Origin of the sequence: Micromonospora sp. D93, from assembly GCF_018070365.1 — a bacterium.
Classification (GTDB): domain Bacteria; phylum Actinomycetota; class Actinomycetes; order Mycobacteriales; family Micromonosporaceae; genus Micromonospora; species Micromonospora ureilytica.
On sequence record NZ_JAGPXW010000014.1, the window covers coordinates 114,427 to 172,097 of the forward strand.

Genomic DNA, 57,671 nt, shown 5'->3' on the forward strand with positions numbered 1-57,671 from the left:
GGCCCGCTGGAGGGGATGGCGTCGGCGGTGCGCTCCCCCGAGGACGCCGTCCGGCTGCTGGGCGCCGCGGCCGCCGCCCGGCTCGCCACGAAGTCCCCCGCCGCGCCGGCCGAACGCGACGACACCGACCGGGTGACCGCACGCCTGCGGGCCGAACTCGGGCCGGAGCGCTTCGACGCGTTGCTCGCCGAGGGCGCGCAGCTGAGCCCGAGCGAGGCCCGGGCTCAGCTCTGATCTCTGGTCAGGCCGTCGTCTTCGGCCGGTACGAGGCGACGATCACGCCGCTCTTGTGCACCCGGGTGTCGACCAGGTCGAACGACGCCTTGACGTCGGTCAGTGCCGCGGTGACGCTGGGGCCGCCCTCCAGCACCGGGTGGATCCAGAACCGGACCTCGTCCACCAGGCCCGCCCGGATCAGCTGGGCGGTGACCGAGCCGAAGCCGTACTGGATGATGTTCTTGCCCTCCTGGGCCTTGAGCGCGGTGACCGCCTCGACCAGATCACCCTGGAGCACCTCCGTGTTGTTCCAGGTGGGGTTGGTCAGGGTGGTCGAGGCGACGTACTTCTTGACGTTGTTGAAGTACGCGGCGCCAGTGGTCGGGTCGCTCTCGTCCATGTTCGGCCAGACGGAGGAAAAGCCGTCGTAGGTGGCCCGGCCCATCAGCATCGCGTCGGCCTCGTTGGTCTGCTCGCCGGCGAGGCTCATGGCCTCCTCGTCGAAGTACGGCCCGGTCCACATCGGGTTCTCGATGACGCCGTCGAGGGTGATGTAGGTCGAGTTGATGAGCTTGCGCATCGGGATCTCCTGGGTGTCGGTCGTGCTCTCCGGTGACACCCAGAACTCTGCCGGAGCCCACTTACGGTTCGCTTCAGGTGCCCTTACCCGGGTCCTCGGGCGGGTCGGTCGACGGGATCGGCAGCGCCTGCGGGGTCACCGTGCCGCCACCGGTCGAGTGGGCCGGGGCGGGGCGGTCACCGCCGCGGCTGTGCAGACGCCCAAGCCCGGCCGGCCCGGCCCGCCGGGTCACCTCGACGGTCACCATCCGCACCGGCGGGGGCGGCGCTGTGAAACGCCCGACGCCCCACCGCACCCAGATCGGGATCCGGCCGGCGTCCGCCTCCGCACGCAACTTCTGCACCGTCCGTGCCCGGTCGGTGTGGTCGACCTCCACCACGACGGGCGGACCGTCGGGGCGGGCGCACGCCACGTCGAGAACCGAATGCCGCTGCTCCAACGGCGGCGGCAACGGCAACACGCTGGGCGCACGCCGGTAGACCCGCCAACCCTGGGCCTCGGCCCACCGCACCACCGAATCGATCACCCGCGCGGTGACCTCGTCGGTGTCCAGGTCGACGAAGGTCACCTCGGTCAGCCACCGACCCAGGTCCGCGGCCAACCGCTCGCCCTGCGCCCCGACCTCCACCGGCGCAGGATAGCGCCTCAGCCGACGACGGTCGCGGTGGCGGCGAGGTGCCGGGTCAGCCAGGAGGTGGTGGCAGTACGGGCCGCCTCGGCGTTGTCCCGCGCCAGGAAGTCGTGCCCCTCCCCGTCGAGCACCAGGTGCCCGTGCGGCACGCCCCGGGCGGCGAGGGCCTCGGCGACCTGCGTCGACTCGCCCGCCGGCACGTTTGTGTCGTTGGCGCCGTGGATCAGCAGCACCGGCACGTCCAGCCGGTCGATGTGGGTCAGCGGGGAGAGGTCGCGCAGCAGGTCTCCGTCCCGCTGCGGGTCGCCGTACTTGCTGACGGCGGCGGCGGCGATCCACGGCTCGGTTTCGGCGAAGAAGGTCCGGAAGTCGGAGATGCCGCACTCGGCGACCCCGGCGGCGAACAGACCGGGGAAGTTCACCAGGACCGCGAGGACCAGGTAACCGCCGTAGGAACGGCCCAGACAGCCGAGCTGACCGGGCCGGGCGACACCGGCGTCGACGAGGAAGTCGGCGCAGGCCGCCACGTCGGCGATCGCACCGTAGCGGCCGGCGAGGTTGTCGGCGGCGACGAACGAGCGGCCGAACCCGGACGACCCGCGGACGTTGGGCGCGAAGACCGCGACGCCCTGCGCCACGAGGGCCTGGAACAGCGGGTTGTAGCCGGGACGCTCCTGCGCCTCCGGGCCCCCGTGCAGGCTGATCGCGGTGGGCCAGGGGCCCGGCCCGGCCGGGCGGTACAGCCAGCCCGAGAGCGGCAGCCCGTCGCGGGCGCGCAGGTCGACAAGTTGCGGCGCGACACCGGCATCGTCCGTACGCGGGGCGGTGTCCGACCGCAGCGCGCGCGGCGCCCCGGTCGACGGGTCGACCAGCCACACCTCCCGGGGCCGCACCGGCCCCTGCGCGGTGAGGCAGAGCAGGCCGCCGTCGGCGGCGAAGGCGGCGTCGCCGAGCACCTCGCCCGGGGCGGCGACGGCCCGCTGCACACCGCTGGCGAAGTCGAGCAGGCTCAGCTCGCTGCGCCCGCCGTAGGTGTTCCACAACAGCGCGCCACGCTGCCCGTCCGCGCTCGGCGTGACGTGCTCCAGCTCGGCGTCCGGTCGCCCGGCGAGCCGGGTCGGTGGCTGCTCCGGTCGGGTCAGGTCGACCCGCACCAGCGCGGCGAGCTCGGAGTACGCGTCGGTGCGGGCCAGCACGCTCGTGCCGTCCGGGCCGAACCAACCCTGGTCGGTGCTGCCCCGCCCGGTGTCCGGCACCAGCCGCCGCCGCTCGCCGGTCGCCACGTCGAGCAGCTCCAGCCAGCGGGCGTTGCGCGGGCCACGACGCAGCAGCGCCACTCCGGCGTCCGGGGTCACGTCCAGGAGCGTGAGCAGGTCGCCCTCGGCGAGCACCCGCCGGTGCCCGGTGCCCGCGTCGACCAGGAGGGCGCGCCCGCGCTCGTCGGTCTCGGTGACCGCCAGCACCGCGCCGTCGGGCAACCAACCGGCCAGCGTGGCGCTGCGGCGGCCGAACCCGGCGACCTGGCGGCGTCGCGTACCGTCCGGGCGCACCACCCACAGCTCGGTGCGGGGCGCGCCCCCGGGGGCGACGACGCAGGCCAGCCACTTGCCGTCCGGGGACCAGCTCACCGCGAGGACCGGCTCGTCGCCCACCGGCACCGCGACGGGCGGGCCCACGTCGACGTCGCAGACCCAGACGCCGGGCGTTCCCGCCCGGTCGGAGAGGAACGCCACCCGGCGGCCGTCGGGGGACGGCGCGGGGGCGAAGTCCTCACCCGTGGGCACCGGCGGCGCCACCGGCCGGTGGCTCGCGGGCCGGGCCCGGCGGGTGGTGCGCGGCGCCTCAATCCGTACGCTCATCTAAACCCCGATCCGCTGCAACCAGAGCTCCAGCAGCCCGAGCTGCCAGAGCGCGTTGGAGCCCAGCGTGGTCCGCCGGGCGTTCGGCGCGTCCAGCAACTCCTCCAGGTAGTCCTTGCGGAACAGGCCCCGCTCACGCGCCGGTCGGGCGGTCAGCGCGTCCCGCACGTCGTCGAGCAGTGGGCCGGAGAGGTGCCGGATGGCGGGCACCGGAAAGTAGCCCTTCGGCCGGTCGATCACCTCGTCCGGGACGATGCCCCGGCTCGCCGCCTTCAGCACACCCTTGCCGCCCTGCGCCAACTTCATGGCCGGTGGGCAGGCGGCGGCCAACTCGACCACCTCGTGGTCGAGGAACGGCACGCGGGCCTCCAGCCCCCAGGCCATCGTCATGTTGTCGACCCGCTTGACCGGGTCGTCGACAAGCATCACCAGGCTGTCCAGGCGCAGCGCCGCGTCCAGCGCGGTGTCCGCGCCGAGCGCGCCGAAGTGCGCGGTGACGAACTCCAGGCTGGCGTCGTGGTCGAGCATCCACTCGGGCGCCAGGTGCCCGCCGAGCGCGTCGTGGCGACGATCGAAGAACACCCGGGCGTACGCCTCGACGGCGTCCGCGCGGGCCACGTTCGCCATCGGCGGGTACCAGTCGTAGCCGGCGAGAATCTCGTCGGCGCCCTGCCCGGACTGCACCACAGTGATCCGCTGCGAGACCTCCTCGGAGAGCAGGTGGAACGCGACGCAGTCGTGGCTGACCATCGGCTCGCTCATCGCGGCGATGGCCCGGTGCACGGCGGGCACGAACCGCTCCGCGCCGATTCGGATCTGCTGGTGGTCGGTGTCGAAGTGGCGGGCCATCCGGTCGGAGTAGTGGAACTCGTCGCCGCTCTCCCCCGCCGCCGCCTCGAAGCCGATGCTGAAGGTGGCAAGCCCGGTCTGCCCCTGCTCGGCCAGCAGGGCGACGATCAGGCTGGAGTCGAGACCGCCGGAGAGCAGCACGCCGACCGGCACGTCGGCGACCATCCGCCGTCGTACGGCGGTGCGCAACGCCGCCATGAGCCGTTCCTGCCACTCGTCGGCGGACATGGCGGGGGCGGCGGCCCGGTTGAACTCCGGCCGCCAGTACGTGGTGTCGGTGCTCCGGCCGTCCGCGGTGATCACCCGCACGGTGGCCGGCGGCAGCTTGCGGACCCCGGCGAGGATCGTGCGCGGCGGTGGCACCACCGAGTGGAAGCTCATGTAGTGGTGCAGCGCCACCGGGTCGAGGTCGGTGTTCACGTCACCGGCGGCGAGCAACGCCGGCAGGGTCGAGGCGAAACGCACCCGGCCCGGTGACTCGGCCAGGTAGAGCGGCTTGATGCCGAGCCGGTCGCGGGCAAGCACCAGTGTGTGCGTGGCCAGCTCGACCAGGGCGAACGCGAACATCCCGTGGAACCGCTCGACGCAGGCCGTCCCCCACCTGTGGTACGCCTTGAGGATCACCTCGGTGTCCGAGGTGGACCGGAAGGAGTAGCCGGCGGCGGTCAGCTCGTCGCGCAGCTCCCGGTAGTTGTAGACGCAGCCGTTGAAGACCATGGCCAGACCCAGCTCGGGGTCGACCATCGGCTGGGCGCCCGCGTCGGACAGGTCGATGATGCGCAGTCGGCGGTGCACAAGGGCCGCCGGCCCCTGCTGCCACCGCCCCTCGCCGTCCGGGCCCCGGGGGGTCAGGTCGGAGAGCATCCGCTCGACGGCGGCCAGGTCCGCTGGCGCCCCGTCGAGGCGGAACTCGCCTCCGAAACCGCACATGGCAGACACCTCTCATCGGCTGGATCCGGTGGGGCCGCTGACCGGTCCAGGCTTGGCGGACCGGGTTGCGTCCCGATGACGGGTGGGTCAAGCGTGGGTTACACCGACGGTTCGTCGGCTCCACCGAGCAGCCAGGTGTCCTTCGACCCGCCACCGCGCGACGAGTTGACGATCATGCTGCCGGCCGGCGCCACCCGGGTCAGCGCCACCGGCGCCACCTCGGCGGTGTCACCGAGGAACACGAACGCCCGCAGGTCGACGTGGCGGGGAGCGAGCGCCGTGCCGTCGAAGACCGGGTGCGTGGTCAGCGCGATCATCTCCTGGGCGATCCACCGGTGTGGGGCCGCGAGGATCTGCTCCCGGACGGCGTCCAACTCCTCCGCCTCGGCCCGGGGGCCGATCACCACCCGGTCACCGCCGTACCCGTCGACCGGCTTGAGCACCAGCTCGTCGAGCCGGCCCAGCACCTCGGCCCGTTGCTCGGGCAGCCCACACAGGTACGTCGGCACGTCCCCCAACAGCGGCTTCTCGCCCAGGTAGTACTCGATCAGCCGGGGCACGTACGCGTACAGCGCCTTGTCGTCACCGACACCGTTGCCCAACGCGTTGGCCAGCGTGAGCCGCCCGGCGTGCACGGCGGCGAGCAGCGGCCACCCCAACGGCACCCCGTCCGCGCCCGGCGCGTGCAGCAGCGCCTCCTCGTCCATCCGCAGGTAGATCACGTCGACCTCGCGGCGGCAGCCCTCGCGGACCAACCGAACCCGGCCCTCCTCCACCAGCAGGTCGCTGGTCTCGGTCAGCGGAACGCCCATCTCGTCGGCGAGCAGCCGATGCTCGAACCACGCCGGATCACCCGGGCCGCTGCTGAGCACCACCACGGCGGGGTCGTCGGCGGCGGCGGGCGCGGCCGCGACCAACGCCCGGTACAGCATCGCCGGCGTCTCGTCGGCGGGCAGCAGATCCTCCGGCACCGGCAGCTCCGGCAGCACCGCCTGGGTCAGCCGACGGTTCTGCACCGCGTAGCCGATCCCGGAGGGCACCCGCAGGTTGTCCTCCAGCACGTACCAGCCGCCGTCCGGGTCGCGGACGAGGTCGGTGCCGGACACCTGGGCGCGGGTGCCCCGCCTGCCCATCAGCGCCCCGGTCGGGCGCAGCCCGGGTGAGGACTCCACCACCCACGCCGGCACCACGCCGTCGGCCACCACGGCCCGGTCGGCGTAGACGTCGCGCAGGAACGCGTCGAGGGCGCGGGCTCGTTGCACCAGGCCGGTACGCAGGGTCCGCCAGTCGGCGGCGGGCACCACCCGGGGCACCAGGTCCACCGGGAAGAGCCGGGTGCTCGCCTCGCCGGCCACGCTGAACGTCACCCCTCGGGCCCGCTGTTCCTCGTCCCGGTCGTGCTCGCGTTGACGCAGGACGCCGGCGCCGAGCTGGCGCAGGGCCGCGAGCATCGGGGCGTACGCCGGCTGCGGTCCGGCCGGTCCGAAGACCTCGTCGCCGGCGTCGGCGTACGTGGGCAGCGTCGGCGGTGTCGGCGCACCCGGCAGCGGCCCTCGGACCCGGCCCCGGGTTTCGTCGAGCAGCAGGTCGACAACGTCGGCCAACCGGCCACGCCGCTCGTACGCCCGCCGCTGCCGCGCCGCGGAGCTGCCGTGTTCCAGCGCGTACCGGGTCAGCTCACTGACCTGCTCCCAGTCCCCGGTCGCCTCCAACTGCGGGCGCAGGTCGGTCACCAGGCGGCGGACCGCCTGGGCGGCGGACACCGGTCGGGCCGACCGGGGCAGGTCGAGCAGGTCGCCTTCCAACCCGGAGCGGGCCGCCCGCCACACGGCGGCGCGCAGCACCGGTGGTCGCACGGCCGTGCGGTCCATCCCGGCGCGCAGGGCGGCGACCTCCCGCCGGACGAGCGCCCGGAACAGGCCGGTGAGCAGGACGATGGTCTCCACGTCGGCGTTGGCGTCGGTGACCCGCAGCTCCACTGTGGGCACGTGCGCCGACGGCCGGACGTCGAAATAGATCATGGCGGGGTCGGTGATGGTCTCGGAGGAGATCAGCTCGGCGACCAGCGCCTCGTGGTCCGCGGCGCTGGTCACCTCGCCCGGGTCGCCGGCCGTGGGCCAGCGTTGCCAGACCAGCGATCGCACGCTGGCGTAGCCGCTGTCCTGGCCCATCCAGTACGGCGAGCTGGTGGAGAGTGCGAGCAGCACCGGCAGCCACGGCTGGACCCGACGGGTGACGGCCACCGCCAGGTCCCGGTCGGAGACGCCGACGTGCACCTGTGCTCCGCAGATCAGCTGCTCCCGGGCGAGCAGCTGGTACTCGTCGAGCATCCGCCGGTAGCGGGACGTGGGGGTCACGCTCGGGTCGCCGTCGGCGCGCAGCGGCACCGTACCGGCCGCCACGATGCCCAGCCCGGCCCGGTCGGCGACCTGGACGGCCGCCTGCCGCAGCCGGGTCAACTCGGCGCGGATCTCGTCCAGGGTGCGACAGACGGCGGTGTTGGTCTCCACCACGCTGCGGTGCAACTCGGCGGTGAACGAGGTCGCCGGCAACCGGTCGAGCAACTCCCCGGCGCGGGGCACCAACTCCCGGGTGTGCAGGTCGACGACGTGGAACTCCTCCTCCACACCGATCGTGGCCAGGTCCGCCGGGTCGCCGTCGTCCAGCGACAGGACCGGGTTCGTGCGCGGGGCGGGCAGCGTCCGGCCGTTGCCGGACCGGTCCACCGGCCCGTCGTACGTCGGCGCGTTCGTGGTGTTGTCGGCCATGGTCACCCCGGTTCGCGTGTCGCTGGTCTGGACTGTCCGACGAGCGTTCCCAGGGTTGATACCGGGGGTGTTTCCGGCGCGTTAAGGTGACGCGCCCGTTCTGTCCGGGCTGCTCAGGGACTCTGTCCGGGCTGCTCAGCGATGCGCCACTCGGTACTCGATGGACGCGGCGACCCGGTCGGCGGTGGCGGCGCCGAGTTCCCGTTCCGTGAGCCACAGCCCCAGATCGAGCCCGGCCGACAGCGCGCCGGCGGTGACCCGGTCACCGTCGTCGACCACCCGCTCGTCGAGGACCGTGACGTCGTAGGCGCGCAACTCGTCGTACGCGTTGCGGTTGGTGGTCGCCCGCCGACCCGTCAGCAGGCCGGCGGCCGCGAGCACCAGCGCGCCCGTGCACACCGACGCCATCCACCGCGCCGTCGGCGCCAACGCGGCCAGCCGCGCCGGAAGCACGCCGTGCTGCGCCTGCGCCCAGGCGCCCTCGGGGGCACGGTCCAGCCATCCGCCACCCGGGACGATCACGCCGTCGGCCTGACTGAGCACCTCGGGGACCTGGAGTCGGACACCGCGCATGCTGGTGACCAGGCCCGGCCGTTCGACGGCGACCAGTCCCACGTCGAAGCCGGCCATCGACAACACCTCGAACGGCCCGAAGACGTCCAGTTCGTCGAAGCCGTCGAACACCACAATCTCGATTCGCATACGGCCCAGAATCTCCCGTCGAGTGGGCGGCGACGAGTGGCATCCTTGCCATCATGCGTAAGAGTCCCGCCACGCACCGGGTCGCCGTTCTCGCCCTCCCCAGAGTCGTCGCCTTCGATCTGACCATCGCGACGCAGGTCTTCGGCCACGAGGGCCACGGCCGGTACGCGCTGACGGTGTGCGCACTGGACGGTGGTTCGGTCACCACCACCACCGCCGGCCTGGAGCTGTCCATCGCCGCGCCGCTTGACGCGCTCGACGATGCCGACACGGTGATCGTGCCCGGATTCCGCCGTGGTCCGGCACCGCCGCGTGCTCTCGAGGCGCTGCGGCAGGCACACGGTCGTGGCGCCCGCATCGCGTCGATCTGCACCGGCGCCTTCGCGCTGGCCCAGGCCGGTCTGCTCGACGGCCGCCGCGCGACGACCCACTGGGCGCACGCCGACGCGCTCGCCCACGAGCACCCACTGGTGCTCGTGGACGCGAACGCGCTGTACATCGACGAAGGCGAGGTGCTCACCAGCGCCGGACTCGCCGCCGGTCTCGACATGTGCCTCTACCTCGTCGGCCGCGACCACGGGCAGGCCGTCGCCATCCAACGGGCCCGCCACATGGTCACACCACTGCACCGAGCCGGCGGTCAGGCCCAGTTCATCCCGCTCGGTGTCCCGGGTGAGGACGACGAGTTGGCCACGGTCACCGCGTGGGCGAGCAGCAACCTGCACCGCCCGATCACCGTCGCGGACCTTGCCCGGCGGGGTGTGATGTCCAGCCGTACGCTGCACCGCGCCTTCCGGAGTCGGTTCCGGACGAGCCCACGAGCCTGGCTGATCCAGCAACGGCTACGCGCCGCCTGCACCCTGCTCGAGGACGGCGGGATCACCGTCGACGAGGTCGCACGGCGCACAGGTCTGGGCACGGCCACCAACCTCCGTGCGCATTTCCAGCGGGCCTTCGCCACCACCCCTACCGCGTACCGGCGGGCCTTCACCCCCTGACCCTCGACGGTGACCGAGGCGCGGCCGGGGGGACCGGCCCTGTCCGGGCCGGCCCCCCGAGGCGTTCAGGCCGCTGGGCGTACCCGGTAGGCCAGGTGGGTGACGCCGTCGCCCTCGACGACGCTGAACGGGCCGTCCAGCTGAAGTGGCGCGATCTTCAGGTCGGCGAAGAGCGGGATGCCGGCGCCGAGCAGGACCGGAACGAGGTCGACGTGCACCTCGTCGAGCAGGCCGGCCTCGACGACCTGGGCGGCGATGGTGCCGCCGTTGACACCGACCTCCTTGTCGCCGGCGATCGCCTTCGCCCGGGCGACGGCGCTCTCGATGCCGTCGGTGACGAAGACGAAGGAGTCGTTCTCGGGCGCCCAACCCTCCGGCACGCTGTGCGTGACAACCACGACGGGCACATCCATCGGATGCCGACCGCCCCACCCGCTGGTGATGTCGAAGAGCCTGCGGCCGACGACGAGCGCGCCGGTCCGCTCGGTGAGAGCCCGCAGGTGCCGGGCACTCGCGGCGGACGTCCGAAAGGTCATCTCCGGGTTGGCCGTCGGCGTCTCGACGTCGCCGTTGCCGTACCACTTGAAGAGGTACTCGAAGCCACCGTGGGACGCGTCCGCGATGTAGCCGTCCAACGACATCGTCGCCCCGGTCGTCACCTTCGTCATCGATCCACTCCTCGGTCCGTGCCGTGTCGGCTCGTCGGCGAGACCGGGTATCCCCGGCCCTCAACCCATGGTCGAAGCCGGCGCGACAGTCCTCGACACGTTCGCCGAACTTTCTTCCAGTGTCAGCCGTGGCCGTCAGGGGCGCAGCGCGTTGAGCACCAGGTCGGCGTACCGGCGCCACACCGCCGGGTCGCGCTCGTCGAGCACGATGAGCTGCCGGACCGCCCCGCAGAGGATGACGCGGATGTCCAGCTCCCCGGCGTCCGGGCGGATCTTGCCGGACGATCGGGCCGCCCCCACCAGTTGCCCGATCAGGCCCAGGATGCGCGCGGCGGGCACCAGCCTGCCCTCGAAGAACGCGTCGGCGAGGACCCGGTCGCGCGCGAGGCGTCCGAACAGGTCGGGCACGAAGGAACACCACTCCCGGTACGCGTCGGCGCCGTCGAGCGCCGCGCGGGTGCGCTGCTCCAGCTCCTGAAACTGCCGCTGCACGACCGCGACGATCAGGTCTTCCTTGCTGGGATAGCTGCGGTACACCGTCGCGCGACCCACCCCGGCCCGCTCCGCCACCTGCGGCACCGTCACCTGGAGACCCTGCTCGGCGAAGAGCTCCCGGGCGGCGGCGATGACCCGCTCCTGGTTGCGACGGGCGTCCAGACGCCGGTGGGGAGCATCCGGGTCGCCCGACGTCGGATCGGAGTCGGACTCTGCCATGGATCTCAGTCTGCCCGGCCGGCACCGCCGGAGACCACGCGCTCGTCGCTGTACACCTTGGTGAGTTCGACGTCGAGCACGGTGCAGACCCGGCTGAACGACCAGTAGTAGCCCACCACCTGAAGCACCTCCACGATCTCGCGTTCGCTCAGGACGTGCCGCACCTGGTCGAACAGTTCGTCGGAGATGCGTGGAGATCGCACCACCTCGGCGGTGAAACGGATGAGAGCCCGGTCGGACGACGACAGTTCCGGGTTGTCGAGGTCCCGAGCGCTGATGATCTCAATGACGCGCTGGTCGAGGCCGGCTCGGGGTCATTCAGGCGATGTCGTCGGCGGGCAGGTCGAAACCCGTCTCGCTGAGGTGACGGAAGCGGCCGTCCTCGGCGTACGTCCCGAAGATGGCGATCTCCCGCTGGGCGGTCGACCCGTCGGCCAGGGTGATCTCGTAGACGTGCCGTTCGGCGTAGCGGAGGCCGTCGCGCAGTTCGTCGAGGACCCGCACGGTGCCGCTGACGATCTGACCGCGTACCCGGGTCACCATCTCGACGAAGCCGGCCCGGTCGAGGGTCTCGCCGTCGCTGCGGTGGGTGTAGTCGGGGGCGTAGAACTCGTCGAGCGCCTCGGTAAGGTCGCGCGTCGGCTCGAAGACGACCGCGCGCAGGGCGTCGCTGATCCGTACCGGGGTCATGGAGCTCCTCGTGCTCGCTCGCAGGCAGATACGGACTCGCGAGTCCGCTTATCCTCCACCGTACCGGACTCTTGGGTCCACTTCCGGTGAGGGTCGTCACTGAGCAGTTTTGGATAAGCATGTGGCGGTGCCACCCCCTAGCGTGACCTGCATGTTCACCGCGATCACGCACTCACAGATCTACGTCCTCGACCAGGACGAGGCCCTCGACTTCTACGTCGGCAAGCTCGGCCTGGAGGTCAACGGTGACGTCGACATGGGCTTCATGCGCTGGCTGACCGTCAGCGTCCCCGGCGAGCCGGGTCGCCAGATCCTGTTGGAGAGGCCCGGACCACCGGCGATGTCCGAGGAGACCGCCCAGCAGGTCCGCGCCCTGGTCACCAAGGGCGCGATGGGCGGCTCGCTCATCTTCTCCACCGACGACTGCCGCAAGACGTACGAGACGCTGCTGGGCCGGGGCGTCGAGTTCACCGAGGAACCCACCGATCGCTTCTACGGGATCGACTGCGCCCTGCGCGACCCGTTCGGCAACAGCATCCGCTTCACCCAGTTGAAGTCCTGAATTACAGTCCACCCGCGCCGGTCGTAGCCTGGGGCGCATGCGAACCACCACGCTGGGCAGCACCGGTCCCGAGGTCGGCGTCATCGGCCTCGGTTGCATGGGCATGAGCCACGGCTACGACATCACCGGCCCTCGCGACGACGACACGTCGATCTCCGTCATCCGACAGGCGCTGGATCTGGGCGCGACGCTTGTCGACACGTCCGACGTGTACGGGCCGTACACCAACGAGGAGCTTGTCGGGCGGGCGCTGGCCGGTGGTCACCGGGAGCGGGCCGTGCTGGCGACGAAGGTCGGCCTGGTCGCCACCTCCCCCACCGGCGGCCCCGGCAACTCACCGAAGATCGGTAACAACGGCCGCCCGGAGCACATCCGCGCGGCGATCGACGAGAGCCTGCGCCGGCTCGGCACCGACCACGTCGACCTGTACCAGTTGCACCGGGTCGACCCGGAGGTGCCCGTCGAGGAGTCCTGGGGCGCGATGGCCGAGGTCGTGGCGGCGGGAAAGGCCCGGCAGATCGGGCTGTCCGAGGTGACGGTGACGCAGATCGTGCGGGCCCAGGCGGTGCACCCGGTGGCGTCGGTGCAGTCCGAGCTGTCGCTGTGGACCCGCGACCCGTTGACCGAGGTGCTGCCGTACTGCGCCCAGCAGGGCATCGCCTTCCTGCCGTTCTCCCCGCTGGGTCGCGGTTTCCTCGCCGGCCGGTTCACCTCGTTCGACGACCTGCCCGTCGACGACTTCCGGCGGGGCCTGCCGCGTTTCCAGCAGGACGCGTTGCGCGCCAACCTCGCCATCGTCGCCCGGGTCCGGGAGATCGCCGACCGGGCCGGCTTCAGCCCCGCGCAGGTCGCCCTCGCCTGGGTGGTCGCCCAGGGCGACCAGGTCATCCCGATCCCCGGCACCAAGACCCCGAAGTACCTGGTGGACAACTGCTCGGCCGCCGACGTGCTGCTCAGCGCCGAGGATCTGTCCGACCTGGACGCGCTGCCCGCACCCGAGGGCGGCCGCTACTGAGCTTCCGGCGGCCCGGCACCGGGTGGCCGGGCCGCCACCGGCGGGCCGAACCTGACCCCGACACCTGGCGAGTAGAGCACGCTGACCGGCGGCCCGACCGGTGCCGGCAGCCCGGCGGCGGCGACCAACTCGTCATCCAGGTGCAGCAGCTCGGCCCGGTGCAGCGGCCAGCTCGGATGCCAGTTCGGCAGGTGCAGCGTGCGCCCGTACGCCCGGGTGTGCAGCCCCCAACGGGCGGTGACGAAGTGTTCGAGCGGGGTCGGGTCGACGATCCGCTCCCCCACCCGCACCACCATCCGGCTCGTCGCGCCCGCCGGCCCGGGCCAACGCCGCCGGCAGCTGTAGGTGCGACGGTCGCCGTCGCGATCCAACCGCATCGACGACCAGAGGTACGGCAGGCGCAGCGTCGCCCGCGCGACGAGCACCGGCACCAGGCGGGACGCGTCGAGGGACCGGAACACGACAGCTCGTCGGCCGGCGTCGTCGACGGAGTAGAGCCGGACGTTGGTCTCCCAGAAGGTGCCGAAGTAGGGCACCCCCGGGCCACGGCCGAAGCCCAGCCCGACCATCCGAAAGCCGATGAGGCCGACGTAGCTGACCCCCTGCACCGTGTCCGGACGAGTGCCGGCGGGCAGCAACGGCGCGACCACCTCCGGGGCGACGGCCCAGTGCAGGAAGGTGAGGTCCTCCCAGCGCTGGCGCAGGATCGCCCAGGGGAACGCCTGCCGGGGCGCGTGGTCGACCGGTTCGGGGTGCACGCCCTCATCGTGGCCCAGGCGACCTGCCGGCGTGGTCTCAGGCGTGCGGACCGACACTGACGGTGCCGATGGTCAGCGACGCCCTGCCCTCCAGGATCTCGCCGACCCGTTCGACCTCCTCACCCAGCGCCCGCTGCCGGGCGGCACCGAGCGTCCCCAGCGGTTCGACTGTCACGCGGATCGAGCGACCGGAGCGGCGTTGATGCCACACGCCGGCGACCACCCCGTCCACCAGCAGCACCGGATAGTTGCCGGCCTGGCCGCCGGCGAGCGCCCGGTCGGCGGCGGCGCCGGGAAAGAGCCGTTCGCGGGGGTGGCAGCCGACCGCATACGCGTCGAAGTACGGCAGCAGCCGCAACCCGGACGGCCGGTCGTCGGGGAACCCGGTGTCGTCGGCGGCCACCGGGTCGGGCTGGTGTACGTGCTGACCCGACCGCGATTCGGGCCGAAGCAGATCACTCCGCTCCGGGTGGCGGCGGTCATCGCGGCGACCCACCTCGGCCACTTGTCCTGGAACGCCTCCATGACCAGGTCGCCCGCCCACGGGCCGGTCCGGGAGACGATCTCCTCGGTCAGCTCGGCGGTGGTCAGGTCGGCCTCGACGACCGCGTCGGCGATGGCCGCGAGGACCTGCTCGGTCTGCCGGGGCGTCAGCAGGGCCACGCTCCGCTCCCACGACGGGGCCGGCAATGCGTTCAGCGCGCCGACCCACACCGGCAGGTCCGCCGCGGCGAGCAGGTGCACCGTCCCGCGCGGCCCACGGGTCTTGACCAGGGTGCGGTCGGTCCACAGTGCCCGGCGCACCAGGGCGCGGGTCGCGCCCGGCACCCGCAGCCCGACGGACAGCTCGGCTGCCGACGCGATCTGGGCGTGCGCGCCACAGATCGCCGACACCACGTCGGCGACGCGTCCGGCGTCCGGTGCGGCGCCCGACGCGGGTGCGGAGAGTCGGTGCCGCGCCAGACGTCGGGCGGACACCTGAGCCCAGCGCAGCTCGATCACCACAGATGCCCGTCACACGCGCTGACGCCGACCGCGCACCACCGAAGGGCTTCGAGAGGGCAGATCCTCATGCCGCCCACGCTACGACCGACGTGTGTCACTTTCCGGCAACCGTCTCCGCCTCCGCGGGCGGTGAGCCTCGCCCTCCCCCGCACCGGCTCAGAGCGGAGACGCTCACTCGTCGTAGGCTGGAAGCGGCGACGGGCACCGAGCAAACCGCCCAAAACCCCCCAGGCGGGACGCCCAGGGACTTGCGGGAGGATGTACGCGTGACGCAGAGCGACGCGGAGCTGGTCGTGCTCGCGCAGACGGGCGACCCGGCTGCGCTCGGGGCGCTGCTGGCCCGGCACGAGGCCGGGATGCGGGCCGTCGCGCTGAGCGTCCTCGGTTACGGGCCGGACGCCGAGGACGCGGTGCAGGACGCGGTGGTCGTCGCCCTGCGCCGCATCGGCGAGGTCCGCGACCCGAACGCCGTCGGCCCCTGGTTGCGGACCATCGTCCGCAACAACAGCCGGATGGCGTTGCGCGGCCCCCGAGCCGTCCCGGTCGCCGAACCGGAGTGGTTCGCCCGCCCCGCCGACACACCCACCCCGGAGGAGGCTCTCGACCGGGCCGCGATGCGCGACTGGGTGTGGCACTCCATCGCGCAACTGTCCGAACCTGACCGCCTCGTCACCCTGCTGCGCTACTTCAGCGACGCGTCCTCGTACGAGCAGATCGCGGCCGTGTGTGGTGTGCCGGTCGGCACCGTCCGCAGCCGCCTCAGCCACGCCCGCCGCGCGCTCGCCGGCGGCCTCCGCACGGCGGCGACCACGGCGCACGCGGACGTCGCCACCTCCAACGACACCCGGTGGCGGGAGGGCAGCGACATGCTCACCACGGCGATGGGCGGCGACTTCGAGCGGGTGGTCCGCGAGAGCTGGTGGCCGAACGCCGAGATGATCGTGCCGGGTGGCCCGCGCGGCGGCCGTGACCTGGCGATCAGTGGCATGGACCGCGACCTGACCGCCGGGGTACGTCAGCGGCTGCGCAACGTGGTGGCCAGCGGCGACGTGCTGATCTGGGAGACCGACCTGATCAGCCCACCTGACGACCCGGAGCACTGCCCACCTGCGGCGCTGTGGTTGCAGGTGCTGCGCGAGGGCCGGGTACGCCACCTCACCCTCTTCCACCCCGTCCCCGCGCTGGTCTGAAAAACCTTCCCGACCGAGCGAACTTTCCCCTCGACCCGCGCATCTGGTCCGCGTCATGCACCAGTTGCCGTGTCGGCGGACGCCGCGCGGGTCTCGGATCGGGAGATAGTTCATGGGTTCCACCAGCCACGACGTCAGCGCCCTCGCACCCGGCGCCCACACGTTCACCGTCGATGGCGTTCGGCAGGTCTACCACGTCGCCGGCACCGGCCCGGTCTGCGTGGCGCACTCCGGCGGCCCGGGCATCGAGTGGGCGTACCTGCGGACGCCCAGCCTGGAGGCGCACTTCACGATGGTCTACGTCGAGCCGGTGGGCACGGGCGCGTCGGGGCAGCTCGACAACCCCGGCGACTATCGTCTCGACACGTATGTCCGGTTCCTGCACGCCGTCGTCGAGCACCTCGGCGCACCCCGGGTGTACCTCCTCGGGCACTCGCACGGCGGGTTCGTCGTCCAGCGGTACGCGCTGGCGCACCCGGACCGGATCGCCGGCCTCGCCCTGTACGACACCTCACCCGTCACCGGCGCCGAGTTCTGGGCCGAGGCCATGGCCGGCCTCGCCGCCTACCCGCAGCGGCACCCGGACCGGCCGGAGGCGGCAGCGGTCCCGGCTGCCTTCGGGCAGATCGGCGGCGCGACTGACGACGAGTCGTTGGGGGCCGCTCTGCGCGCCGCCCTGCCGGTGTACTTCGCGGACTTCTGGGCTCGACAGGACGAGTTCGCCAGGTTTCAGGCGGCCGTCCGGATCTGGTCGGCGCCGGCCGGAGCGCAGGACCCGACGCCCTTCGACGTACGGGACGACCTGGCTGAGATCACCGTGCCCGTCGTGGTGATCGTCGGGGCGTACGACTTCATCTGCGGCCCCCGCTGGGCCGAACAGCTGCACGCGGGGCTTGCGGACTCGCGGCTGGTGACGCTGGAGCGAAGCGGACACTTCGCGCACATCGAGCAGCCGGTGGAGTTCACCGACGCCGTGGCGGAGCTGCTGAAGCGGTAACCCAGCACGGCACAGCGCGCCTCGAGGGCCGTTCGTCACAGCGGGCAGACCTCGGGGCGCTGTCGCGTTACACGGTCATAGGCTGGGCACTTTGCTGCACCGTGACGAAGAGGAGACCGCCGTGAGCCAGACCGAACGGATCGATTCCGTCGACGAGTGGAACGTGGCCGAGGACGACGGTGTCCTGGACGCCTCCGACACCCTCGACGACGACCGGGTCGGCGACCCCCTCGACACCGGCATCATCGCCGAGGACCACTGGACGGCGGCAAACCGGTTCGGCACCACGCCCGCCGAGGAGCGGGCGGGCGAGTCCCTGGCACAACACCTGGCCCAGGAGGTGCCGGATGTCGACCCGTACGCCGAGGGTGGCGACGACGAGGACGAGCTGACCCGCCGGGGGTACGAGGCGGAGGCACGCGCCGGCCGTCTCGTCGCCTACGACGAGGGTGTCCGCGAGGACGACGAGGACGAGGCTGTGGCGTGGGACGCCGGGATCGACGCGGGTGCCGCCAGCGCGGAGGAGGCGGCGATCCACGTGGTCGAGGACCCGGACGGGCCCGGCGACGGTCCGTTGCGCTGACGCCGTACCCGCCGCGCCCAACACCTCAGGAGGTGCCGGGCGCGGCGGGGTCGGTCAGTGGATGACGACGGGCGTCCTGACCTGCTCGCCCTGCGGGTCGTCGAGCTGCGCCGGCTGACGTCGGCGCGGCAGGAACACCGCCGGGATGAGCGTGAGCACGACCAGCGCGAACGCGACCCAGAACGTGCTGGCGAACGACTTGGCGGCGAAGTCGAGCCCGCGCTCGATGAGCGACGGGTCCACCGGCATCTGCTGAAGCAGCTCCGGCCGCTGCTGGGAGGCGATGGCCAGCCCGGCCTCGGTGATCGGCTTGCCGCTCTCGTCCACCAGGCCGGGGATCGGCCGGGAGCCGTTCAGCTCGTTGGTGAGGATCACCGACATCACGGCGGCGCCGACCGACCCGCCGATCTGCTGGAGGATGTTGACAAGCGTCGAGCCGCGGGCCACGTCGTTGGCCGACAACGTCCGCAGGGCCGACGTCATGATCGGCATCATCGTGCCGCCCATGCCGAGGCCCATCACGAACAGCGAACCGCCGAGCAGCCAGTACGACGTCTGCGGGTCGACCTGGGTGAACCCGAAGAACCCGATGACGATGAGCCCCAACGCGAACGGGACGGTACGTCCGATCGGCACCCGGTCGGCGAGCGTGCCCGCGATCGGCATGGTGATCATCGCGCCGATGCCCTGCGGGGCCATCAGCAGACCGGCGGCCAGCGTCGACTCGCCGCGCACCTGCAGGAAGTAGCTCGGGAACAGCAGGCCGGCGCCCATGAACGCGATGATGAACACGAACATCGTCACCGACGCGATGGTCAGGCTGCGGTTCCGGAACAGCCGCAGGTCGAGCAGCGGGTGCCGGGGCTTGAACGAGTAGAGCACGAACGCCACCACCAGCGCGCCGCCGACCAGCATCGGGGCCCAGACCTTGGCCTCGGCGAAGGTGCCCGCCTCCGGCAGGGACGACACGCCGTAGAGGAAGAGGGCGAGACCCGGGGAGAGCATGAGCATGCCGACGAAGTCGAACGACTCGGACGGCTCGGGCGCGTCCTTCGGCAGCGCGAACTGCGCGTAGATCAGGGCGATCACGCCGATCGGCAGGTTGATCAGGAAGATCCAGTGCCAGCTCGCGGTGTCGATCAGCCAGCCACCGAGGATCGGGCCGCCGATCGGCCCCAGCAGCATCGGGATGCCGAGGACTGCCATCAACCGGCCGATCCGGTGCGGCCCGGCCGCCCGGGTCATGATGGTCATGCCCAGCGGCATGAGCATGCCGCCACCGAGGCCCTGCAGGACCCGGTAGCCGATCAGCTCGCCGATCGTGTCGGCCATGGCGCAGAGCCCCGACCCGATCGTGAACAGGGCCAGCGCCACCATGTAGAGACGTTTGGTGCCGAACCGGTCCGCCGCCCACCCGCTGAGTGGGATCACGGTGGCGAGAGCGAGGGTGTAGGCGGTCATGGTCCAGGCGACGCGGGCGTAGGACGCGTCGAACTCGTTCTGGAATGTGGGCAGCGCCACGCTGACCACCGTCACGTCGAGGATCGACATGATCGCGCCAAGGACGACGACGCCCGCCACCTTGAGCACCGCACCGTCGAGTTTGTCCGATGTCGCGATGGATTGCTGTGTCACTAACTCTCCTGAAGTCGATTGAGCCGGCCGATGGTGGGCGGTGGCGGCGATGCCGCGCCTACCGGGCGCGGGGCGCGACGTGCCGGGGCAGCGACGCGCGGAGGCAGACTAACCGCCAGCTGTGACGATTCGCCGCCGGATTTCGTGACCGCCCGGCCGCAGATCCGAACGGCCGTCCATTTACAGCCGCTCGTCGGGGTGGCGATAGGACAACAGAACCACCGGCGAGAGGGGGCGGTCCGGATCAGCCCGGCGAGGGCCAGGGGTCGGCTGTGCGGCGTTGTGTGCTGGTGGTGCTCACGTTCGTCGGTGGTAGTGGTTGCGGCGGGGGACCTGTTCGGGGTCGAGCCAGGCCGGTGGCACGAATTCGGGGTGGCCGTCGCCCGCCAGTCGCACGTCCCAGTCGCTGTGGTGCAGGTGCCGGTGGTGGTGGCCGCAGAGCAGGACGGCGTTGGTGAGGCTGGTGTCGCCGCCGTCGGCCCAGTGGTGGATGTGGTGGGCGTCGCACCAGCGCGGGGGTCGGTCGCAGCCCGGGAAGGCGCAGCCACGATCGCGCAACACCAGGGCTCGCCGGAGAGAGCCGGTGATGAGACGACGTTGTCGCCCGACGTCGAGTGGTTGGCCGGCTCCGCTGAGGACGGCGGGAAGGATGGCGGCGTCGCAGGCGAGGCGGCGCACGGTCTCGGGGGCGAGGTGCAGGCCGGTGTCGAGGGCGCCGCCGCCCAGTTGCCGGGTCAGCCCGTCGTAGCTGGTGGTGACGACGATCTGCGCGGGATCACCGCCGTGCTCGGGCAGCTCGCCGCCGCGCAGGGAAAGGCGGCACACGTCACTGAGTGCGTCGTGCCGGCGCTGCCCGGGAGAGCGCTGGTCATCAGGGCCCGAGGGTGCGCTCAGTGGGTCGATGGCGGCGCGGAGCAGCCCGGCGGTCTCGGTGTCGAGGATGCCGGTGAGTCGCAGGCGACCGTCGGTGAGGGTGGAGAGGGTGAGGTGACGGTCGCGGTTGGCGCGGCGGGCTTCGGCGTCCAGGGTGGCTTTGGCGGCGGCGTCGGCGATGTCGGGTGCGACGTGGTCGAGGATGCGGGTGCTGAGTCTGCGGAGGAGGGTGGGATCGAATTGCCCAGCCCACTCGACGAGCACGCCGAGGGATTTGTCGGCGGCCTCGGGGCCGGCGGCGGTCTGCACGGTGTCGACCGTGTCGGCGATGACCCGGGCCTGGTCGACGCTGATGTGACCATCGGCCAGCGCCTGGCGTACGCCGGGGTTGCCGGAATCCAGGACGGCGGCGAGGTCGACGAGGCGGCGGGCGGCCGGGATGGTGAGGCGTAACCGTTCGCGGAGCCACACCGCGGTGGAGGAGGCACCCTGCGTGGTGGCGGTGCCTCGGCCGTCGAGCTCACGGATCAGGGCCAGCTTCACCGCGGCGAGACGCTGCTCGATGCGGTGCGCGGTGTCGAGCGCGGCGATCAGCTCGCCCTCGGGCAGTGCCCAGGTGGCCGTGTCGGCGCAGGCCGCGATGGAGCCCTCTGCCTGCGTCAACTCCCCGACCATGAGCTGACCCTAGAACAGGTGTACGACACTTTCAGCTATCATGATCGATCCGCGGCAGCCCCCGGCCCAGGCGCCAGACCGGCGATCTGGCTGCCATGACCGGCAGCGAACTAGCTGCTGCGCTTGCTGGCGTCGAGGGCAGCCTGCTCCACTCGCTGGCGGTAGTCCAGCCACCATGACTCGCCCACGGGGGGCAGGTTGTCGTTCCTGGGCAGCAGCCCGGCCGTGCCGTCGATGAGTTCGCGCACGATGTCAGCATGGCCGGCGTGCCGTTGGGTTTCCGCGATGACGTGGACCAGGACACGGTGCAACGTGACAGCTGCATCGCCCCACCACGGCACGTGGCCCACCTCATCCAGCGCAAGCGCTTCGATTGTGGTGTCGGCGTGGGCGATCGCGCGACGGTACAGTGCGACGATCTCCTCGCGGGTCTCATCCGCGCTCGCCCACATGTCGGCATTGGTCTCCGCCCCGTCGCCGACAAACGGCAACTCCTGCTCGAACGGTCGGCCGAACACGACGCCGAAGTAGAGGATCTCCATGGCTGCCGAGTGCTTCACCAGACCGAGCAAGTTGGTCGCGGTCGGGGTCAACGGACGCCGAATGTCGTATTCGCCAAGCCCGTCGAGCTTCCACAGCAGCGACTCGCGGCCGCCCGTCAAGTAACTGTGCAGGTCTGCCTTCATCGCGGCACTATGACATCGGGTCGGGTGTCGGCGTTGCCCCGAACGATCCGCGGGCCCCGGCCAACCCGACGTACGTCTAGGCCGTGACCACCGGGACGGCGGCGGTGAGCGCCCAGTCGTGCCCGATGTCGGCGGCCGCGCGCAGCAGCTTCGGAAGGTGCTCCTCGCGCAGGGCCTCCAGCGAGGTTTCGGCGGCGTGCACTGTCACGTTGATGGCGGCGACGACCCGCCCGTCGCCGTCGCGTACGCCGGTGGCGACGGACCGGATTCCCGGAGCCAGGTCCTGGTCGGCGAGTGCCCAGCCCTTGGCCCGGACCTCGCGCAGCACGGCGTCGAGTTCGCCCGGGGCGGGCTGCCAGCGCGGCGTGATGCCGGAGCGGCTGGGCTCGGCGAGGACGGCCTCCAGCGTGTCCGGTGGGAGGGCCGCGAGCAGCACCTTGCCCATCGAGGTCGCGGGCGCCGGGAAGCGGGTGCCGATGGTGACGCCCAGGGTGACGATCTTGGGGACGGCCACCCGGGCCACGTAGACGATGTCGCTGCCGTCGAGCTGGGCCATCGAGGTCGACTCGTTGGTCTGGGCGACGAGCTTCTCCATGTGTGGTCGGGCCACGTCCCACATGTTCAGCGCGTTGACGTACGCCATTCCCAGCTCCAGGACACGCGGGGTGAGGGTGTGGCCGCGGCCGACCGCGCGGACGTAGCCCAACGATTCGAGCGTGATGAGGATGCGCCGGACGGTGGGGCGGGCCAGGCCGGTGGCGGCGGCGATCTCGCTGAGCGTCATGGAGGGGCAGGCGGGACGGAAGGAGCGCAGGACGTCGAGGCCACGGGCGAGAGCCTCGATGAAGTCGGGCCCGGCGCCCCTTCCGTTGTCACTCATTCCTCAATGCTTCCATTGCGCCGACCCGGCGTCCCACTCGGTGTACTGGTACGGGTTCTCCAGGATCGCGGTTTCGGGGATCTCCGGGTTCATGCCCCGCTGCCACGCCTCCTCCCCCATCGTCTCGCGCAGGTGGTCGATGGTCGCCGCCACGTTGGCCCGTGCGGCGGCGAGGTCGACGTCGACGAGGCGGCCGTCGCGCTTCACGACCCGGCCGCCCACCAGCACGGTGTGCACGTCGGCACGTTGGGCCTGGAAGACGACGTGACCGTGCGGGTTCAGGATCGGGAACATCACCGGCGAGGCGTCGTTCTTGATCAGGACGACGTCGGCCTGCCGGCCGGGGGTGAGGGCGCCGATCGTGGCGTCCATGCCGAGGGCGCGGGCGCCGCCTCGGGTGGCCCACTCGACGACCTGTTCGGCGCGCAGGTGGCAGTGCGTGATGGTTTCCTGCTTGGCGTGCGCCTCCAGGTGCTCGCGGGAGCGGTCCGCGCCGAGCGTGCTCCGCATCGCGGAGAAGAGGTCACCGCTCCACCACACGCTGGTGTCCATCGACAGCGACACCGGGATGTCGTGGTGGCGCAGCTGCCAGGTGGGTGGGTAACCCTGGCCGGCGCTCTGCTCACTCTCGGTCGAGACGGAGACCGAGCCGCCGGTCGCGGCGATCCGGTTGTACGAGTCCTGGGTGAGCGTCGCCGCGTGCACGTACACGGTCGACGGGGTCATGAAACCGTTCTCGTGCATGAGCCGGATGCCGTCGTCGTTGGTGGCGCCCCACACGCCCGCGTGGGTGGTCACCGCGATGCCCAACTCCCGGGCCACCTCGAACGCGGCCCGCTCGGGGAAGGCGGGGTCACCGGTGACGTCGAACGCCAGCTGGAAGCCGGCCAACCTGCCGCCGTCGATCCGGCGGCGGTGGAAGTCGCGGAACTCCGGCGAGGTGGCCCACTCCCACGGCCCCTGCTGGATGTTGCCGTAGGCGAGCACGAACCGCCCGTCCACCGCCTCCAGGGCGTCCACGGCGGCGTCGGCGTGTTCGGGCGTCTGCAACCCGTGCGACCAGTCGACTGTGGTGGTGACACCCGCGTCGATCGCCTCGATGGCCCCGAGCAGGTTACCGGCGTAGACGTCCTCGGGCCGGAACAGCTTGCCCGACTCGAGGTAGTACCAGACGAAGTACTGGGTGAGGGTCCAGTCGGCGCCGTACCCGCGCATCGCGGTCTGCCACAGGTGCCGGTGGGTGTCGACCATGCCGGGCATGAGGATGCCGTCGGTGGCGTCGATCTCCAGGGCGTCGTCGGGTGCGGTGAGGCCGACGCCGACCTCCGCTATCCGGCCGCCGATGACCAGCACGTCGGCGCCGGGCAGCACCGTGTGCGCGTCGTCCATGGTGAGAACCAGGCCGTTACGAAAGACCACCGGCCGGTCGGTTGCGCTCATCGCCACCCATTCCTTTCGGGGTACGAGGGGGATCCGGACCGTTGTCCGCTGTGCGGCCAGCCCGAGTGGCGCAAGTGTGGTCCCGGTCACCATTGGTGTCAAGAGTGTGGTTCCGCGCAACAAACGAACCGTTGACACGCCTGGTGCGGTATCGCAAGCTGTCCGGGCGGACGGGTGTCCGCAGAACGGGCGGAAACATGGTGCAGCATTCGACAGGCCCACTGGCTGGCCTGCTCGTCGCGGACTTCTCCCGGATCCTCGCCGGGCCGTACGCGACGATGCTCCTGGCCGACCTGGGCGCCCAGGTGATCAAAGTGGAGAGCGCCGGTGGCGACGACACCCGCACCTGGATGCCGCCCACCCGCGACGGGGTCTCGACGTACTACCTCGGCATCAACCGCAACAAGCGGTCGATCGCACTGGACCTCAAGAAGGCCGACGACCTGGCCGCCGCGCAGGAGCTGGCCCGCCGCGCCGACGTGCTGATCGAGAACTTCCGGCCCGGTGGCCTCGCCCGGTTCGGCCTCGACTACGACACCGTCACCGCGAACAACGAGAAGATCGTGTACGCGAGCATCAGCGGCTTCGGCACCGGCGCCGGTGCCGACTTCCCCGGCTACGACCTCATGGTGCAGGCCATCTCGGGCCTGATGAGCCTCACCGGCGACCCGGACGGCTCGCCGTACCGGGCCGGGATCTCCGTCTTCGACGTGATGGCCGGGCTGCACGCGAGCATCGGCATCCTCGCCGCGCTGCACCACCGGGGCGAGACCGGCCGAGGTCAGCACGTCGAGGTCAACCTGCTCAGCTCGGCGCTGTCCGGGTTGGTCAACCACTCCAGTGGCTACGTCGCCGGCGGCACCGTCCCGTTCCGGATGGGCAACGCGCACCCCAGCCTCTTCCCGTACGAGCCACTGCCCACCGCCGACGGCGAGCTGATCGTCATCGCCGGCAACGACGGGCAGTTCCGCAAGCTCTGCCAGGTGCTCGACCTGCCCGGCCTGCCGGACGACAGCCGTTTCGGGCGCAACCAGGACCGCACGGCCAACCGCGAACAGCTACGGCCCCTGCTGGTCGAACGCCTCGCCAAGCGGACCACTGACGAGTGGTTCCGTGACCTGCTCGCCGCCGGCGTCCCGTGCGCGCCGATCAACACCATCGACGGCGGTGTGGCGCTCGCCGAGGAGCTGGGGCTCGACCCGGTCGTCACCGTCGGCGACGTGCCCGGTGTCCGCAACCCCATCACCTTCTCCGACACCCCGGCCCGGTATGAGCTGCCGCCGCCCGGGCTCGACGAACACGGCGAGGAGATCCGCGCGTGGCTGAGGAACTGAGCTTCCCGACCGGGATCGGCACCTCCGACCCGACCAGCATCTCCCTGCTCGGGCAGGACCTGGCCGCCGACCTGATGGGCACTGTGGGCTTCGGTGAGCTGGCGTACTGGCTGGTCGCCGGCCGCCGCCCCACCCCGGGCGAGGTGCGGGTCTTCGAGGCGGTGCTGGTGGCACTCGCCGACCACGGCTTCACCCCGACGGCGATCGCGGCGCGACTGACGTACCTGTCCGCGCCCGAGTCGTTGCAGGGCGCGCTCGCCGCCGGCCTGCTCGGCGGCGGCTCCCGCTTCCTCGGTGTCACCGAGGACTGTGGACGCTTCCTCGCCGACACGCTCGCCCAGGCCGGCGAGGTGACCGACTACGACGCGGTGGCGCTCGACGCGGTCACCCGGGCCAAGCGGGAGCGTCGACTGGTCCCCGGGCTCGGGCACCCCGTGCACAAGGAGCAGGACCCGCGCACACCCGCGCTGATCCGGATCGCCACCGAGGAGGATCTGCACGGCCCGCACCTGCTGCTGTTCGAGGCGATCGGACGCGTACACCCGCAGGTGCTCGGCCGCACCCTGCCGCTCAACGGCGCCGGAGTCTGCGGCGCGGCCCTGGCCGACCTCGGGCTCCCCGTCGAGATGCTGCGCGGTTTCGCCCTGCTGGCCCGTGCGGCGGGGCTGCTCGGGCACCTCGCCGAGGAGCGACGACGACCGCTCGGGATGGACATCTACCGCACCGTCGACCGCAACGCCGTCTACGAACCCTGATCCCCCTCGTCCACCCCCGAAAGGAGCGGGAATGGCCTCCATCGTCGCGGTCATCGCCTCCACCCACCACCCCTTCTACTACCGGGCCAGCACCGCCACCGGAGAGGATCGACCACCGTTCGCCGACGAGTGGACCCGCAAGATCCTGGCGTTCCGGGAGACGTTGACCCGGGCCAGACCCGACGTGCTGGTGATGGTCGGCTCCGACCACTTCCACCAGCTCTGGCTGGACAACATGCCGCAGTTCCTGGTCGGCAAGGCACCCTTCTACGATGCCAACTGGTACAACGAGGAACGCGAGTTCGGGCTGCCCCGGATGCTGCTCAAGGGCCAGGAGGACCTGTCCGGGCACATCCTGCGGGCCGGGCTCGACGCCGGCTTCGACCTCGCGTTCAGCAACGAGCTGCGCATCGACCACAGCATCACCTGCCCGATCATCACGCTGCGGCCCGAGGCCGACCTGCCGATCGTGCCGATCTACACGAACATCTTCGCGCCACCGCTGCCGCAGCCGAAGCGCTTCGTCCAGCTCGGTCAGAGCATCCGGGACATCGTCGAGTCGTGGCCGTCGCACCTGCGGGTGGCCGTCATCGGCACCGGTCACCTCTCCCTGGAACTGGGCGGCCCCCGGCAGTTCGGCCCGCACGGCCCGGATCCGGAGTTCGATCAGCGGGCCGTCGAGTGGATCGCCAACGGCGACCTGGACGAGTGCCTGCGCGAGGTCACCCTGGACAGCCTGCACTCACCGGGCAACGCCACCCACGGCTTCATGGACTTCATGCTGATGATGGGCGTGGCCGGTGCCGGCGTGAAGGCCGACTACGTCGACACCCTCGACCTGTTCCACACCATGGAGGCGTACTTCACCTGGTACCCGAACGGAGCGCCGGCGTGAGCAAGTACCTGCTGAACAAGTTCCTCTTCATGGTCGACCGGGATCCGGAGCTGGTCGAGCGCTACCGCAGCGAGCCGCGCGAGCTGGTTGCCTGGTGGGAGGCCGAGCGCGCCAACACCGTGCTCAACTGCCACACCGGCGAGGCGAGCACCTGGCTACGCCTCGACGACGTGGAGCGCGAGGCGTTGGTCACCCACGACCACGTGAAGCTCTTCGAGTTGGGCGCGCACCCGTTCCTCACCCTGACCCTCTTCATCGCCCTCTTCGAGCGGGACAACACCGAACCGTTGGAATACCAGAAGTCCTACGGCGCGCGGCTGGCCCACTTCGCGATGCCCTACCCGGACATCGCGACGTGATCCGCGCGGCAGTGCTCAGCACCTGCGGAGCCGCACCGACGATCGCCGAGCGGCCGGAACCCGTGCCGGCCGACGGCGAGGTGGCGGTCACCGTCGAGGCCGTACCGATCACCCCGCTGGATGTGCTCTGCGCCAGCGGCACCAGCTACTTCGGCACGCCGACCACCCCGTACGTGCCGGGTGTGCAGGGGGTCGGTCGGCTCGACGACGGCTCCCCGGTCTGGTTCGGCACGTCGGCCGGGATGCGGTCCGGTGTCGATGGCAGCATGGCGACCACTGTCACGGTGCCCACCGCCGACGTGGTGGCGCTGCCGGCCGGCGTACCGCTGACAGTGCTCGCGGCCCTCGGTCTCTCCGCGGTCGCCGCGCACGCGGCGCTGACCCACGCCGGCGGCCTGGCGGCCGGTGACCAGGTCGTCGTGCTCGGAGCCGGGGGTGTGGTCGGCCAGGCCGCCGTCCAACTCGCCCTGCTCGGCGGCGCCCGTCGCGTCATCGCCGTGGCCCGGTCGGCCTCGGCTCGGGCCCGCGCCGAGGAGTTGGGCGCCGCCGTCGCCATCCCGCTGCTTCCCGACGACGACGTCACGTCGGTGGCCGACCGGTTGCGCCACGCCTCCGACGGGCCTGTCGACCTCGTCCTCGACCCGGTCTTCGGTGTCCCGGCCGCGGCGGCCCTGCGGGTGCTGCGCCCGGCTGGGCGACTGGTCAACCTGGGCAGCGCGGCCGGCGCGACAGCGCCCATCGAGTCGGCCGTGCTGCGCAGCGGCGCGCTGCGGATGATCGGCTACACCAACAACGGGTTGTCGACCGACGAGCGGGCCGCGGCGCTGACCGTGGTGGCGGGGCACGCGGCGGCCGGCCGGCTCACCGTCGACCACGAGATCGTGCCCTTCGACGCCATCGCGGACGCCTGGGCCCGGCAGGACGCCGGCGTCACCGCCGGCCGGATCGTCCTCACGCTCTGAGGGGCCGGACCCCAGCCAGGGATCGCGGAACCCTGGATAAACCGCACCTGGTTGGGGTCCCGGCACGGTGCGACTGTCGGTCCATGACACCTTCCACCCACACCGTCGCCGGCCACTGGATCGGTGGCGAGACCGTCACCGGCTCCGCCGACACCCTCCCCGTCGTGAACCCGGCCACCGGCGAGGTCGTCGCCGAAACCCCGGCCGGCACCGCCGCCGACGTCGACCGCGCCGTCGCCGCCGCCCGAGCGGCCTTCCCGGCCTGGTCGGCGACCACCCCGCAGCACCGCGCGGACGTGCTGCGCCGCCTCGGCGCCGGCCTCGCCGCCCGTACGGAGGAGATCGCCCAGGCGATCACCGCCGAGATGGGCTCTCCGATCGGTATGTCCCGGACCGCCCAGGTCGCGTTCCCGGCCGCTGTGGTCGAGTCAGTCGCCGATCTGGCCGACGACTTCGCCTGGACCGAGGAGGTCGGCAACTCGCTGATCGTCCGCGAGCCGATCGGCGTGGTCGGCGCGATCACGCCGTGGAACTTCCCACTTCAGCAGATCGTCTCCAAGCTGGCGCCGGCCCTGCTCGCCGGCAACACCATGGTCTTCAAGCCGTCCGAGAACGCCCCGCTGACCGCGCGCGTCCTCGCCGAGGTCGCCGCCGAGGCCGGCGTACCGGCTGGTGTCTTCAACGTCGTCTACGGCACCGGCGCGACCGTCGGCGAGGCGATCTCCGCCCACCCGGACATCGACATGATCTCGTTCACCGGCTCCACCCGCGCCGGGCAGCGCATCTCCTCGGTGGCCGCGGCGACCGTCAAGCGGGTCGCGCTGGAGCTGGGCGGCAAGGGCGCGAACATCATCCTCGACGACGCCGACCTGCCCGCCGCTGTCGAGCGGGGTCTCATGATGGCGTTCAGCAACGGCGGCCAGGTCTGCGGCGCCTGGCCACGGATGCTGGTGCCCGCCTCCCGTCAGGACGAAGTCGTGGCGTTGGCCGTCGCGGCCGCGAAGCAGTACACCGTCGGCGACCCGGGCGACGAGACCACCCGGATCGGCCCGATGGCGTCCGAGACCCACCGGCAGAAGGTCGTCGGCTACATCGAGCGGGGCATCGCCGACGGCGCCCGGCTGGTGTTCGGCGGCCCGGAGCGGCCCGAGGGGCTGACCGTGGGGGCCTACGTCCAGCCGACGATCTTCGCCGACGTCGACCCGGCCTCCGCGATCGCCCAGGAGGAGATCTTCGGCCCGGTACTGACGATCATCCCCTACGCCGACGAGGAGGAGGCCGTGGCCATCGCCAACGGCACGCTGTACGGCCTGACCAGCGGCGTCTTCGGTGAGCCGGAGCACGCGCTGGCGATCGCCCGGCGGCTGCGCGTGGGTCAGGTCGACGTGAACGCCGGCCACTGGAACCCGCTCGCCCCGTTCGGCGGCTACAAGCAGTCGGGCAACGGCCGCGAGTTCGGTCGGATGGGTCTGGAGGAGTTCCTGGAGACCAAGTCAATCCAGCGCTGATCTTGGGGAAACGGAACACCGCCCCCGGGCTGGCCTGTTGCAGTGAACAGGCCGGCCCTCGCTGGCACGTAGTGATCGGAGACACCGTGGACCGCGCCCAACTCGCCAGCTTCCTGCGCACCCGCCGCGAGGCGCTCCAACCCGAGGATGTCGGGTTGCCCCGGGGCCCGCGCCGGCGCACCGGAGGGCTCCGGCGCGAGGAAGTCGCCACGTTGAGCGGGATGTCCACCGACTACTACAGCCGGTTGGAGCAGCAGCGCGGGCCGCACCCCTCGGAGCAGATGCTCGCCGCTCTCGCTCGCGGCCTGCGGCTCTCCCTCTCCGAACGCGACCACCTGTTCCAGCTCGCCGGGCACGCCGTCCCGCATCGCGCGGTGCGCGCCGACCACGTGAACCCGGGAATGATGCGGATCCTCGACCGGATGCACGACACCCCGGCCCAGGTGGTGAACCACCTCGGCGAGACCCTGGCGCAGACCGCGCCGGCCGTCGCCCTGCTCGGTGACGAGACGCGGTACACCGGGTTGGCGCGCAGCGCGCACCACCGCTGGTTCACCGACCCGACGGCACGGCAGCTGCACCCGACGGAGGACCACCGGACACAGAGTCGCCTGCTCGTGGCGCACCTGCACGCGTCGTACACCCGTGATGGGCGCGGCTCGCGGGCCGCAGCCCTCGTCGACGAACTGCTGGCCCGGAGCCCGGAATTCGCGCGGCTGTGGCGGGAGCATCCGGTGCCGGCCGGCTACTGCCCGCCCAAGCACTTCGTGCACCCGGAGGTCGGGGCGTTGGAGCTGGACTGCCAGACGCTTGTGGACCCCGACCAGTCGCAGACACTGTTGGTCTTCACCGCCGTGCCCGGCTCGCCGAGCGACGAGAAGCTGCGGCTGCTCTCCGTCATCGGCGGCCAACGCGTCTGATTGTGATCAGCTGCGGGCGGGGTAGCGGGCCGGGCTGACGCCCAGGTACCGCCGAAAGTGTCGGGTCAGGTGCGCCTAATCGAAGAAGCCGGCCGCGACGGCGGCCTCGACGGGCCGCTGCCCGGCGAGGAGCAGGCGACGCGCCAGCTCGACCCGGCGGCCAGCAGCTCCCGCTGCACGCGCCGCGCAACGTGGTGGACAAGGTGCTCAAGGGTGCGTCCATGCACCCGTAACGGCATCCGTGGCGACGAAGACATTGATATCGGTGTGTATGACTGTAATGATTAACAGACTTTACAGTTGTTTCGCCGCCCGGAAGGACCCCCACATGGCGCGACGATTGGCCGGGCTCATGCCCCGCCACCCCCGCATCAGACTGACCTCCGCGCTCGCCGCGGCCCTGCTCGCCGTGCCGACCGGCCTGATCGTCGGCGCATCGCCCGCGACAGCGGCCGCGACGGGCGCCATCACCGGGTACGGCGGCAAGTGCGTCGACGTGGCCGCCGCGAACCCGGCAAACAACACGCCGGTCCAGCTCTTCACCTGCAACGGCTCCACCGCGCAACAGTGGACGGTGGCCGACGACGGCACGATCCGGGCGCTGGGCAAGTGCCTCGACATCGCCGCCGCCGGCACCGCCAACGGTGCCCGGGTGCAGATCTACGACTGCAACGGCACCGGGGCGCAGCAGTGGTCGCCCAGCGCCGGGCAACTGGTCAACCCGACCTCGGGCAAGTGCCTCGACGCGACCGGCCCCAGCTCGGCCGACGGCACCCCGCTACAGATCTGGAGCTGCACCGGCACCGCCAACCAGGCGTGGACGCTGCCCACCGGCGGCGGCACCACACCGCCGCCGTCGTCGGGTGGTTTCACCCACCCCGGCGTGCTGGTCAGCCGAGGCCAGCTCGACTTCGTCCGGGGCCGCGTGCAGGCCGGCGCGCAGCCGTGGGCGGCGGCCTACAACCAGATGATGAGCAGCCGCTACGCCTCCCTGTCGCGCACCCCGGCGCCCCGCTCGGTGGTCGAGTGCGGTTCCTACTCCAACCCGAACAACGGCTGCACCGACGAGCGGGAGGACGCCATCGCCGCGTACACCGACGCGCTCGCCTGGTATTTCACCGGGGATGCCCGGTACGCGCAGAAGTCGATCCAGCTCATGGACGCGTGGTCGGCCACGATCACCGCGCACACCGGCAGCAACGCTCCGCTGCAGACCGGCTGGGCGGCCTCGGTCTGGCCCCGGGCGGCCGAGATCATCAAGTACACGTACACCAGCTGGCCCAACGCAAACCGCTTCGCCACCATGCTGCGCAACGTCTACCTGCCGGTGGTGCGCAACGGCTCGAACAGCAACGGCAACTGGGAACTGACCATGATGGAGGCCACGATCGGCATCGCGGTGTTCCTGGAGGACCGGTCCGCCTACGACGCGGCGGCCACCCGCTTCCTCAACCGCACCCGGGCCTTCGTCTACCTGCCCAGCGACGGCGCGTTGCCGTACACGATGCCCGGCAGCGGCCTGGACACCAGCGCGGAGATCATCGGGTACTGGCAGGGCCAGTCCACCTTCGTCGCCGGCCTCGCCCAGGAGACCTGCCGCGACTTCGTCCACACCGGGTACGGGATCTCCGCCATCTCGCACGTCGCGGAAACCTCCCGGATCCAGGGACGGGACCTGTACCCACAGGTCGGTGAGCGACTGCGTCAGGCGCTCGGGTTCCACTCGCGCTACCAGCTCGGTGAGGCGCCGCCGTCCTGGCTCTGTGGCGGCAGCCTCACCCGTGGCCTCGGCCCGATCACCGAGGTCGGCTTCAACGCGATGAGCACCCGGTTGGGCAACGTCATGACCAACACGCAGACCCTCACGCTGCAACAACGTCCGGCCGGAACCAACAACCTCTTCGTCGCCTGGGAGACGCTGACCCACGCCAACAACCCCAACTGACCAGGCCGCCGTGGGGTGGGGTCGCATGCGCGGCGCCACCCCACGGCGGTGCTCAGTTGTCGGCCCCCAGCGCCTCCACCGGGCTGACCCGCGATGCCCGACGGGCCGGCAGCACCCCGGCCAGCGCGGTCAGCCCGACCAGCACCACGAAGAGCCCGGCCAGCGGCAGCAGCGGCGCGGTCAGCGGCGCCTGGATCCCGAGGGTCTGGACCGCCAACCAGGCGTACGGGATGCCGAGCACCAGGCCGATGGTCGCGCCGATCACCCCGTACAGGCCGGACTCCACGGTCAGCATGGTGCGCAGGCCGGTCCGGGACAGCCCGATCGCCCGGAGCAGGCCGGACTCGCGTACCCGCTCGACCACCGAGAGCGCGGTCGTGGAGCCCACGCCGACGACCGCGATCAGCACGGTCAGGCCGACCAGACCCCCAGCGATCCAGACCAGGGTGCGCACCAACGCGTCGTTGCGGTCCCGTTCGTCGGCGAGCACCGCGAGGCCCACCCCGTCGCTGCCGCCGATCGCCTGCCGCAGCGCCCGCACACCGGCGGTGCGACCGTCCTCGCCAGCACCTGCCGCGTCGGCCAGCAGACCGGTGTACGCGGCCGGCACACCGAGCCGGTCCAGGTCCGCCGGATCGGCGAGGATGCCCGCGTGCAGCGGCCCGTCACCGGGCAGGACCGCTGCCACCCGCACGTCGACAGTGGCTGTGGCGACGGCGAGCGTGACCGTGTCGCCGGCCCGCAGACCCGCGTCCCGCGCGACCCAACTGTTGAGCACGATCCGGCCGGGGCCCCGATCGGCCAGGGTGCCCTGGGCCACGTCCAGGTCACCGGTGGTCGGCAATGCCGCCAGGTCCAGGTCGCTTGTCGGATAACCGGACTCGACGTCGCCGAGCCTGTCGGCGCCGCGCAGCAGCGTGGCGTCGCCGACCATCCGGTACGGCACCACCCGCGCCAGCGCGCCGCGCGCCGCCTCGGCCCGGCTCACGACGGCCGGCGGGAGCGTCCCACCGTTGCTGGTGACCTCGAAGTCGGTCGGGGCCGACAGCGCCATCTCGCGGTCGGCGAGGATCTGCAACGACGCGCCGCCGATGACCACCCCGGAGATCAGGGTCACGCCCAGCGCGACCACGACGGAGACCGCGGCGGCCCGGCGCGGCGCCCCGCCGATCCCGCCGACCGACATCCGCCCGAGCGGCCCGAGCTGGCGCAGCGGCCAACCCACCACGGCCAGCACCGGGCGCACCAACAGCGGACCGAGGGCCACCAGCGCGAAGAACGCCAACGCGCCGGACCCGACCAGCAGGAACAGTGGCATCGACGGGTCATAGTTCGACTGGTCCGGCTTCGGCAACTGGCTGATCGTCCCGACCGCCGCCAGGATCGCGCCGGCGGCCAGGAGCAGCCCGAAGACCAGACGCAGCACGCCGATGCCGCGCCGGCCGGCGGTGACGCTCGCCGCCCGCAGCGCCTCCAGCGGGGAGACCCGGGCGGCCGAGAGCGCCGGCGCCAGCACGGCCAGCACGGTGATCACAACGGCGCCGATCACCACAGTGACCGCCGCCGCCAGTGGCAGGCCCGGCGAGGAGACCTCGTGGCCGGTGGCCCGCAGGATCGCCGGCAGCGCGTACCCGAGGGTGAGGGCGCTGGCGACCCCGACGATGCCGGCGACCAGCCCGGTCAGGGCTCCCTCGGTGACCAGGGCCCCCACCAGGGTGCCCCGACTCGCGCCGACCGCCCGCAGCAGCGCGAGCTGCCGCATCCGCTGGGCGAAGACGATGCGGAAGGTCGAGGTGACCACCAGCGCCGCCGCGACGACAGCGATGGAGACGAACATGCCGACCAGGATGAAGAGCCTCCCGACCTCCTCGGCCGCCGCGTTGGCCTCGGCCTCGCGCACCTCGGCGCCGGAGCGGATCGGCTGGCCGGCGACCGCCGCGGTCACCCGTTGGCGGACGTCCTCCGTCGAGGTGCCGGGCGCAACCCGCACGTCGACGCGCTCCACGGCCGTCAGGCGCGCCCAGGCGATCACGGCACTGTCCGGGGCGTACGCGTCGTAGCCGGCGTCGGCGGCGGTGTCCACCACGCCGGTCACGGTGAGTGGGGCGGGCGTGGTGAGTTCACCGCCCGTACCGCTGGTGGTGGTGCCGACCGAGAGCCCGAGCCGTTCAGCGGTGCGCGGCGTGATCGCGATCTCGCCGGGCTGGTCCGGGTAGCTGCCCTCGATCACCCGGACCGTGCTCAGCGGGCCGGTGCCCGGATCGGACCGGAGGTTGAGGTAGCCCTCGCCGACGGAGACCCCGGTCGCCACCCGGGCCACCGCCTCGGCCACACCGGGCACGGCCCGGATCTGCCGCACGTCCGTCACTGTGGGTGGCTGCGCGTCGGGGCTCCCGATCACCAGGTCGGTGACCGCCGGGGTGCCGCTGAGGTTGTCCCGCACGGTCCGTTCGGTGATCTGCTGCACCAGCACGGTGCCGAAGACGACGAACGACGCGACAAGGATCGCCAGGCCGGTCAGGATCAGCCGGCCGGGCCGCCGGGCCGCGGCGGCCGTCTGGGTACGCAGCACTGTCGCCCTCATGCGCGGGCCGCCAGATCACGCAGCGCGTCGGTGACCGACACCTGGTTCGGCTTGTCGATCTCGCCGGCCAGCCGCCCGTCGGCGAGCAGCACCACCCGGTCGGCGTACGCGGCGGCGATCGGGTCGTGAGTGACCATGACGACGGTCTGGCCGAGGTCGCGTACCGAGTCGCGCAGGATGGTGAGCACCTCCGCGCCGGAACGGGAGTCGAGGTTGCCGGTCGGCTCGTCGGCGAAGACCACCTCGGGCCGCGCCACCAGCGCCCGGGCCAGTGCGACCCGCTGCTGCTGGCCGCCGGACAGCTCGCTGGGCCGGTGGTTCAGTCGGTCGCCGAGGCCCAGCACCCGCACGAGGTGCGCGAGGAGTTCAGCGTCGGGCTGCCGACCGGCGAGGTCCAGCGGCAGGGTGATGTTCTGCGCGGCGGTGAGCTGCGGCAGCAGGTTGAAGGACTGGAAGACGAATCCGATCCGCTCCCGGCGTACCCGGGTCAGCGTCCGGTCCGACTGGCCGGTCAGCTCCGTGCCGCCGAGCAGTACGCGACCGGAGGTCGCAGTGTCGAGACCGGCGAGGCAGTGCATCAGTGTCGACTTGCCGGACCCGGACGAGCCCATGATCGCGGTGAACTCGGCCCGGCCGAAGCCGACCGAGACCCCGTCCAGGGCACGGACGGCGGTGTCGCCGCTGCCGTACACCTTCACCAGATCGACCGCGGCGACCGCGGCGTGGCTGGTCTCCGGCGGGGCGTGGGATGTCATCGTTCCTCCAGTGGCTGCGTGGTGACCCGGACAGCGTCGCCGCCACCGGCGGGTGGGCGCATCGGTCCGGGGCCGGGTATCGCCGGTGGCGGGTCTGTCTTTCGGCCGATCCGGCGCCTCCGCTCGGCTAGCTACGCTGGGTCACCATGAGCACGCCGGATCTTCGACGTTGGTGGGTACGCCTGGCCCAGACCGCCGGTCTGGTGGCCATGGGTCTGCTCGCGATCTTCGACTCCCGGGTCGGCGCGCCGGAGAGCCTGGCCGCTCTGTTGCTCCTGCTGGTGCGGATGGGGCTGACGGTCGCGACGGTGCCGCTCTGGCTGCCGGTGCACCGGCTGGGTTCGCGGGTGGTGCCACTGGCCGCGCTGGCGCTCGCCTGCGCCTCACTGGCCGTGACCGCGGCAGTCCTGTTCCTCTCCGGCAGCAGATACCTGATCGGCGGCAGCTGGGGGCTCGCCGAGTCGGCCGGGCTGATCGGGGTGGTCTTCGTCGTGGCCCGCTGGGGCGCGCCCCGGCTCGCCCCGTGGGCGGCGGTGGCCGCCGGGCTGGCCGTGGCCGCGTTGCCGCTGCGCGCCGGCACCGAGAACCTGCTGGTGATCTTCGGCCTGCTCCAGGTTCTCGCCGCGGCCGGCGCCGCCGGCGTCGGGCTCTATCTGCGGATCATGGCCGCCGGCCGGGAGCGGGCGATCGCGCTGGTGCGGGCCGAGCAGCGCACGGAGTTCGCCCGGGATCTGCACGACTTCATCGCCCACCACGTCACCGGCATCGTGGTGCAGGCGCAGGGCGCCCGGTTCGTCGCCGAACAGGACCCGCAGCGGGTGATCGTCGCCCTGGAGCAGATCGAGCGGGCCGGCGCGGAGACGATGGCCTCGATGCGGCGGATGGTCGGGATCCTGCGCAACCCGGACGCCCCGCCGGACGCGCCGCTGGCTCCACTGGCCGGGGTGACTGAGCTGGCGCCGCTGCTGACCGGGTTCAACGGCGCGGCCAACGCGCCGGCACGACTGCACGTCGACGGCGACCTGAACGGACTGCCGGTGGAGGTGTCGACGTCGGCGTACCGGGTGGTGATGGAGGGGCTGACCAACACCCGCCAGCACGCGCCGGACGCGCGGTCCGTGAACGTGGCCGTGCGGCGCACCCCGGACTGGTTGTTGGTCCGGGTCGCCGACGACGGGGCGTCGCCGCGCACCGCGCCGGCCCGGGGGCACGGCTTCGGCCTGATCGGCCTCACCGAACGGGTACGCGCCCTCGGCGGCACGATCACCGCCGGACCCGGCGTCGCCGGTGGCTGGGTGCTCGACGCGGCGTTCCCGCTCCAGGTGGCGGTGCCCCGGTGATCCGGGTGCTGATCGCCGACGACCAGGCGATGGTCCGGACCGGCTTCGGCATGATCATCGGTGCCCAGTCGGACATGGAGGTGGTCGGCGAGGCCGCCGACGGGGTCGACGCCGTCGAACTGGCCCGACGCCTGCGCCCGGACGTGGTGCTGCTGGACATCCGGATGCCCCGCCTCGACGGTCTCGAGGCACTGCGGCTGCTCGCGGGGCCGGGCGTCGCCGACCCGATCCGGGTGGTCGTCGTGACAACCTTCGACCTCGACGAGTACGTGCACACGGCGCTCTCCAACGGCGCGTGCGGCTTCCTGCTCAAGGACTCCGGCCCGGCCCTGCTGGTGGAGGCGGTCCGCGCGGCCGTGTCCGGCGACGCGCTGATCAGCCCCTCGATCACGGTACGGCTGTTGGAGCACCTCAGCTCACCCGCTCCGGCACGCGACGACGGTGGCCTGTCACCACGGGAACTCGACGTCGTGAAGCTCGTCGCCCGCGGCCTGACCAACGCCGAGATCGCCACCCAGCTCTTCATCGCCGTCGGCACGGTCAAGACCCACCTGGCGAGCGTGCAGATGAAACTCAGGGCCCGCAACCGGGTCGAGATCGCCGCCTGGGCCTGGGAACGCCGCCTCGTCGGCTAGGTCGGTCCGCCGGCCGGATCGCCCGGTTCTCCGGCTCTGGCGGGCGGCGGCTCGCGGGCGGCGGCTCGCGGGCGGCGGCTCGCGGGCGGCGGCTCGCGGGCGGCGGCTCGCGGGCGGCGGCTCGCGGGCGGCGGCTCGCGGGCGGCGGCTCGCGGGCGGCGGCTCGCGGGCGGCTTGATGTCTTGTTCGATGCCTTTGGAGCTGATGTCGTAAACGAATCAGCACCGGCGGTCGGCGGTCGGCGGTCGGCGGTCGGCGGTCGGCGGTCGGCGGTCGGCGACGTCGTAGACGATTCAGCTCCAAAGGCAGCGACCGGCACACCATCCGCCTGCCCTGGGCCGGACTCCTCGCGCTGGTGTCGGCACCCGCGTCCGGCGGGGCCACCTGCCGAACCATAGTGACCCAACGTTGATCGCAATGGATTGCTGTGAACGGCAGGCGACCGGAGGCGGGGAATTCGTCGTGCGTGATCATCGAAGTCGAAAAATCCGCTCGAAGGCCGCCGCGCTGGCCGCGTGCACACTGACAGCAACCCTGGTCGCCGCGGGCGCGACCCCGGCGCACGCGGCCGTCGACGACACCGAACGGCCCACCGCACCCGGCCCGATCACTGTCGTCGCCATCGACACCACCTCGGTCGAGCTGACCTGGGCGGCCTCGACCGACAACGTGGGCGTGGTCCGCTACCCGGTCGGCGCGCGATTCGAGGATTTCGGCGCCCGGTACTCGACCGACACCAACAGAATCCGGATCACCGACCTGACCATGCCACCGGGGGACGACCAACCCCCGAGCACGCCGGGTCAACCGGTGGCGTACGACGTCGCCGCGACTGTGGTCCGGCTGCGGTGGGCGCACTCGGTGGAGAACGTCGCCCTCGACCGGTACGAGGTGTTCCGGGTCGACGCCGGCGGGACTCTCGCCCGGGTCCGTGAGGTGTACCAGTACCACCCGGTCAACAGTGCCCAGGTCACGGTGACCACCCTGCCGCCGCCGCCGAGCTGCGCGGTCCGGTCCGTCGTGCGGCAGTGGTCGGACGGCTTCGTGGCGCACACCGGTCGCAACGCGGTGATCCCGCCGGGCGGCACGGTGTCGCTGGGGCTCGTCGCCTCCGGCACGCAACTGCCCGAGGAGGTCACGCTGAACGGTGGCCTCTGCACTGTGGCAGACGAGTAACGCTCCACTCCGGGGTCTGGCGCCAGCCGCGACATCTTGCGACGCTAACGCCTGTGTATGACTACGACCTGTTGGTGCTGGGCTCCGGACCCGGCGGTCAGAAGGCCGCGATCGCTGCCGCCAAACTCGGCAGGCGGGTCGGCATCGTCGACCGCCGCGACATGATCGGTGGGGTGTGCATCAACACCGGCACGGTCCCCTCCAAGACACTGCGCGAGGCCGTGCTCTACCTGACCGGGCTGAGCCAGCGGGACCTCTACGGCAGCAGCTACCGGGTCAAGGAAGAGATCACGGTCAGCGATCTGGCCGCCCGGACACAACACGTGATCACCAGGCAGACCGACGTCATCCGCAATCAACTGGCCCGCAACCGGGTTGTGATGATCACCGGCACCGGCCGCTTCGCGGACGCGCACTCGATCTGGGTCGACAGCGGCTCCGGCCGCGAGTCGAAGGTGACCTTCGACAAGGTCATCATCGCGGCGGGCACCCGCCCGGCCCGCCCGGACAGCGTCGACTTCGACGACCGGACGATTGTGGACTCCGACGGCGTCATCAACCTGCAGGCCGTCCCCCGCAGCATGGTCGTGGTCGGTGCCGGCGTGATCGGCATGGAGTACGCCTCGATGTTCGCCGCGCTCGGCACGAAGGTGACAGTGGTGGAGCGCCGCGAACGGATGCTGGACTTCTGCGACGACGAGGTTGTCGAGTCGCTCAAGTACCACCTGCGCGACCTGTCCGTGGCGTTCCGCTTCGGCGAGGAGGTCGCCGCCGTGGAGAAGCACCAGACGGCGGCGCTGTGCATCCTCAAGAGCGGCAAGAAGATCGTCGCCGACACGGTGATGTACTCGGCCGGGCGGCAGGGCCAGACCGACGACCTGGCACTGGAGGCGGCCGGACTGGAGGCGGACCGACGCGGCCGGATCACTGTGGACGCCAGCTACCGCACCTCGGTGGACCACATCTACGCGGTCGGCGACGTGATCGGCTTTCCCGCGCTCGCGTCCACCTCGATGGAGCAGGGCCGGCTGGCCGCGCAACACGCCTGCGGTGAACCGATCCGGGAGATGCACGGCCTGCAGCCCATCGGCATCTACACGATCCCCGAGATCAGCTTCGTCGGGCAGACCGAGGCGCAGCTCACCGAAAGCTCGACGCCGTTCGAGGTGGGCGTCGCGCGTTACCGCGAGCTGGCTCGCGGTCAGATCGTCGGTGATTCGTACGGCATGCTCAAGCTGCTCGTCTCCCCCGACGACGGCCGACTGCTCGGGGTGCACGTGTTCGGCACCGCCGCTACCGAGATCGTCCACATCGGACAGGCGGTGATGGGCTGCGGCGGCACTATCGACTACCTGGTCGACGCCGTGTTCAACTACCCGACGCTGGCCGAGGCGTACAAGGTCGCCGCCCTGGACGCGTCCAACAAGATCCGCAACATCACCCGCATCGACGGCTAGCCACCACGAAAGTGCACGACGCCGAGGGCAAGCCGGAGGAGATCTACTTCTGGGGCTTCTCCGGCGACTGACCAGGCGCGCCCAACACCCTTCCAGCCGGTGCGGGGGCGGGGTCCGCCTCCGCACCGGCCGGTGGGGCTTTAGCGGGCTGAGCAGGTGGGGGTCAGGGTGCCGGCGGTGCCGGTGCCCTGGAAGCCGAACTCCGTGGACTGTCCGGCGCCGACCTGGCCGTTGTAGGACACGTTCGTCCAGTTCGTCGTGCCGCTGTTACCGCTGCGGTCGGCGCTCCAGGCGTTGGTGACCGTCGCGCCGGACGGCAGCGTGATCGTCACGGTCCAACCGTTGAGAGCCGACGAGCCGGCGGTCACCCGCACGTTCGCCACGAAGCCGCCGTTCCACTGGTTCACCGTCACCGTCGTGGTACAGCCATCCTGCCCTGGCGGCGGGGTGGTAGGCGGAGGAGTCGTCGGCGGCGGCGTGGTGGGCGGCGGGGTGGTGGGCGGCGGGGTGGTGGGCGGCGGGGTGCCGTTGTTCAACGCGGCGAGGACCGCGTCGTACGCCGGCTTCTTCGAGCCGTTGCTGTTGAACAGCAGCGGGGTCTGCGACGCCCGCCACGAGTCGCTGTCGCGGATGCCCCACACCGTGATGCCGTTGCACCGGGCCACGGCCAGGCAGTCCTCGACCACGCTGCGGTAGGTGTTCGCCGACGCGCCCTGGATGTCCAACTCGGTGATCTGCACGTCCACACCGAGCGCCGCGAAGCTCGACAGCGTGGTGCGGTAGTTGCTCACGTACGGGGAGTCGTTGTTGAAGTGCGACTGGAATCCCACGCAGTCGATCGGGACGCCACGGGACTTGAAGTCCCGCACCATGTTGTAGACGCCCTGGGTCTTCGCGTGCGTCCAGTTGTCGGTGTTGTAGTCGTTGTAGCAGAGCTTCGCGCCCGGATCCGCGGCACGCGCCGCCCGGAACGCCGCCTCGATCCAGTCGTTGCCGGTGCGCTGGAGGTTGGAGTCGCGACGGCCTCCGGAGCTGCCGTCGGCGAACGCCTCGTTCACCACGTCCCACGCCACGACCTGACCCCGGAAGTGGGTGGCCACCTGCGTCACGTGGTTGAGCATCGCCTGCCGCAGAGCACTACCACTCATGCTCTCCATCCAGCCGGGCTGCTGCGAATGCCACGCCAGCGTGTGGCCCCGCACGCTCATCCCACGGCTGCGGGCGTGGTTGACGATCTGGTCCGCCGACCCGTAGCTGAACTGATTCTGCTGCGGCTCGGTGGCGTTCATCTTCATTTCGTTCTCGGCCGTCACCATGTTGAACTCACGGTTCAAAATCGTGGTGTACGCGCTGTCGGAGAGCTTGAATCCGGCCACCGCCGTACCGAAGTACCGCCCCTTCTCGGCGGCGGACGCACCGAGCGTCGTGCCGGCGGAGGCGGGTGTCGTCGCGAACAGCGCCATGCCGGCGGCGAGGGCACCCACGCCGGCCAGCGCGATGGCGGCTCTCGACGCCGCCTTCCATCTCGTACTTCTCATCGTGTGACTCCTTCTGTGGTGGTGGATGGGAGTGGGGATCAGGACACCGAACAGGCGGCACCGTTGAGGGCGAACGAGGTGGGCTTGCCGGTGCCGCCCTCATGCGTGGCCTGGAAACCGATCTCGACCGACGCGTTCGGGGCGATGGTGTTGTTGTAGGAGACGTTGCGGGCGGTCACCGCACCGCTGGCCGGGGCGTACTGGGCGTTCCAGCCGTTGGTGATGCGCTGCCCGGTGGGCAGCGTGAAGGTCAGAGCCCAGCCGTTCACGGCGGTGGTGCCGGTGTTGGTGATGGCCACGCTCGCGGTGAGACCGCTGTTCCAGGCGTTGACCGTGTAGCCGACCCGGCAGCCGCCATCGGCCGGGGGCGGCGTGGTCGAGGGCGGCGTGGTCGGGGGCGGCGTGGTCGGGGGCGGCGTGGTCGGGGGCGGCGTGGTCGGCGGCGGGGTGGTCGGCGGTGGGGTCGTCGGCGGCGCGGTGCCGTCCAGCCCGAAGAAGCGGATCACCTGCGCGGCGTCGACCGGCAGGTTGTGCGTGACACCCTGCATGCTGATCGCCTCGACCGGCGCCATCGGGCCGCTGCTGCCGTAGCGGGTGCGGGTGTAGCCGGACTGCGGGGAGTCGGTGTACGTCGGGGTCTGACTCAGCCCGTGCACGTTGGTCCACTGCTTGACCTGCTCGCCGAAGTTCGGGTAGCGCAGCGTCTCGTCGTTGGTGCCGTGCCAGATCTGCATCCGGGGTCGCTGGCCGGTGTAGCCGGGGTACGCCTCCCGGACCAGGTCACCCCACTGCTGCGCGGTCCGGATGAGTTGCCCGTTGGCGCACTGGCTGTTCCACTCCGAGGTGCCGCCGGTGGCGAAACAGGCGAACGGCACCCCGGCGAAGGAGGCGCCCGCCGCGAACACGTCCGGGTAGACGCCCAGCATGACGTTGGTCATCATCGCCCCGGAGGAGGTGCCGGTGGCGAAGATCCGCGCGGGGTCGGCCGAGTAGCGCTGCCGCACGTAGTCGACCATCGACATGAGCCCGACCGGGTCGCTGCCGCCGCCACGGCGAAGCGCCTGCGGGGAGTAGACGTCCCAGCATTTGCTGCTGCGGGTGGCCGACGGGTAGATCACGATGAACCCGTACCTGTCCGCGAGGGACGCGTACTGGGTGCCCGAGTGGAACGCGGGGCCCGTGCCGGTGCAGTAGTGCATGGCCAGGAGGATCGCCGGTCGGGTCGCCACCCGGTCCGGGACGTACAGATGCATCTGTAGGTTGGTGGGGTTGGTGCCGAAGTTGGTCACCTGCGTGAGCGTCGCCGCTGACGCGGGGGTGGCGAACGTCAGCGCGGCGGCGGCGAGCGTCACTGCCGCCATGACGACGCCAAGCATTCTCGTCTTCAGTGTCATCGTCGCGATCCCTTGCGAAAAAGGCGCGTGGAAGGGGACTTAAGTCGAGGACTGCCCTTCGCCCGACCTTGACCGCGGCTCGCGTGACCATGCCAGCTTTAATCGAGAACACTCGATTGTCAAGACTTCCGGAAACCTTTCGCCGCAACGGTTCCGGTGGTCACCTGGGCAGCGATGGGCGTCAACGGGTGCTGTCGACGCCGACAGGTCCCGAGAAATTATCGGAACGTTTTCGGAAGCTGCCGGACCTCCGGTGAGCACGGTACGAGGGGCGGCCCGACCGGATGGTGGGGCCGCCTCTCGCCGCCGCTCAGTAGATGTCCCGCCCGCGCTCGTCCGGCACTCCGGACTTGCGGAAGAAGTACGTGTTGATCTGGTCGCGCCACTCGGTGGCGCAGCGCACCTGCTCGTCGAGGCGTTCGGCGACCCGCTCGTACACGCTCGGGTCGATCATGCCGTTCAACGTCTGCCACCTCCGTCGCATCGACGTCACCTCCTCGACCCCCGCGAAGTGGGTGTCGTAGATGTGCTGGATGACTGTCGAGCCGCTGTGCAGCACATGCCCGTACGGCACGTGGTGGAAGAAGAGCAGCAGCTCGTCCGGGCAGGTTTCGGGTGACTCGTACACCTCCGACCAGTACGGCGGGTACTGCCCTGTGAAGCCGGTGCCGGACGCCCGGCTGCGGTCCACGCCCACGCCGTCGCGGTCGGCGAAGTGGTAGGTGCCCCACCGGGTGTACTCGTACCCGTCGACGCCGGGGCCGTAGTGGTCACCGGGGTTGACCATGAAGCCGACGCCCAGCGGGGCGGTGTAACGCTCGTAGGTGAGCCACGAGTCGTCCATGATCTCGTGCAGTGTCCGCCGCACCAGCTCCGCGTCGGCGGTCGCCGACGGCGGAAAGGTCAGCGTGATCCACTCGTCGAGGATCGCCGTCGGGTCCCGCCGAGGGTCCCAGGCCAACCGGCCGAACGTGTACAGGTTTGCCTGGGCCAACGGATGCCCGGTCCAGAAGAGGTCGTCGCCGACGTTGGCGACGGCGACCATCCCGCCGCCCGCTGCCACCTCGCCCGTGACCACGTCGGCGATCGTCCGTCCGCCCGGCCCCCAGGGTGCGAAGCGCAGCACCTCACTCCACCACGGGCCGAGGTGGCAGACGTGCCGCTGTTGGCCCGTGTACTCCTGGGTGACCTGCAACTCCACCGCCAGGCGGGTCGCCGGCATCGCGGCGAGCATCGGCGAGACCGGCTCGCGCGTCTGGAAGTCCACCGGGCCGAACTTCACCTGGACGACAACGTTTGTGCGGAACCGCCCGTCGAGCGGGGCGAAGTGGTCGTACGCGGCCCGAGCCCGGTCGGTGGACCGGTCCCGCCAGTCCTGGTGGTGGTTGTAGACGAACGCCCGCCAGTGCACCACTCCCCCGTGTGGGGCGAGCGCCTCGGCCAGGAGGTTCGCCCCGTCGGCGTGGTCACGGCCGTACGTGAACGGGCCAGGTTGCCCCTCCGAGTCGGCCTTCACCAGGTAACCGCCGAAATCCGGGATGCGGTCGTACACCCGCCGGGTGGTCGCGGCCCACCAGACCCGCACGGTCTCGTCAAGGGGGTCGGCGGTCGGCAGGCCACCGAGGAGCACCGGCGCGGCGAAGCTGACCGACAGGTGCACCCGGATGCCGTACGGGCGCAGCACGTCCGCGATCTCGGCCACGTCGCCGAGCCGGTCGGTGAGCAGCAGCGCCTCCGTGCGGGCCACGTTGACGTTGTTGACCGAGATCGCGTTGATCCCGCAGGAGGCCAGCAGCCGCCCGTACTCCCGCACCCGGGCCAGGTCGCCGCGCGGACGGCCGTCGTGCCAGAAGATCGAGCCGCCCGCGTACCCCCGCTCGACCTGGCCCATCACCGGGTGCACGGCCACGTTGTCCCAGTGGTTCAGCATTCGTCGGCGCAGCGCCGGCCGGTGCCGCTCCGGGGGACGGACCGGGTCGAAGGCCGCCGCGCAGAGTCGGACCACGTGGAAGAGCCCGTACAGCAGGCCGGCGGGCGCGTCGGCCAGCACCGCCGTCACGTCGCCGGCCCGTGCCAACACGAAACCCTCGTCGCCGAGCGGCGCGCCGTCGCCCAGCTCGACCAACGCCGCCTCGCCGGCGACGCGCGCCGCCTCCACCGCCGGGTTGGGCAGCTCACCGGCGTCGCGCAGCGCGAGCACCAGGTCGACGTCGACGTCCCAGGAGGGGGAATGCCACACCCGCCCGCCGTAACGCGCGCAGGCACGCGAGACTTCCTGGAGGACGGTGTCGACGAGCAACCCCTCGCCGTGCAGGAGGATGCGGCGCGCGCCGAGCGACCGGAACGCCTCCGGGGGCAGCCAGGCCGGGTGGACGCGCGGCTCCGCACCATCCATCGGCTCCTCGACGAACATCCACTGCTCCAACTCCACCGACTCTTCGGCGTTCACCGGTCCTCCTCCAGCACGACAACCCCGTACGCCGGCAGCCGCAGGGCAGCGCCGGCCGCCGTACGGTCACCGGTGAGCAGGTCGACGCCGCCGGTCCGGGCGGTCACCTCGACCGGCTCGGCGCGGTGGTTGAGCAGAAACAGCAGCCGCGACCCGTCCGGTGCCACTCGGACGGCGGATTCCAGATCCGGTACGTCCGGGTAGGGCCCGAGCAGGCCGTGCCGGTCGAGCACCTGCCGCACCACCCAGGACACCCCGGTCTGGTCCAGACCGGCGGCCACGTACCAGCCGTCGCCCGCGCCGAACGCGTTGCGGGTCACCGCCGGGGTGCCCGCGTAGAAGTCGGCCTGGTAGGTGCCGATCACCTGCGCGCCCTGCGGAACCACCAGCTCGAACAGAAGCCGCGCGTCGACGTCGACCTGGGCCGCGCCGTCGCCGAGGCGGACCGGGTTGACCACCTCCGGCCCACGCGCGTCCCACTCGTCGACGCGGACACCCGTGAGCTGCCCGAGCGGGCCCGGCACGTCCATCAGGAACGCCTGGTCGTTCTCGTCCACCCGGCCGGACAGGTAGGTGGTCAGCACCGACCCGCCGCGCGTCGCCACCGCCTCCAGTCGCTGCGGCAGGTCGCCCTTGATCAGGTGCAGGGCCGGGGCCACGACCACGTCGTAGCGGGACAGGTCGGCGGTCACCGCGACGACGTCGAGGTCCACACCGGCGTCCCAGAGTGCCCGGTGGTACGCGAGCACGACGTGCTGGTAGCGGACCAGCCGGGACGGGCCGTCGGACAGTTCCAACGCCCACCAGCTGTCCCAGTCGAACAGCAGCGCCACCCGGGCCGGGGTCCGCGCGCCCAGCGACGCCGGACCGAGCCGTTCCAGTTCGGCACCCAGCTCGGCGACCTCCCGGAACACGCGGGTGTCGGAGCGACCGGCGTGGCCGATGACCGCGCCGTGGTACTTCTCGCTGGCCCCGCGGGACGCGCGCAGCTGGAAGAAGAGCACCGCGTCGGCGCCGTGTGCCACGGCCTGCCAACTCCACAGCCGCATGAGACCGGGGCGCTTCAACGGGTTGACGTCGCGGCACGCGGTGAAGCTGGGGGTCTGTTCCATCAGCCAGAACGGCTGGCCGTCCTTGAGCCCGCGCATCAGGTCGTGGGTCAGTGCCATCCGGGCGGCCGACTCGTCGTCGGGCGGGTAGTTGTCCCAGGACACGAAGTCCAGCTGAGCGGCCCAGCGGTGGTAGTCGATGGGCCGGTACATGCCCATGAAGTTCGTGGTCACCGGCAGCGTGGGGCTGGACTCCCGGATGGCGGCCTTCTCGTCGCGGAAGTTGGTCAGCATGGCGTCGGAGGTGAACCGCAGGTAGTCCAGTGTGATGCCCGGGAACGCGGTGTGGTTCGGGCCGCGCCAGTGCTCGGTCAACGCCGACGGTGGCTCGATCTCGTCCCAGTCGGTGAAGGTGTGCGACCAGAAGGTGGTGTACCAGGCCTCGTTCAGCTCGTCGAGGGTGCCGTAGCGGTGGCGCAGCCAGTCCCGGAAGCCCGCCGCGCACAGCGCGCAGTAGCAGGCGCCGCCGTACTCGTTGCCGACGTGCCACGCGAGCACCGCCGGGGTGTCGGCGTAGCGGCGGGCGACCCGGCGGGCCAGCTCGGTCGAGAGCCGGCGGAAGACCGGCGAACTGGGGCAGGAGTTGTGCCGCTGACCGAACCGGTGCTTGCGACCCTCGAAGTCGGTCCGGGTCACCTCGGGGTACGCCCTCGCCAACCACGGCGGGTGGGCCCCGGTGCCGGTGGCCAGGCAGATCCCGCGCCCCTCGGCACTGGCCCGCTCGACGACCCTGTCCAGCAGCGTGAAGTCGTAGGTGTCCTCGGCGGGCTGGGTGAGCGCCCAGTCGAACACGCCGAGGGTGACCAGGTCGATCCGTGCCGTGTCGAAGAGGCGGTAATCCTGCTTCCACACGTCGTCGGGCCACTGTTCCGGGTTGTAGTCGCCCCCGAAGGGCACCTTGGCGCTGAGGGGCAGGCTCACGCGATGAACTCCTTCCGGATCAGGTGGATCATCGGCTCGCTGACGCGCAGGAACGCCAGGACCGCGATCGACGCGAGCAGCATCAGCACCGCCTCGGAGAAGACCGCGATGATGCCGGTCGCCGCGGCCAGCAGCAGGGCGTTGCCGACGGGAACACCTGGGGTACGCACGACGAAGTGCACGGCCAGCCGGAGCACGTCCCGGGTGCGAAAGTCGAACAGCGAGGTGATCACCAGCGCGTTGGCCGCGCAGAGTGTCACAGCCACTCCGATCAGCACCAGCGGCACCGCCCACCAGCTCGACAGGCCGACCGCGCCCCGGTAGGCGAGGTTCACGGCGAGCACTGTCAGCCACAGCAGCGTCGGCACCCAGATGCGCAGCACGCCTAAGGCGTTCGCCCGGTAGCCACGCCAGAACAGGGCGGCTGGGCGCAGGTCGGTCAGGTCGGTTCGCTGGTGGCGCAGGGCGTACAGGGCGGCGGAGACGGCCGGGCCGACCGGTACAAGGAGGAGCGCGGCCAGCGGCAGGTTGCTGGGGTCGCGGCCCAGCAACAGCAGCGGGAGCAGGGTGGGCACTGTGGTGAGCAGCAGGACCAACTCGACCACGAGCAGGATGTAGACGCGCGAGGTGATCCGCGACAGTGGGCCGTCGCCGAACTGTCGCCAGGTCTGGGCCGCGCCACTCACGATCGCTCCCTCCGGTCGATGTCGCTGACCCGTGGTCGCCGGGGGTCCGGTCGGACGGCGACAGGCCGCCCGACCGGATCCCCGCTGATCAGCCGTTGTTCTTCTGGAACCGCTCGTACGCCTTGTTGACCAGGTCGATGTACTGGTCGGAGTTCTTGGCCTTCAGCTCGGCCACGTACGCGTCCCACTCGCTGAGGGGCCGCTGTCCGAGGGCGAACTTCAGCGTGTTCTGGGTGACGAAGTCCTTCAGCGGGGTCTCCCAGAGCGACACCTGCTCGCGCTCCTCATCGGTGAACGGGCGCGGCGGGGGGACCTCCCTCGGCTTGCGGGCGTCCATCACCTTCTGGAACTCCAACTCCTCCGGGGAGAAGAACCCGCGGACCAGGTCGGGGGTGCCGCCGTAGGCGAAGACGCCGTTTTGGAAGCCGAAGTCCTTCTGCAGGTGCTTGGACGCCTTCGGGTTGAGCCCCAGGAAACTGACGTCAGGGACGAGCGTGCGCTTGCCGGACGCGTCCTTGGTGAAGGTGGTGCCCTCGACGCCCCAGCGGGCGAATTCCAAACCCGCGTCCGAATACCACAACCAGTCGATGAACTGCATCATGGCCACGAAGTTCTTGCTCTCCCGCGCCTTCGAGGAGATCATGATGCCGTTCTCCAGCCGGGGGAACGGGTTGACCTCGCCGGACGGGCCGATCGGCAGCGGGATCTTGGCCATCTTCGCGTTCGGCAGGGTCTTGGCCAGGTCGGGCCTGTGGTTGTTGACGAGCGTCTGCGCGTTGCCGGTGACCACGAAGGACTTGCCGTTGGCGAGCTTCTGGCGGGCCTGGTCGTCGGTCTGGGTGAAGCTCTCCGGGTCGAGCAGGCCCTCGGCGACGAGCTTGTGCAGGTACGTGACCACCTGCTTGTACTGCTCGGACGAGCCGGTGTAGGTGAACTTCTTCGCCGTCGGGTCCCAGGTGGCGTGCTGGAAGTCCCAGCCCGCGTAGGTGGCGTGGGAGGAGCCGAGGATGCCCAGCAGGGCGCCGGTGGGGTTGGGCTTGCTGAAGAGGTCGGAGTACGGGTAGACGTTCGGGTACTTCGCCTTCATCGCCTTGAGCACGGTGTACAGGTCGTCCCAGGTCTTCGGGACGGGGAGGTTGAGCTCCTGCATGATGTCGGTGCGCACCAGCACCGTGTAGTCCTGCGTGGGCTTCTCGTGCAGGCCGGGTAGCAGGTAGAACTTACCGTCGGCCTGCCGCAGGTTGTCGATTTCCGGCTTGAGGTTCCACTTGGTGATCTTCTCCTTGAAGTTGGGCATCAGATCCAGGTAGTCGCTCACCGGCAGGATCGCTCCGGAGGACACGAACGCGTCCTCCTGCGGGTGGTACGTCTTCGGGATGATCAGCGGGGCGTCCCCGGCGCCGATCAGCAGGCTGCGCTTCTGCTCGTAGTCGCTGAGCGGCACGGCCACCGGCTCGATCTTGACGTTTGTCCGCTTGGTCAGCTCCGACCAGAACGCCCAGTCTTCCTTGAGCGGATAGAACGTGTGGTTGTTGTAGAGGGTGGAGAAGGAGAGCGCCTCGGTGGCCTTGAACTGGTCGCCGACGCCGTAGGTGGCCATCGCGCCGACCTTGTTCTCGGTGAGGTCAGTCGACTCACCGGGGTCCTCGGAACAGGCGGTGGTAAGGGAGAGCGCAAGCAGACCCGCGGTGGCTAATGCCACGCGGCGCCACGTCTTGTGGAGCATGGCTCGTCCTTTCGGTGGTGGGGTTTCGGTGGGGAAGCGGTGCGGCGCCGGCGTCATCCCTTGACCGCGCCGAGCATCACGCCGCGGACGAAGAACCGCTGGACGAAGGGGTAGACCGCCAGGATCGGCAGGGTGGTGAGCACGATCGTCACGGCCTGGAGAGTGGCCGCGGCCTGGACCTTGTCGGCGTCGGCGGCGGCCGACTCGGCGCTTGTGGCGCCCGCGATGAGGTTGCGGAGGTAGACGGTGACCGGCAGCAGATCCTGCCGGTCCATGTAGAGGAACGCGGCGAACCACGAGTTCCAGAAGGAGACCGCGTAGAAGAGCACCATCGTCGCGATGATCGCTTTCGACAGCGGCAGCACGATCCGCAGCAGGATGCCGTACGTGTTCAGCCCGTCGACGGCCGCGGCCTCCTCCAACTCGCTCGGCAGACTCTCGAAGAACGCCTTCATGACCAGCAGGTTGAACACGCTGATGGCATTGGGGATCACCACGGCCCAGATGGTGTTCTTCATCCCCAGGCTGGTGACCAGCACGTAGTTGGGAATCAGGCCGCCGGAGAAGAACATGGTGAACAGCGCGACGCCGATGAGGAAGGGGCGCCCCTTGAGCTGCGGCTTCGACAGCACGTACGCGTAACAGGTGGTCAGCACGATCGAGATGAGCGTGGCGACCACCGTGTACACCACGGTGTTGCGGTAGTTCGTCCAGAACATCGCGTCCGACATCAGCAGCTTGTACGCGGTCAGGTCGAACCCACGCGGGACGATTGTCACCTCGCCGGCGATGATGTACGCCTCTTCGCTGAGCGAGCGGGCCACGATGTTGAGGAACGGGAACAGCGTCACCACCACGACGCCGAGCAGGACGACAGTGTTGACGATCCGGAAGATCCGGTAGCCCCGACTGTCCACCGGACCCCGCGTCTTCGGGGCGTCGCTCTTCGTACCGAGGATCACCACAGGCTCGTCCCCACCGTGCGCCGGGAGATGAGGTTCGCCGTCAGGACCAGGATCAACCCGATCACCGCCTCGAAGAGACCGATGGCGGCGGCGTAGCTGAAGTTGCTGGACTGGAAGCCCATCCGGAACAGATAGGTGGAGACCACGTCCGCGGTCGGGTACGTCAGCGGGTTGTAGAGCAGCAGGATCTTCTCGAACCCGACCGCCAGGAAGTTGCCGATGTTGAGGATCAGCAGCGTCATCATCGTCGGACGGATGCCGGGCAACGTGACGTGCCAGGTCTGCCGCCACCGGCTGGCGCCGTCGATCCGGGCCGCCTCGTACAGGTCCTCGTCGATGGTGGTGAGGGCCGCGAGGTAGAGGATCGTGCCCCAGCCGACGGTCTGCCAGACCTCGGATGAGACGTAGATGGCGCGGAACCACTCCGGCTTCTGCAGGAACGCCACCGGGTCGCCGCCGAACAGGCCGACGAGCTGGTTGGCCGCGCCCTCGATCGAGGTCAGTTGCATGACCATCGCCGCCACGATCACGATCGACAGGAAGTGCGGCAGGTAGGAGACCGACTGGACGAACCGCTTGAACCGGCGGGCGCGCACCTCGTTGAGCATCAGCGCCAGCACGATCGGCAGCGGGAAGCAGAACAGCAGGGTCAGCGTCCCGAGCACGAGCGTGTTGGTGAAGACCTCCCAGAACGTCGGGTCGTTGAGGAACATCCGGAAGTAGCGCAGCCCGACCCAGTATTCGCCGAAGATGCTGCCGCCCGGCTTGAACCGGCGGAAGGCGATGATGTTGCCGATCATCGGCAGGTAGCGGAAGACCAGGAAGAACAGCAGCGGCAGGATGGCGAGGGAGTAGAGCTGCCAGTCCCGGCGCAGTGCCTGCCGCCAACTGCGACCGCGTCGTGGCGAGCGCGGGGCAGGGCTCTGCGCCGCCTGCGGAGAACGCGGCGGCGCCGGCGGCGGTGGCCGCAGGGTTGATGTCATCCTCGGCCTCCTATGCCGCCTGTGGAACAGCCACGAGAGGCTCCACCCGCACCGAGGTGAGCAGTTCCCGCTCGTGGCCGACCTGGCGCTCGGCGCCGACCAGTCGCAGCGGCAGGGCGGCCGCCATGTCGCCACTCGACCGGCCGAAGCGCAGCTCGACGTCGCCGGGCTCGACGATCCGTTGGCCGGTCAGGCCGGTGAACGACGCCACGTCGGCCGGTACGCCGAACGTCACGTGCGCCACCTCGCCGGGCGCCAACGGCAGTCGGGTGTAGCCGATCAGCCGGACCACCGGACGGGTGGTCTGCGCGACCGGGTCGTGCAGGTAGAGCTGCACGACCTCGGTGCCGGCCCGCTCACCGGTGTTGGCGACGGTGATCCGCACCCGCACCTCGTCGTCGACCGGCCAGGCAGTCGGATCCTCGCGCGGTTCGACCACCGTCGCGTCGGACCACTCGAAGGTGGTGTAGCTCAGCCCGTGGCCGAACGGGTACGCCGGGGTCGGGTCGATCGAGGAGACCTTGTTGCGCCGGCCGAGCGGTGGTGCCAGGTAGGTGCTCGGCAGCCCGCCGGCGTCGCGGGGAACGCTGACCGGCATCCGCCCGGAGGGATTCACCGCGCCGGTGAGCACCTCGGCGAGCGCCTGCCCGCCGAGCTGGCCGAGGAAGAATGCCTGCACCACGGCCGCCGCGCCGTCGAACTCGGAGCCGAGCGCGTAGGGGCGGCCGGTCATCAACACCAGGACCACAGGGGTGCCGGTGGCCAGGACGGCCCGGACGAGGTCGCCCTGCACGCCGGGTAGTCGCAGGTCGACGGCGTCGCAACCCTCACCGGAGGTGCCCCGGCCGAACATTCCCGCCCGGTCGCCGACGGCCAGCACGCACACGTCGGCGGCGGTGGCCGCGGCGACCGCGGCCGGGATACCCGAGGTGTCCTCGCCGGTGATGGCGCACCCCGGTTCGTGGGTGAGCATCGGGACCCGTCGGGCCAACTCGTCGCGCAGAGTGGGGATGTCCAGGCCGAGGCCGTAGTCGCTGTGGTTGACGCCCACGTGGTTGGGGAACGAATAGCAGCCCAGCATGGCCATCGGGTCGTCGGCGACCGGACCGACCAGGGCGACCCGGGTGGCCACGGGCAGTGGTAGGACGCCGGTGTTGCGCAGCAGGACGACCGACTCCCGGGCGAGGCGAAGGGCGATGTCCTGGCTGGCCTCGTCGTCGAAGCGCAGGGACGCCACGTCGTCGGGCAGTTCCTGCCAGCCCTCGTCGAGCAGACCTAGCTCGATCTTCTGGATCAGCACCCGACGCAGCGCGCAGTCGATCAGCGCCTCGTCGACCTCGCCGCGGCGCGCCGCGTCCACCAGCGGTTCGCCGAAGGCGTCCACTGTGGGCAGCTCGACGTCGATCCCGGCCCGCAGGGCGAGCCGGGCCGCGTCGGCGGCGTCCCCGGCGACTCCGTGCAGGGTCTGCAGGAACCGTACCGCGAAGTAGTCGGCCACCACGGTGCCGGTGAAGCCCCACTCGTCGCGCAGCAGCCCGGTCAGCAGCCCACGGTCGGCCGCGACGGGCAGGCCGTCGATCTCGGCGTAGGAGTTCATCACCGAGCGGGCGCCGCCGAGGCGCAGCGCCATCTCGAACGGCGGCAGGATGACGTCGGCCAGTTCGCGGCGCCCCATCGGCACGGGTGCGAGATTACGTCCGCCCCGGGAGGCGGAGTAGCCGGCGAAGTGCTTCAGCGTGGCCACCACGCCGGCCCGCTCCAGGCCCCGCACGTACGCGGCGCCTGTCGTCCCGACCAGGTAGGGGTCCTCGCCGATGGTCTCTTCGGTACGGCCCCAGCGGTAGTCGCGGGTGACATCCAGGACCGGGGCGAGACCCTGGTGCACACCGGCGGCGCGCATCGATCGTCCGATCCGGTCGGCCATCGCCTCGACCAGGTCGGGGTCGAAGGACGCGCCCCAGCTGAGCGGGGTCGGGTAGACGGTGGCCCGCCACGCCGCGAACCCGGTGAGGCACTCCTCGTGCACCTGCGCGGGGATGCCGAGCCGACTGGCGGCCACGATCTGCGCCTGCGAGGCCGCCAGCGATCGGGCGCCGAGCACCGGGTCGACCGGGGCGGTGCCGAACGGGCGGGTCAGCTGACCCAACCCGTGCTGGATGACAGTGCTCCACTGCGGCAACTCGCTGATCATGTCTGATTGGTGCGGTGCGACGCCCTCGCCGCTGGCGTCGGCGCCCACCCAGACCCCGACGAGCTGGGCGATCTTCTCTTCGAGGGACATCTTCGGCAGGAGCGCCTCGGCCCGCTCGGTCGGCGACAGCCGCTGATCACGCCAGGGAGCGGCGCCGCTGTCCTCGAGCGACTGACTTCGCATGCCATGACCCCTTAGCTCCGGCCACATCCCCGTGCCCTCGTGGAACCGGCTCCGTGGCGGACGTTTCTCACGATCCGAAACTTTCCGGAAACCTGCGTAACCTTTTCGGCAACCTAAGTGCCGCATCGATGCCTGTCAAGAGTCTCAATCGGACTACCAGGGGGTGTTTCCTGCACACGGTGACTCCCCAATCGGCGCTCCGTCGCCGATGAGCCGTGCGACGACCGGCGAATGGGCAACGCGACTCCGGTACCGACTGGCGTGAATGTCCCATCATGTTAAGGTCGGCCGAAACTTTCGATGTTGTATGAGGCTGCGATGACAGAGCACCGCCCGCTCGACCCACCCGCCTCCACCACCATCGCGACCATCGCCAACGATGTCGGCGTCTCGGTCGCGACCGTGTCCAAGGTCCTCAACGGACGCGGCGACGTCGCCCCCGGCACCAGAGCCCGCGTCGAGGCGAGCCTCGACCGCCACCAGTACCAGCGCCGCGCCCGGCGACACGCGACAAGCGGCGGTCGGGTGGACCTCGTGTTCCACGAGTTCGACACGGGTTGGGCCATGGAGATCCTGCGCGGCGTCGAGGCGGTGACCTCCGCGGCCGGCATCGGGTTGTCGATCGCCCAGCTCGACGGCGCGCACCGCCCACCAGCACGATGGCTGGAGGCGTTACTCGCCGACCGCCCTTTGGGCGTGGTGTTCGTCCTCTCCCACCTGGCCGAGGCCCAGCAGCAGCACCTGCGGCGGCAGGGCATCCCGTTCGTCGTCGTCGACACCGACAGCGCGACCTCGGCCTCCGTGCCCACCGTCGGGTCGAACAACTGGAACGGCGGCCTCCTCGCCGCTCGGCACCTGCTGGAGCTGGGGCACCGACGGATCGCCATCATCTCCGGGCCACCCGATGTGCTGTGCAGCCGCGCCCGCGCCGCCGGCTTCCAGTCGGCCCACGACGAGGCCGGAATCGCTGTCGACCGCGAGCTGATCCGCTACGGCAGTTTCTCCGCCGGAGCCGGGCACGCCCACGGGCTGCAACTGCTCCAGCGGCCGGACCGACCCACGGCGATCTTCGCCGGGTCGGACATCCAGGCCATGGGGGTGCTCCGGGCCGCCCGTCAGTGCGGCCTGCGAGTGCCCGAGGACCTTTCGGTGATCGGGTACGACAACCTGCCGGTCTCCGCCTGGACCGACCCGGCCCTCACCACGATCAACCAACCGTTGCGGGACATGGCCGGCATCGCCACCCAGATGTTGCTCGACCTGACCAGGGGAAACGAGCCGGCGACCAGCCGGATCGACCTGGTGACCGAGCTGGTCGTCCGGGAGAGCACCGCGCCCCCCGCCAACCCGCACTGACCCCGGCCCCTGCGAGGACCCGTGCCCCACTCCGCCCTCACCTTCGACGAACTCCAGCGGTACGCGCCCGAGGTCCCCGAGCCCGACGACTTCGACGGGTTCTGGCGGGACACGCTCGCCGAGGCGGCCGCCGTGCCGGTACTCGTCGACGTCCGTCCCGAGCCCACCGAGCTGCGGCTGCTCGACTCCTGGGATGTCACGTTCGCCGGGTTCGGCGGTGACCCCGTACGCGCCTGGTACACCCGCCCGGCTGGTGTTCGAGAGCCGCTGCCGGCCGTGGTCGAGTACGCCGGCTACGGTCGCGGCCGGGGCCTGCCCCACGAACGGCTGACCTGGCCGGTGGCCGGGTACGCGCACCTGTTGATGGACAACCGGGGCCAGGCGGGGCAGTACGGCGCCGGGGACACCGCGGACCCGCACGGGGCGCCCGGCGGGCCCTGGCCGGTCACCTGGGGGATCCTCGATCCGCGGACCTACCACTACCGCCGTGTGATCACCGACGCGGTCCGGGCGGTCGAGGCGGTCCGCGCGCTGCCGGGGGTCGAGGGTGACCGGGTCACAGTGGTCGGCAACAGCCAGGGTGGCGGCATCGCCCTGGCGGTGGCCGGTCTCGTCGACGATCTGAGCGCGGTGCTGACCACCGCCCCATTCCTCTGCGACATGCGCCGGGCCGTCGCGCTCACCGACCTCGCGCCGTACGGCGAGATCGCCAGGTACCTGGCGGTGCACCGGGAGGCCGAGGAGGCGGTGTGGCGCACCCTGTCCTATGTCGACGGGGTGAGCTTCGCGCGTCGGGCGACGGCGCCTGCGCAGTTCGGGGTCGGCCGGCGCGACACCGTCTGCCCACCGCGAACCGCCTTCGCCGCCTACAACCACTACGGCGCCGCGAATGGGCGGCCGGTCCCACCCGAGCGGGAGATGCACGTCTACCCGTTCAACGGCCACGAGGGCGGCGAGGCCGTCCACGTCTTGCGTCAGCTGCGCTGGCTGGGCTCGGTGCTCCACCCGGTCGGGGCCTGAGCGGCTCACCTCCGTTTCATTGATGAGTGTTAATGTATTGCGCACCCCCACCAGAGGAAGTCCCATGCGCACTCCAACCCTCGTCCAAGCCCTCCCTTCCACACCGACCGGCAGCGCGACGACGTCGAGGCCCCGGCGGGCCCGCCGATGGTGGACGGCCCTGGCCGCCGTCGCCGCCATGGTCGCCGCCGTGCCGATCACGACCACTCCCGCGAGCGCCGAGTCCAACGGCGGCGTACGCGTCATGCCGCTCGGTGACTCGATCACCGACGGTTTCAACGTTCCCGGCGGTTACCGGATCGAGTTGTGGCAGCGGTTCACGTCCGGTGGTTACCGGATCGACTTCGTCGGCTCCCAGTTCAACGGCCCAGCCAGCCTCGGCGACCACGACCACCAGGGCCACTCCGGCTGGACCATCGCCCAGATCGACGCCAACGTGGTGAACTGGTTGCGGGCCACGAACCCGCGCACCGTGCTGCTGCACATCGGCACCAACGACATGTACGGCGACACGTCCGGTGCCCCGTCCCGGCTCGCCACGCTCGTCGACCGGATCACCAACACCGCCCCGACCGCGGACGTGTTCGTCGCCACGATCATCCCGAAGTCCGGTGCGGACAA

At 71.1% G+C, this 57,671-nt stretch carries 50 protein-coding genes and 1 pseudogene (2 of these 51 only partly in view); 22 read left to right on the plus strand and 29 right to left on the minus strand.

What is annotated here, in order from left to right; translation table 11 throughout:
* Positions 1–234, plus strand: the final stretch of a protein-coding gene (locus tag KBX71_RS34420; RefSeq protein WP_305798230.1) for a BTAD domain-containing putative transcriptional regulator. It extends 2,808 nt beyond the left edge of the window; the window shows 234 of its 3,042 coding nt (coding positions 2,809–3,042); the start codon falls outside the window, past its left edge; the stop codon is at positions 232–234.
* A 7-nt stretch (positions 235–241) separates the two neighbouring features.
* On the opposite strand, the gene KBX71_RS17925 is transcribed toward KBX71_RS34420, so the two are convergent.
* The 6 genes from KBX71_RS17925 to KBX71_RS17950 all read right to left on the minus strand — a co-directional run bounded on the left by KBX71_RS17925 (position 242) and on the right by KBX71_RS17950 (position 8,535).
* Positions 242–796: a dihydrofolate reductase family protein gene (locus tag KBX71_RS17925; RefSeq protein ID WP_124817516.1), complete on the minus strand. Its 555-nt coding sequence runs from the start codon at positions 794–796 to the stop codon at positions 242–244.
* A 73-nt stretch (positions 797–869) separates the two neighbouring features.
* Positions 870–1,424: a hypothetical protein gene (locus KBX71_RS17930; protein ID WP_307847139.1), complete on the minus strand. Its 555-nt coding sequence runs from the start codon at positions 1,422–1,424 to the stop codon at positions 870–872.
* A 17-nt stretch (positions 1,425–1,441) separates the two neighbouring features.
* Entirely contained in the window at positions 1,442–3,286 is a 1,845-nt protein-coding gene (locus KBX71_RS17935) for a S9 family peptidase (protein ID WP_210819145.1), read from the minus strand.
* Complete coding sequence (locus tag KBX71_RS17940; protein WP_210819146.1) at positions 3,287–5,065, minus strand: N-acetylglutaminylglutamine amidotransferase; 1,779 nt, start codon at positions 5,063–5,065, stop codon at positions 3,287–3,289.
* A 98-nt stretch (positions 5,066–5,163) separates the two neighbouring features.
* The gene (locus KBX71_RS17945) at positions 5,164–7,833 is read right to left on the minus strand and encodes a carboxylate--amine ligase/circularly permuted type 2 ATP-grasp protein (RefSeq protein WP_210819147.1); all 2,670 of its coding nucleotides are present in this window, start codon (positions 7,831–7,833) and stop codon (positions 5,164–5,166) included.
* A gap of 135 nt (positions 7,834–7,968) precedes the next feature.
* On the minus strand, positions 7,969–8,535 hold the full coding sequence (locus tag KBX71_RS17950; protein ID WP_210819148.1) for a DJ-1/PfpI family protein: 567 nt from the start codon (positions 8,533–8,535) through the stop codon (positions 7,969–7,971).
* A gap of 53 nt (positions 8,536–8,588) precedes the next feature.
* Between KBX71_RS17950 and KBX71_RS17955 the strand changes: the two genes are divergently transcribed.
* Positions 8,589–9,533: a GlxA family transcriptional regulator gene (locus KBX71_RS17955; protein WP_210819149.1), complete on the plus strand. Its 945-nt coding sequence runs from the start codon at positions 8,589–8,591 to the stop codon at positions 9,531–9,533.
* 65 nt (positions 9,534–9,598) lie between these two features.
* Here KBX71_RS17955 and KBX71_RS17960 read toward each other — a convergent pair whose 3' ends face one another.
* The 4 genes from KBX71_RS17960 to KBX71_RS17975 all read right to left on the minus strand — a co-directional run bounded on the left by KBX71_RS17960 (position 9,599) and on the right by KBX71_RS17975 (position 11,605).
* Complete coding sequence (locus KBX71_RS17960; protein WP_210819150.1) at positions 9,599–10,201, minus strand: dihydrofolate reductase family protein; 603 nt, start codon at positions 10,199–10,201, stop codon at positions 9,599–9,601.
* A gap of 135 nt (positions 10,202–10,336) precedes the next feature.
* A complete protein-coding gene (locus tag KBX71_RS17965; RefSeq protein WP_210819151.1) occupies positions 10,337–10,915 on the minus strand; it encodes a TetR/AcrR family transcriptional regulator in 579 nt (192 codons plus the stop codon).
* A gap of 5 nt (positions 10,916–10,920) precedes the next feature.
* On the minus strand, positions 10,921–11,118 hold the full coding sequence (locus tag KBX71_RS17970) for a hypothetical protein (RefSeq protein ID WP_210819152.1): 198 nt from the start codon (positions 11,116–11,118) through the stop codon (positions 10,921–10,923).
* A 115-nt stretch (positions 11,119–11,233) separates the two neighbouring features.
* A complete protein-coding gene (locus tag KBX71_RS17975; RefSeq protein WP_210819153.1) occupies positions 11,234–11,605 on the minus strand; it encodes a hypothetical protein in 372 nt (123 codons plus the stop codon).
* A gap of 151 nt (positions 11,606–11,756) precedes the next feature.
* Here KBX71_RS17975 and KBX71_RS17980 point away from each other — a divergent pair, with 151 nt between their 5' ends.
* Positions 11,757–12,167 carry a VOC family protein gene (locus KBX71_RS17980; RefSeq protein WP_210819154.1) on the plus strand — a complete coding sequence of 137 codons (411 nt, stop codon included), beginning with the start codon at positions 11,757–11,759 and terminating at the stop codon, positions 12,165–12,167.
* A gap of 37 nt (positions 12,168–12,204) precedes the next feature.
* Complete coding sequence (locus tag KBX71_RS17985; protein WP_210819155.1) at positions 12,205–13,182, plus strand: aldo/keto reductase; 978 nt, start codon at positions 12,205–12,207, stop codon at positions 13,180–13,182.
* Here KBX71_RS17985 and KBX71_RS17990 read toward each other — a convergent pair.
* The 3 genes and pseudogenes from KBX71_RS17990 to KBX71_RS33795 form a co-directional block, all read right to left on the minus strand.
* Entirely contained in the window at positions 13,176–13,940 is a 765-nt protein-coding gene (locus KBX71_RS17990) for a YqjF family protein (RefSeq protein ID WP_210819156.1), read from the minus strand. The two genes, KBX71_RS17985 and KBX71_RS17990, sit on opposite strands and share 7 nt — an antisense overlap.
* Positions 13,941–13,977: 37 nt before the next feature.
* Positions 13,978–14,484, minus strand: coding sequence for a DNA glycosylase AlkZ-like family protein (locus KBX71_RS34600; RefSeq protein WP_307847150.1), 507 nt, complete (start codon positions 14,482–14,484; stop codon positions 13,978–13,980).
* Positions 14,379–14,945: pseudogene (locus tag KBX71_RS33795) on the minus strand (DNA glycosylase AlkZ-like family protein); the annotation flags it as partial. The pseudogene KBX71_RS33795 and the gene KBX71_RS34600, both read right to left, overlap by 106 nt.
* 266 nt (positions 14,946–15,211) lie before the next feature.
* Here KBX71_RS33795 and KBX71_RS18000 point away from each other — a divergent pair.
* The 3 genes from KBX71_RS18000 (at position 15,212) to KBX71_RS18010 (ending at position 17,715) form a co-directional block, all read left to right on the plus strand.
* Positions 15,212–16,135: an RNA polymerase sigma factor gene (locus tag KBX71_RS18000; protein WP_210819158.1), complete on the plus strand. Its 924-nt coding sequence runs from the start codon at positions 15,212–15,214 to the stop codon at positions 16,133–16,135.
* 112 nt (positions 16,136–16,247) lie between these two features.
* Positions 16,248–17,132, plus strand: a complete 885-nt coding sequence (locus KBX71_RS18005) for an alpha/beta fold hydrolase (RefSeq protein ID WP_210819159.1) — start codon at positions 16,248–16,250, stop codon at positions 17,130–17,132.
* A 121-nt stretch (positions 17,133–17,253) separates the two neighbouring features.
* The gene (locus KBX71_RS18010; protein ID WP_210819160.1) at positions 17,254–17,715 is read left to right on the plus strand and encodes a DUF5709 domain-containing protein; all 462 of its coding nucleotides are present in this window, start codon (positions 17,254–17,256) and stop codon (positions 17,713–17,715) included.
* A 54-nt stretch (positions 17,716–17,769) separates the two neighbouring features.
* Here KBX71_RS18010 and KBX71_RS18015 read toward each other — a convergent pair whose 3' ends face one another.
* The 5 genes from KBX71_RS18015 to KBX71_RS18035 form a co-directional block, all read right to left on the minus strand.
* On the minus strand, positions 17,770–19,350 hold the full coding sequence (locus KBX71_RS18015; protein ID WP_210819161.1) for a DHA2 family efflux MFS transporter permease subunit: 1,581 nt from the start codon (positions 19,348–19,350) through the stop codon (positions 17,770–17,772).
* Positions 19,351–19,647: 297 nt separating this feature from the next.
* On the minus strand, positions 19,648–20,898 hold the full coding sequence (locus tag KBX71_RS18020; protein ID WP_210819162.1) for an HNH endonuclease signature motif containing protein: 1,251 nt from the start codon (positions 20,896–20,898) through the stop codon (positions 19,648–19,650).
* A gap of 110 nt (positions 20,899–21,008) precedes the next feature.
* Positions 21,009–21,584 (minus strand): DinB family protein, encoded by a 576-nt coding sequence (locus tag KBX71_RS18025; protein WP_210819163.1) that lies wholly within the window; start codon positions 21,582–21,584, stop codon positions 21,009–21,011.
* Between the two features lie 76 nt (positions 21,585–21,660).
* The gene (locus KBX71_RS18030; protein ID WP_210819164.1) at positions 21,661–22,464 is read right to left on the minus strand and encodes an IclR family transcriptional regulator C-terminal domain-containing protein; all 804 of its coding nucleotides are present in this window, start codon (positions 22,462–22,464) and stop codon (positions 21,661–21,663) included.
* Between the two features lie 3 nt (positions 22,465–22,467).
* Positions 22,468–23,904 (minus strand): amidohydrolase family protein, encoded by a 1,437-nt coding sequence (locus KBX71_RS18035; RefSeq protein WP_210819165.1) that lies wholly within the window; start codon positions 23,902–23,904, stop codon positions 22,468–22,470.
* Positions 23,905–24,101: 197 nt separating this feature from the next.
* Between KBX71_RS18035 and KBX71_RS18040 the strand changes: the two genes are divergently transcribed.
* The 8 genes from KBX71_RS18040 to KBX71_RS18080 all read left to right on the plus strand — a co-directional run bounded on the left by KBX71_RS18040 (position 24,102) and on the right by KBX71_RS18080 (position 32,582).
* On the plus strand, positions 24,102–25,238 hold the full coding sequence (locus KBX71_RS18040; RefSeq protein ID WP_210819166.1) for a CaiB/BaiF CoA-transferase family protein: 1,137 nt from the start codon (positions 24,102–24,104) through the stop codon (positions 25,236–25,238).
* Positions 25,223–25,993, plus strand: coding sequence for a citryl-CoA lyase (locus KBX71_RS18045; protein WP_210819167.1), 771 nt, complete (start codon positions 25,223–25,225; stop codon positions 25,991–25,993). The genes KBX71_RS18040 and KBX71_RS18045 overlap by 16 nt, the downstream gene beginning before the upstream one ends.
* 31 nt (positions 25,994–26,024) lie before the next feature.
* A complete protein-coding gene (locus KBX71_RS18050) occupies positions 26,025–26,888 on the plus strand; it encodes an extradiol ring-cleavage dioxygenase (RefSeq protein ID WP_210819168.1) in 864 nt (287 codons plus the stop codon).
* Positions 26,885–27,247, plus strand: a complete 363-nt coding sequence (locus KBX71_RS18055) for a hypothetical protein (protein ID WP_210819169.1) — start codon at positions 26,885–26,887, stop codon at positions 27,245–27,247. The genes KBX71_RS18050 and KBX71_RS18055 overlap by 4 nt, the downstream gene beginning before the upstream one ends.
* Complete coding sequence (locus tag KBX71_RS18060) at positions 27,244–28,209, plus strand: zinc-binding alcohol dehydrogenase family protein (RefSeq protein ID WP_210819170.1); 966 nt, start codon at positions 27,244–27,246, stop codon at positions 28,207–28,209. Before KBX71_RS18055 ends, KBX71_RS18060 begins: the two co-directional genes overlap by 4 nt.
* A gap of 83 nt (positions 28,210–28,292) precedes the next feature.
* On the plus strand, positions 28,293–29,717 hold the full coding sequence (locus tag KBX71_RS18065) for an aldehyde dehydrogenase family protein (protein ID WP_210819171.1): 1,425 nt from the start codon (positions 28,293–28,295) through the stop codon (positions 29,715–29,717).
* Between the two features lie 86 nt (positions 29,718–29,803).
* Complete coding sequence (locus KBX71_RS18070) at positions 29,804–30,637, plus strand: helix-turn-helix transcriptional regulator (protein WP_210819172.1); 834 nt, start codon at positions 29,804–29,806, stop codon at positions 30,635–30,637.
* Between the two features lie 328 nt (positions 30,638–30,965).
* The gene (locus KBX71_RS18080) at positions 30,966–32,582 is read left to right on the plus strand and encodes a ricin-type beta-trefoil lectin domain protein (RefSeq protein WP_247683684.1); all 1,617 of its coding nucleotides are present in this window, start codon (positions 30,966–30,968) and stop codon (positions 32,580–32,582) included.
* 52 nt (positions 32,583–32,634) lie between these two features.
* On the opposite strand, the gene KBX71_RS18085 is transcribed toward KBX71_RS18080, so the two are convergent.
* Together KBX71_RS18085 and KBX71_RS18090 are read right to left on the minus strand one after the other, a co-directional pair.
* Positions 32,635–35,154, minus strand: a complete 2,520-nt coding sequence (locus KBX71_RS18085) for an ABC transporter permease (RefSeq protein ID WP_307847142.1) — start codon at positions 35,152–35,154, stop codon at positions 32,635–32,637.
* A gap of 8 nt (positions 35,155–35,162) precedes the next feature.
* Positions 35,163–35,921, minus strand: coding sequence for an ABC transporter ATP-binding protein (locus KBX71_RS18090; protein ID WP_210819174.1), 759 nt, complete (start codon positions 35,919–35,921; stop codon positions 35,163–35,165).
* Positions 35,922–36,067: 146 nt separating this feature from the next.
* Between KBX71_RS18090 and KBX71_RS18095 the strand changes: the two genes are divergently transcribed.
* The 4 genes from KBX71_RS18095 (at position 36,068) to sthA (ending at position 40,529) form a co-directional block, all read left to right on the plus strand.
* Positions 36,068–37,261 carry a sensor histidine kinase gene (locus tag KBX71_RS18095; RefSeq protein ID WP_210819175.1) on the plus strand — a complete coding sequence of 398 codons (1,194 nt, stop codon included), beginning with the start codon at positions 36,068–36,070 and terminating at the stop codon, positions 37,259–37,261.
* Positions 37,258–37,896, plus strand: coding sequence for a response regulator transcription factor (locus tag KBX71_RS18100; protein WP_124820898.1), 639 nt, complete (start codon positions 37,258–37,260; stop codon positions 37,894–37,896). The genes KBX71_RS18095 and KBX71_RS18100 overlap by 4 nt, the downstream gene beginning before the upstream one ends.
* 462 nt (positions 37,897–38,358) lie before the next feature.
* Entirely contained in the window at positions 38,359–39,072 is a 714-nt protein-coding gene (locus tag KBX71_RS18105) for a hypothetical protein (protein ID WP_210819176.1), read from the plus strand.
* Positions 39,073–39,125: 53 nt separating this feature from the next.
* Positions 39,126–40,529 carry a Si-specific NAD(P)(+) transhydrogenase gene (sthA, locus tag KBX71_RS18110; RefSeq protein ID WP_196926327.1) on the plus strand — a complete coding sequence of 468 codons (1,404 nt, stop codon included), beginning with the start codon at positions 39,126–39,128 and terminating at the stop codon, positions 40,527–40,529.
* Between the two features lie 140 nt (positions 40,530–40,669).
* Here sthA and KBX71_RS18115 read toward each other — a convergent pair whose 3' ends face one another.
* From KBX71_RS18115 to KBX71_RS18155, 9 genes are all read right to left on the minus strand, one after another.
* Positions 40,670–42,067, minus strand: coding sequence for an endo-1,4-beta-xylanase (locus KBX71_RS18115; RefSeq protein ID WP_210819177.1), 1,398 nt, complete (start codon positions 42,065–42,067; stop codon positions 40,670–40,672).
* 38 nt (positions 42,068–42,105) lie between these two features.
* A complete protein-coding gene (locus KBX71_RS18120) occupies positions 42,106–43,461 on the minus strand; it encodes a PHB depolymerase family esterase (RefSeq protein WP_210819178.1) in 1,356 nt (451 codons plus the stop codon).
* A gap of 310 nt (positions 43,462–43,771) precedes the next feature.
* Complete coding sequence (locus tag KBX71_RS18125; RefSeq protein ID WP_307847144.1) at positions 43,772–45,910, minus strand: alpha-glucuronidase; 2,139 nt, start codon at positions 45,908–45,910, stop codon at positions 43,772–43,774.
* Positions 45,907–47,940, minus strand: a complete 2,034-nt coding sequence (locus KBX71_RS18130; RefSeq protein ID WP_210819179.1) for a beta-galactosidase — start codon at positions 47,938–47,940, stop codon at positions 45,907–45,909. The genes KBX71_RS18125 and KBX71_RS18130 overlap by 4 nt, the downstream gene beginning before the upstream one ends.
* A complete protein-coding gene (locus tag KBX71_RS18135; RefSeq protein ID WP_210819180.1) occupies positions 47,937–48,626 on the minus strand; it encodes a DUF624 domain-containing protein in 690 nt (229 codons plus the stop codon). Before KBX71_RS18135 ends, KBX71_RS18130 begins: the two co-directional genes overlap by 4 nt.
* A gap of 88 nt (positions 48,627–48,714) precedes the next feature.
* Positions 48,715–50,328, minus strand: a complete 1,614-nt coding sequence (locus KBX71_RS18140; RefSeq protein ID WP_307847145.1) for an extracellular solute-binding protein — start codon at positions 50,326–50,328, stop codon at positions 48,715–48,717.
* A 77-nt stretch (positions 50,329–50,405) separates the two neighbouring features.
* Positions 50,406–51,314, minus strand: a complete 909-nt coding sequence (locus tag KBX71_RS18145; protein ID WP_307847146.1) for a carbohydrate ABC transporter permease — start codon at positions 51,312–51,314, stop codon at positions 50,406–50,408.
* Positions 51,311–52,300 (minus strand): sugar ABC transporter permease, encoded by a 990-nt coding sequence (locus KBX71_RS18150; protein ID WP_210819183.1) that lies wholly within the window; start codon positions 52,298–52,300, stop codon positions 51,311–51,313. The genes KBX71_RS18145 and KBX71_RS18150 overlap by 4 nt, the downstream gene beginning before the upstream one ends.
* A 10-nt stretch (positions 52,301–52,310) precedes the next feature.
* Positions 52,311–54,674, minus strand: coding sequence for a glycoside hydrolase family 3 N-terminal domain-containing protein (locus KBX71_RS18155; RefSeq protein WP_210819184.1), 2,364 nt, complete (start codon positions 54,672–54,674; stop codon positions 52,311–52,313).
* Positions 54,675–54,992: 318 nt separating this feature from the next.
* On the opposite strand from KBX71_RS18155, the gene KBX71_RS18160 reads away from it, so the two are divergent.
* From KBX71_RS18160 to KBX71_RS18170, 3 genes are all read left to right on the plus strand, one after another.
* On the plus strand, positions 54,993–56,030 hold the full coding sequence (locus KBX71_RS18160) for a LacI family DNA-binding transcriptional regulator (RefSeq protein ID WP_124823104.1): 1,038 nt from the start codon (positions 54,993–54,995) through the stop codon (positions 56,028–56,030).
* Positions 56,031–56,051: 21 nt separating this feature from the next.
* Entirely contained in the window at positions 56,052–57,050 is a 999-nt protein-coding gene (locus KBX71_RS18165) for an acetylxylan esterase (protein ID WP_210819185.1), read from the plus strand.
* Between the two features lie 178 nt (positions 57,051–57,228).
* Positions 57,229–57,671, plus strand: part of the annotated coding region (locus KBX71_RS18170; protein ID WP_247683688.1) for an SGNH/GDSL hydrolase family protein (this coding region is incomplete at its 3' end). 245 nt of the annotated region lie beyond the right edge of the window; 443 of its 688 annotated nt are in view.

Bases quoted from the DNA above. Each gene is read 5' to 3' on its own strand.
- KBX71_RS17940 (WP_210819146.1), bottom strand. From the start codon at position 5,065: ATGTGCGGTTTCGGAGGCGAGTTCCGCCTCGACGGGGCGCCAGCGGAC.
- KBX71_RS18150 (WP_210819183.1), bottom strand. From the start codon at position 52,300: ATGACATCAACCCTGCGGCCACCGCCGCCGGCGCCGCCGCGTTCTCCG.
- KBX71_RS18160 (WP_124823104.1), top strand. From the start codon at position 54,993: ATGACAGAGCACCGCCCGCTCGACCCACCCGCCTCCACCACCATCGCG.
- KBX71_RS18005 (WP_210819159.1), top strand. From the start codon at position 16,248: ATGGGTTCCACCAGCCACGACGTCAGCGCCCTCGCACCCGGCGCCCAC.
- KBX71_RS18065 (WP_210819171.1), top strand. From the start codon at position 28,293: ATGACACCTTCCACCCACACCGTCGCCGGCCACTGGATCGGTGGCGAG.
- KBX71_RS18090 (WP_210819174.1), bottom strand. From the start codon at position 35,921: ATGACATCCCACGCCCCGCCGGAGACCAGCCACGCCGCGGTCGCCGCG.
- KBX71_RS18080 (WP_247683684.1), top strand. From the start codon at position 30,966: ATGGCGCGACGATTGGCCGGGCTCATGCCCCGCCACCCCCGCATCAGA.
- KBX71_RS17975 (WP_210819153.1), bottom strand. From the start codon at position 11,605: ATGACCCCGGTACGGATCAGCGACGCCCTGCGCGCGGTCGTCTTCGAG.
- KBX71_RS18095 (WP_210819175.1), top strand. From the start codon at position 36,068: ATGAGCACGCCGGATCTTCGACGTTGGTGGGTACGCCTGGCCCAGACC.
- KBX71_RS18040 (WP_210819166.1), top strand. From the start codon at position 24,102: ATGGTGCAGCATTCGACAGGCCCACTGGCTGGCCTGCTCGTCGCGGAC.
- KBX71_RS17935 (WP_210819145.1), bottom strand. From the start codon at position 3,286: ATGAGCGTACGGATTGAGGCGCCGCGCACCACCCGCCGGGCCCGGCCC.
- KBX71_RS17955 (WP_210819149.1), top strand. From the start codon at position 8,589: ATGCGTAAGAGTCCCGCCACGCACCGGGTCGCCGTTCTCGCCCTCCCC.
- KBX71_RS17980 (WP_210819154.1), top strand. From the start codon at position 11,757: ATGTTCACCGCGATCACGCACTCACAGATCTACGTCCTCGACCAGGAC.
- KBX71_RS18115 (WP_210819177.1), bottom strand. From the start codon at position 42,067: ATGAGAAGTACGAGATGGAAGGCGGCGTCGAGAGCCGCCATCGCGCTG.
- KBX71_RS17950 (WP_210819148.1), bottom strand. From the start codon at position 8,535: ATGCGAATCGAGATTGTGGTGTTCGACGGCTTCGACGAACTGGACGTC.
- KBX71_RS18035 (WP_210819165.1), bottom strand. From the start codon at position 23,904: ATGAGCGCAACCGACCGGCCGGTGGTCTTTCGTAACGGCCTGGTTCTC.
- KBX71_RS18050 (WP_210819168.1), top strand. From the start codon at position 26,025: ATGGCCTCCATCGTCGCGGTCATCGCCTCCACCCACCACCCCTTCTAC.
- KBX71_RS17985 (WP_210819155.1), top strand. From the start codon at position 12,205: ATGCGAACCACCACGCTGGGCAGCACCGGTCCCGAGGTCGGCGTCATC.
- KBX71_RS17945 (WP_210819147.1), bottom strand. From the start codon at position 7,833: ATGGCCGACAACACCACGAACGCGCCGACGTACGACGGGCCGGTGGAC.
- KBX71_RS18025 (WP_210819163.1), bottom strand. From the start codon at position 21,584: ATGAAGGCAGACCTGCACAGTTACTTGACGGGCGGCCGCGAGTCGCTG.
- KBX71_RS18030 (WP_210819164.1), bottom strand. From the start codon at position 22,464: ATGAGTGACAACGGAAGGGGCGCCGGGCCCGACTTCATCGAGGCTCTC.
- KBX71_RS18155 (WP_210819184.1), bottom strand. From the start codon at position 54,674: ATGCGAAGTCAGTCGCTCGAGGACAGCGGCGCCGCTCCCTGGCGTGAT.
- KBX71_RS17925 (WP_124817516.1), bottom strand. From the start codon at position 796: ATGCGCAAGCTCATCAACTCGACCTACATCACCCTCGACGGCGTCATC.
- KBX71_RS17960 (WP_210819150.1), bottom strand. From the start codon at position 10,201: ATGACGAAGGTGACGACCGGGGCGACGATGTCGTTGGACGGCTACATC.
- KBX71_RS18120 (WP_210819178.1), bottom strand. From the start codon at position 43,461: ATGACACTGAAGACGAGAATGCTTGGCGTCGTCATGGCGGCAGTGACG.
- KBX71_RS17965 (WP_210819151.1), bottom strand. From the start codon at position 10,915: ATGGCAGAGTCCGACTCCGATCCGACGTCGGGCGACCCGGATGCTCCC.
- KBX71_RS18020 (WP_210819162.1), bottom strand. From the start codon at position 20,898: ATGGTCGGGGAGTTGACGCAGGCAGAGGGCTCCATCGCGGCCTGCGCC.